The organism is Arthrobacter oryzae, assembly GCF_030812315.1.
GTDB classification, from domain to species: domain Bacteria; phylum Actinomycetota; class Actinomycetes; order Actinomycetales; family Micrococcaceae; genus Arthrobacter; species Arthrobacter oryzae_B.
Window position 1 is genome coordinate 1 of sequence record NZ_JAUSSM010000020.1, and the last position, 52,028, is coordinate 52,028.

Consider the following 52,028-nt stretch of genomic DNA (forward strand, 5'->3'; position numbering starts at 1 on the left):
GCGGGCGGCGGCGAGTTTCACCGCGGCCAGTCCCCGGACCAGGTACATGTTCGAGGACAGCGGCTGGCCGGTGATGGGGAAGTTCTCCACGGCCCTCAGGGTGTGCACGCCCCAGTACGCGGCGGCGGGCACGTCCCGGTCGCCCAGGAGGTCGTGTTCGGAACGGGTGTCCGGGGCGGTATCGGCAATGGTGGTCATGGGGTCCTCACAGGGCTTCGTTGACGGGCGTGGACAGGAAATCGGCGGCCTGCAACAGACCCACGGACCGTCCGCCGCCGAGGACAGCGCCGGTGGCGATGCCGGCGAGCGGTGCGGTGTCGACGTCGAGCGCTTCCAGCGCGCGGACGGTGACCGGCATGCGGGCGCGGTCCCCGCCGTCGGATATCTTCACTGCCACAGCGCGTCCGTCCGGCAGTCCCACGAGCTGCACGCCCTCGAAGCCGTCCTTGGCCAGGAGCCCCGGGGCGAGGCGCATCAGTTCGGTGACATCGCGGCCAGCGCCCGCCACCATTTCGGGGTGCTGCATCATCGCGCGGCCGACGGCGGCGTCCGGGCTTTCGGGGTCGGTCACCACTGCGGAGGTGATCCGGCCGAACGCGCGGGCCATTCCGCGGAGGGTGAGGGCGAACAGGGGAGTGCCGCAGCCGTCGGTGCTGGTGCGCTCGGGTTCTTCCCCCGTGAGTTCCCGGACCGTGTTTGCTACGAGCCGCTGCAGGGGGTGTCCGGGATCAAGGTAGCCGCGGACCGGCCAGCCGTTGATGACGCAGGTTGCGGCCATGGCGGCGTGCTTGCCCGAGCAGTTCTGGGTCAGCTGGGTGGCGGTTCCGCCGTTGCGAAGCCATTCCTCCCGTTCATCGGAACCGTACGGGAGGTCAGTGCTGTTTTCCAGGGCGTCCGTCGTGAGGCCGTGCATTTCGAGGATGCGGAGGGCGCCGTCGCGGTGCACCGCGGCTCCGGAGTGGCTGGCCGCCGTGAGGGCGAGGAGATCGGCGGGAAGGTCGAGGCCGGCGCCGACCATGGCCACGGCCTGCAGTGGTTTGAGGGACGACCGCGGGTAGAAAGGGGTCAGCGGGTCCCCCGCGGAGAACAGTGTGCGGAGCCCGCCGTCAGCCGATTCGTCCGGGGCGGTGGCGATCACTGAGCCGTAGTGGACGCTTTCCACAAGCCCGTCTCGGGTCTGCACCGCCAAAGCGGTGTGCAGCGGCAGTGCCGGGAGGTCCGGGGTCTGAACCGGAGTCTGGGCAGGAACGGGCAGGGCAGGGGAGAGCATGGGGTCCTTGGGTTTCGGTGCTGTGTGTCGGGTGTGCGTCGGTGGCTGGGACTACTGGTTGAGGATGGAGTCGAGGGCCGCGCCCACGGCCTGCAGGTGTTCCCGCATGGCGGAGCTGGCCTCGGCGGCGTTGCCGGTTTCGATGGCTGCCAGGATCCGCTGGTGTTCCTGGTCGGAGGCGTGCTGGCGGTCCGCCACCATGTTGAGCGTTTCGGACTGGTGCGCCAGGGCGTCGCGGATGTCGGAGACCACGTTTTCGAACACCTTGTTGTGGCTGGCTCGGGCGATGGCTGCGTGGAAGCTGGAGTCGAGGGCCACCCAGGATTCGGGGTCGTCCTCGGCGGCCATTGCGGCGACGATCTCCCGCAGCCCTTCAAGTTCCTCTGGCGTGCGCCGTTCGGCGGCCAGGCCGGCGGCCGGGACTTCGATGTGCGGCCGGGCCTCAGTGAGGTCCAGGGCGGAATACTGGCCGAGCACCAGGTCCTTGGCCACGCGGTTGGCCACCACGAATGTGCCGCGGCCGGTCTTGGTCATGGTCAGGCCGAGGGCGTTGCAGGAGCGCAACGCTTCCCGGACCACAGAACGGCTCACCCCGTACTGCTGGGAAAGGGTGGCCTCGGAGCTCAGTTTGGCGCCGATCTCCAGCTTGCCGGATTCGATGTCCGCGCGGAGGACGTTGAAGACGGCCTCTGCCGCGCTAAGGCGGGTTAGAGGCTGTCCTGCTGTCCGGCTGTCTGACAGGTTCACGTTTCAAATATGGCACGGGTCACACAGGCTGTCAATTGCGCGTCGGTCGCGATGAGCAGGGTCGGTACGTTCGTTCCGAAACTCCCTGTTCAACCAGGCGTATCCTCCCTAGAATGGAAAGCGGCAAAGGAAACGGTACGTTCGTGCCTATCGGGAGGTCCAGCATGGCGGATGCGTTTACTGACGGGCTTGCGGCCGCGGTCCGCGCCCGCCGGGCTGCCCTGCGGCTCACCCAGCATGACCTGGCGCAGCTCGCCGGAGTCTCCGAACGCTTCGTCCGGTTTGTTGAGCAGGGGAAGCGCAGCGTGCAGCTCGACTCGCTCCTGCCGCTGCTGGAGACGCTCGGGCTTGAGCTTCAGCTGACCACGCGGACACGTGCCGCGGCCTGGGCCATCGACGGACACCGGGCCACCAACCAGTCCCTGCCGGGGAACAGGCCATGAGACACCGCGTCGCCGACGTCTATAAGGCCGGCGTACTGGCCGCGCGGCTCGATCGGCATGAGGGCGGCACGAAGTTCAGCTACCTCCCGGCCTACCTGGCGGCGGGAGGTCCCGCCGTCGCCAGTTCCTTGCCCCTCACCGCCAAGCCGGTGCTGTCAGCGGCGGGTGCCGCACCGCCGTATTTCACCGGGCTCCTGCCGGAGGGCAGGCGGCTGAATGCGCTGCGGCGCTCGGTGAAAACCAGCGTGGATGACGAACTCTCGCTCCTGATCGTTGCCGGCGCCAACCCGGTGGGCGATGTGCAGATCGTGGGCCACGGCGAACCCCTGGACCCGGACGAGCACGCGGTGGAACTGAACCCGAAGGCGCCGGTCGATTTCGACGCGCTCCTGGGCGATTCCGGGCTGATCGACCCCGTTGCCCTGGCCGGCGTGCAGGACAAGCTGTCTGCCGGGATGATCTCCATGCCCGTGGCCAGTGCCGGCCGGCGCTACATCCTCAAGCTCAATGCGCCCGAATTCCCGCACGTGGTGGAAAACGAGCTGGTGATGTTCCGCTATGCGGCAAGGCTGAGGATTCCGCTCAGCCGTGTGCGGTTGATCCGGGACGTCGGTGGCCGGCCGGGGCTGCTGGTGGAGCGGTTTGACCGGATTCCGCTGCCGGGCGGCGCGCACGGCGCGGTGCAGCGGCTAGCTGTGGAGGATGGTGCGCAGGTGCTGGGGCTCTACCCGGCGGACAAATACAACGTGGGCTATGGGCAGGTGTGCCGCGCCCTGGCCGAGTACTGCGCGGCGCCGCTGCCGGCCCTGCGGAACCTGGCCATCCAGGCTGCCTTCGCATGGCTGAGCGGGAACGGCGACCTTCATGCCAAGAACGTGTCCATGGTTCAGCAGCCGTCGGGTGAGTGGTCCATCGCGCCGGTGTACGACATCCCCTCCACGGTGGTTTACGGCGACAAAACGCTGGCCCTGACGCTGGACGGCAAGCGGACGGGGATCTCGCGGAAGCATTTCCTCGGCTGGGCCACGGGCCTGGGGCTGACGGAACGCGCTGCGGTGCAGGTGCTGGAGCTGGGACTGAAGGCGTCCGGTCCGCTGGTGGCAGACCTGGAAACGGGCACGGCCTTCGCAGGAGCGGACGACGACGGCGCCTCACCGTTTTCGGCGATCGTCACCAGGTCGTGGCTCAAGGAACTCAAGCACCGCCGCCGGCTGCTGGAGGCGTAGGGCAGTCCGTGCCGCAAAGGTGAGTCCCGGCGTCGGGCGCTTGCCAAAGAAGCAAAGCAGCAATTAGAGGTGCTGGATCCCGGCCCGCTGCATCGCGTCCTTGTAGATCTCGACGCTCTTGCTGAGCAGCTCTTCCTGTTTGTTCGCGGAAACCGCAAAGGCCCGGCCGCCGAGGGCGCTGGCCTTATAGACCTTGATCCCGGAGTTCTTCAGGGACTGGTGGTACGTCTTTTCGAAGAGCGTCAGGAAGGTCTGGGCATCCGTGCCGTGGGCGATGATGGCGGAAACGCGCTTGTTGATCTTCAGGAACTGGCGGAAGGGCCTGAGGCCGTCCGTCTTTTCCTGCACGTTGAGGGCGGACGGCAGATCGGGATCGCGCACCCAGGGGTAGGCGTTCCACGGCATCACGTAGCGGGGGTCGAGTTCCACGATTTCGTAGATTGAGGTGGCCCGCCGGGCTGCTTCGTCGTCGTTGAAGTGCGAAACGAAGCCCGATTCGGTGCCCTTTCCGGGGCTGACATGGAGACTGACGATCCTGCACTCGTCCTCATCATGGACGGGGTCGATGTACGGGACTACTGAGCCCGGCTTCTTTTCCATGAGTTCGTCGCAAAGCTGGGTTACAGCAGCGATGTTCGGTTCCTGCAGCAGGGCCTTTTTTTCGTCCCAGTCAATCGTCACGATTTCTCCCTCAGCACACGGCGTCCAGAATCAGGCGTCTGGTTCCACTCTACGCTTTTGGCCGGGGTTGATGTTCGGCGGGTTTCAACTCTTGCGCTGAGCCCTAAGTGGTAGCTACATGAGTAATGAACCAGTACACCAAGCCCGGCTCCGGGTCGCAGGGAGGGAGGATCGGCAGTGCTTGACGATTCTCGTCCGATTTTCATCCAGATTGCCGAGCTCATCGAGGGTGACATCGTGGCCGGAACGCTTTTGGAGGAGGCGCAGGCGCCGTCCACCAACGAGCTCGCCGCCTTCTACCGGATCAACCCGGCGACGGCCGCCAAGGGGATCAACAAGCTTGTAGATGAGGGGATCCTCTACAAGAAAAGGGGGATTGGCATGTTTGTTGCCACCGGAGCACGGACCCGGTTGCTGGAGCGCCGGAGGGAAGAGTTTTACCAGGACTACATCCAGCCGCTGACCCGTGAGGCGGCCAAACTCGGCATCAGCGCCGAAGTCCTGACAGAAATGATTAGCCGCAGCAGCGCGGAGCCCGTACTAACTGAAAGGAGCGCGGGACGGTGAACGGAGAACAGCCGCCAGTCATTGACCTGACCGGTGTCACCAAGAGATACAAAGACATCAATGCGGTGGACGGGGTTACCCTTCGCATCGACGGCGGGAAGATCTACGGCCTGCTGGGAAGGAACGACGCCGGCAAGACAACACTGATGTCCGTTCTTACGGCCCAGGATCCCGAAACTTCCGGTGACGTTAAGGTCTTTGGGAAACACCCCTATGAGAACGACCGCATCCTGTCCCGGATCTGTTTCATCAGGGAATCGCAGAAATACCCGGAGGACTTCACCCCCGCGCAGGCCTTCAATCAGCCGCGCTGTTCTTTGACAACTGGGACCAGCACTTCGCCGACCGGCTGGCGGAAGAGTTCACCCTCCCGCTCAAGCGCCGGATCAAGAAGCTTTCACGCGGCCAACTGTCCGCAGTCGGCGTCATTATCGGCTCGCTTCGCGCTCCGAACTGACGTTCTTCGACGAACCCTACCTGGGGCTCGACGCCGAGGCGCGGCAGATCTTCTATGACCGCCTGGTGGAGGACTACTCCCGGCATCCGCGCACCATCATTCTCTCGTCGCACCTGATCGATGAAGTGGCCAACCTGCTTGAACACGTCATCCTGATCGACAAGGGACGCATCGTTCTCGACGACGACGCCGAGAGCATCCGGGGCTCGGCCGTCACCGTCACGGGCGAGACGACAAAGGTCACCGCTTCACAGCGGGCCGGAGGGTCCTGCACCGGGAAGGGCTTGGGTCACTCGCCTCGGTCACCATTGAGGCCCGGCTCGGCAGTGAAGACCGCGACTTGGCCGCGGATCTGGGGCTCGAGCTATCCGCGGTGATCCTGGCGGGGTCCTTCGCACTCACCTATGCGATCTGGCTCATCGTCCCGAACCACGACGGCGAACCGCTCTACTCGGGTGCCTCCCAGGCTGTCGTCTGGTACTTCCTGGCGCTGGGCATCCAGTCCCTCACCATGACCTTCCCCTTCTCACAAGCCATGAGCGTCAGCCGCCGTACGTTCTTTATCGGAACCACCGGCCTCTTCGCCGTCGTGGCCCTGGTTGTCAGCGTGTTGTATTACTTGCTGGGGCTGGTGGAGGTAGCGACCGGCGGCTAGGGCCTGAAGGGGCGGCTGTACGCGCTTGGCTGGGTGGCGGGAAGCCCGGCGATAGTCCAGATCCTCTTCTACTTCCTCGTCATGGTGGGCCTGTTCATGATCGGCTTCTGGTTTGCCACTGTCTACAAGCGGTGGCGGACCACAGGAATGCTGGTCGCCTGGGCCGCCATTGCGCTCCTGCTTATCGGCCTGTTGGCACTGACTACGTGGCAGGGATGGTGGCCGCAAGTGGGAGCCTGGTTCGCGGTCCAGACGCCCTTCAGCGTTAGCGGCTGGACGGCCGTGTTCTGCGCTGTCCTCGCCGTGGGCTCGTACCTGACCCTGCGCCGGGCAACGCCGTAAGCAGGCCGTGCCGTTCGTAGGCCGTGCCGTAAGTGGCCGCGGCTCACGCCGCGGCCACAGCCCTGAGCCTGCCGCGTTTGAGCGCCTTGGCCAGGTGCCGGAGTTCGCGCCGATGGCGGGAGGCCGCTGCATCGGGAGGCAGATGCCCCGGCAACGGCGGGGCCGTGGACTGGTAGCTGTGCCCGGTGGGCGTTGTCAGTTGGATAGTCTGCCGGGGTCCGGGCCGGGGGTGGGCGCTCCACCCGGGCGATTCCTTGGTGTGGTTGCAGGCTTCACAGAGTCCTGCGCCGTTGCTCTGCGTCGTCGTTCCGCCGCTGTGCCAGGGGAGGACATGGTCCAGGTGCCTGATCGGGGCGTCGCAATACGGCGTACGGCACGTGTGGTCCCGGATTTGGACAAAGCGGCGCAATCCGGGCGGGAAGAGCCTTCTCTTCGATTCCATTGCGACCAGATCTCCGGTGCCCGGAGCGGTGTAGAGCCGCCGGAGCCAAACGTTCATGGGCCGGTCCTGATTTTGGACAGTAATCCCCCGGGCCCATCCGGCAGGGACGATGCCGTAACCGGGCAGCCGCGCAGGTTCGCTGTCTGCCTGGAACAGCGTGCGGTCGGTCATGACGAGCTGGATCTCGATGCCGCTGATTCCACCCGCAGTCCCCGTGGTGCGTTCAACGAGCGCGTCGGCCATGAGCTGGCCGCGGGAGCGCGGGTCTCCGTCGGAGCGGAAGGCGTCGGCATGCTTTGTGAGGGCCGCATGGACCGCCACGCCCTCGGCTACTGGGAGCAACGCCGTCAGGTAGCACATGGTGTCGGGCGCGGGCCGAAGACTCACGTGGCGTTCGGCGGCGGCGTGGCTGGCGCGGTCCGCAACAGACCGAGGATCGCGCCGGTAGGCGGCGGTCCGTGCCGCGGAGATAACGGCACGATCGCCCGCTCCGCTGAACCTCCCGCCGTCGGACATCAATTCCTCGTCGACGGCGCTGCGGTCCGTTCCGGACAGGCAAGCGGTCTCACGTACTAAAAGCGTGGCGCGCCACTCATTGAGCTGACCCGTTTCCAGCCCGGCGAGGGTGTGCGGCATCTCGGTGACGAGCGCCTTCGCGAGACCAAGGAGCCGGCTGCCCCTGGCCGGTGATTCCCGCCGGGCGAGGGCGATCTGTGCCGCGACGCCAGTGCCCAGTTCGTCGGCTGGCACACCGGCGCGTGCCTGATCGCTGCGCTGTTTCAGGTCAAAGGAAACGGTGATCCGGGCCTGCAGCGCGGCCGCGGCGGACTTACACGCCTCGAGGTCGCGCAGCTGATCAATCATCCCTGCGCTGTCCACGGCCGGCAGTGTGTCAGCGAGGGCGCGGATCATTTCCTTGACCGTCGCACCCGCTGCTGCTCTCGAACCCACTTCAGGCCTCTGTCCGCCGTCCATGCCATAAGTCTCCCCGCGACCACTGACAATAAGGCGGCTACTCAACCCGAGGATCCGGCGGATCCGCCGGTTCAGGGGAACGGCCCGCATACGACTACTGCGCGGGCGGGCCGTTCCGGGAAGGGTGTAGCTGTCCCTAGTGCTGGCCGAGGCTTCCTGCCGCAGGCGGGAGGCCGCCGTCGCGCTTTTCTTCGTCGCGTCGCTCAGCCTCGCTTCTTGTGTCGCTTGCCGCGGTCTCGTCGGAATCGCCTTCGAAATCGACCAGTCCGTTCGTCTGGTCGAAGGGCTTGGCAATCCGCTCGTCGCTCAAGGCGGAGCCGGTGTCTGTTGTTGTGCCGGGCCCTTCCGCGGCCCCGATGAAGCCGGACGCGTTGGTGGCCGGAACGGCTGGAACCGGCGACTTGGAGACGGGCACATTGGTGGTGGGGGTGGGGTTGTTGTCCTTGTCCCGCATGCTCGCGGCTGCTCCCACTACCGCGGCCGCCGCGACTCCAACTCCCGCCGCGACCTTTCCCGAGACACCGGCCTTGCCGGAATCGCCGCGGGAAGCCGCCGCAGCGTCGACGCCAGGAGTCCCTGGTGAGGCGCCTTCGTTGACCGTCCCCCGCCAGGCGCCGCTCGCGTAGCCTTCGTCCTCGATGAATTCCTTGAACTTCTTCAGGTCCGCTTCCACCTGACGGTCGACGACGTTCAGCTTGTCGCCCAGGGTCTCCACGATGCCTTCAGGTTCGTATTCGAGCGAAAGCTGCACAGAAGTCTGGCCCCCTCCGACGTCTTCGAAGGTGACGGTTCCTGCATTCGTCGCGCCTTCGGTCGCTGCCCAGGCGACCTTACGGTCCGGGACCTGCTCCAGGATTTTCGCCTCCCACTTCCGGCGGACGCCTGCGATCTCAGCGACCCATTCAAGCCGGTCGTCGCTAAGTTGCGTCACGCTCTTCACGCCACCCATGAAGTGCGGAAATTCCTCGAACTGGGTCCACTGGTTGTATGCCGTGCTTGCCGGGACGTTGACCAGAATCCGTTTGTCGACCTTCGTGCTCATGGTGTCTCCTTTGACTGGAACGAATGGTGCGGGCCTGATAACGACGAAGTCTTCGCCAAGTAATCAGTATGCTTACTATAACTTTGACGACGCGGTCCGGCTAGAGTTTCAGTGGCGGCCGCCGCCGTTTACGTGTTCACGAGCCAAGGACCCAACCATGCAGGTCAACCGACAGGCGTTTCGTGAGGACGGTTTCGCCGGCTTCAGGGCCTTCGAGGAACTGGAAATCAACCGGATTCCGCAGGCGCCGGGGATCTTCGCCGTCCTCACACCCGAAAATTTCCAGGTGCAGTTCCTGGCCAAGAGCACGGCCGGCGTGTTCAAGAAGAAGGATCCATCCCTCACTCAAGCGGCGCTCGCAGCTGAATGGGTTGACGGCGCCGACGTCCTCTACGTCGGGAAGGCCGGGCCCGGCAGCAAGGGCAACCGCGGTCTGCGCAGGCAGGTCCAGGAATTCATCGATTTCGGCAAGGGAAAGCCGCCCGGCCACTGGGACGGGCGGCTCATCTGGCAGCTCGCGAACGCCAAATCCCTGCTCATCGCCTGGAAGGAGCTTCCCGCCGGTGGGCTGAACCAGGAAGAGGCCAAGTATCACGCAGGCTTCCGTGAGGAATTCGGCCGCTTGCCGTTCGCCAATTTGGTTCAGGCCCGGGTTAAGGGGTAGCGCAGGGCGGCGTGGGGGCCTCAAGTGTCCGTTCGCGCTGGTCAGCCGCCCTGCTTAGGCAACGCGCCGCCGTCGTACGTGAACCGGCCCGCAACGAGCGTCGCCGCCACCGGCATCGACGCGAACGTCCTGTCGGGAACGCCGAGCGGATCGGCATCCAGCACCGCGATGTCCGCCGGGTCCCCCACGCGGATCCGGACCTGTCCCCGGGACGACGCAAACAAGGCTTCCGCCCGGGTGATCGCCTGTTCCGGGTGCCATGGTCCGCGGCCGTCCTGGGCAGACCTGGTGGTTGCGGCCGACATCGCGGTCCACGGATCCAGGGGAGCCACCGGCGCGTCAGAGCCGAGTGCCAGCGTGGCCCCTGCAGCCAGCAGCGACCGCAATGGAAACGCCCGGTCGGTGCGCTCACCCCAGTTGGCGTCGGCAGCGTCCCTGTCATCAAGGGCATGTGCCGGCTGGACGCTCGCAGTTATGCCCAGCCGGCCGAAACGGGGGAAGTCCTCCTGCCGGACAAACTGGGCGTGTTCGATCCGTCCCCGGATGCCGGCAGCCTCGAACGCGTTCAGCGCCACTTGGTTCGCGGCGTCGCCGATGGCATGGACCGCCGGAAGGAAACCAGACTCGCGGGCCCGGACCAGCAACGCCAGCAGTTCCGTTTCGCTGACTGTCAGCAGCCCGCGTCCACCATGCGGATACGGGTCCACGCAATAGGCGGTCCGGGTGTTGAGGGAGCCGTCAATCAGCACCTTGAGCGGTCCCACCCGGAGCAGGCCCTTCCCGCCCGGAATGTCCAGACCTGTCCGCATACCCTCAAGCCGCGCCCGGTCCAGGTGCTGCGGGTAGACGCCGGCGTCCACCCGCAGCGAACCGAAGCCGCCGGTGACTCGCCTGAGCCACACATCGCGGTTCCAGGTCATCTCGAAGTCCACTATGCCCACCACGCCCCGAGCGGCGGCTTTCTGCGCGGCTTCCCGGACCCAGGCGTCCACAACGGAGTCCGGCAAGCGGCCGAGCTCGCGGGTCAGGGCAAACGCCGGGTCCTCGCGCAGCAGGCCGCTGGCGTCCACGTCCACTCCGTAGCGTCTTGCGGCGGCACTGTTCACCCAGACACAGTGGAGGTCGTGGCTGATAAGCGCCGCGGGCAGGTCCTGCGTCACGGCGTCGAGCATCGCCAGGCTGGGATCGTCCGCCCAGACGGCGTCGCGGAAACCCACGCCCACCAGCGTCGGAACGCCGCCGCCCTCGCCGCGACTGCCGCCGTCGAAGGTGCCGTCCTCACGGCCGGCAACCCGGGACCGGATGATGCCGACGGCCTCCCTCGCCGAGGTAGCGTTCGACAGGTCGATCCGGTTGGCTGCCATGGCCCACTGGGTCACGTGCACATGCTCATCCCACAAACCCGGAATCACGTACCGGCCGTCGAGGTCAACGATGCGGGCGCGGGCCGGGCGGTCTTCGGCCGCCGTTATCCGGGTGACAAGCCCGTTGGAAATGTGGATGTCCTGGGATTTCGCTTCTCCGGGCTGCCGGACGGAGGCAAGGACGAGTTCGGGGGCGGCGTTTGGCATACGTACAGGCTACTAAGCCGTCCCGACGGCGTTGCCGCATACGGGACTTTCGTCCCTTACCCGTTCAACCGGGGCCGGTCATTCTTGATTTGGGGCATTTCACGTATGCGTTACACACGCACGCACCTTGGGGGTGGGAGATGCTTCGCCGCAAAGCAACAGGTCTCGCTAAATCATTGGGGAAGGGCTGGCGCTGTGCGCCTCCCGGACATAGCAGGAGACCACGGCCTCATGAATCATCAGACCCGTACCGTCTTGGGTACCCGTTCCTCCGCCGTCTCCCGTCATGGAGCCGCATCCACCACGCATTATGAGCATTCTGAGCATCGGTTGAAGATCGTGGTCCGCATTGAAGCGGACCTGGAGGCTGCCAGCATCGAAGTCCGTGGCGTTGTGACCGGGGCCAGCCTCCGCGCGTTGTACGTGGTGGCGCGCCGGACCACATCGCTGCTGCACGGCAAGGAACTCACCATTGACCTGTCCCGGGCAAGGGTCACCGAACCGGTCCTCGAGCAACTCCACGAGTGCGCCCGCCTGTCCCGGCTGTCGTCAGGGGTGGACAGTTCGGAAGTGCCATGCCGCGTCAGAATCGTGGATCCGGCCTTCATCCACCGGGTCAAAGAGCACGTATGAAAGCCCTGGTGGTCTACGACTCCGCGTACGGCAACACGAAGCAGGTAGATGAGGCCGTGTCCGGCTCTTCATCCACGGTGACGCGGCGAAGAAGATGACCGAGACGCTGAAGGCCGGCGGCGCGGAGATCGTCTCCAAGCCCATGGCCTTCTCCGTGAAAGGCAGCGAGGGCCCGCTCCGTAGCGGCGAACTCGAAAAAGCGGCCGCATCGGCCGGGGACCTGCTCAAGAGAGCAGGTCGGTAGCCGCCGGGGGGAAGGCCAGAGGCAAGAAAGGACTGCGGCCATGAAACCAGGTCGGATAGTCATGCTGGTGCTCGGCACCCTCGCTGCCCTGCTGGGGTTGGGACTGCTGACGGCCGCCGCCGGAGTCGGATGGGTCAACTTCCAGCAGCGCGACAATGGATTCTTCACGACCCCCACCGAGCGCTACGACGTGGGCACAAGGGCCATCACCTCGCCCGGCCTGAACGTCCTGGTGGACGAGGAACTGCCGGACGTCCTTCCGGTGGACAGCGCGGGCCGGGTGCTCCTCCGCGGAACGGCGGCGTCCGGACAGCAGATCTTCATCGGCATCGGACCGCAGGAGGACGTGGCCCGCTATCTTGCCAACGTCCGGCATTCCGAGCTCACCGAAGTGGATTTCTCCCCGTTCCGGGCCCAGTACCGTGAAGTTCCCGGTGACGCCGTACCTGCCGCTCCGGGAACTCAGCCGTTCTGGTCCACCTCCGCACAGGGAACGGGAACCCAGCAGATTGAGTGGGACCTGCGCACCGGCCGCTGGGCCGTGGTGGTTATGAACGCCGACGGCGGGACTCCGGTTTCCGTGGATCTGCAGGCAGGCGTCCGGTCCGATCTGCTGTTGCCGGTGTTCATCGGGCTCCTGATCAGCGGCATCGCGCTGCTGGCTGTGGGCGTTCCGCTGATTGTGGCCGGCGCCGCCGGTCTCGGCAAGCACGGCCCGCCCCCGCATCGACCGGCAGCCGGACCGTCGGCTGGCGTAGCCGCACCTGCCGGCCCGGTAGCGGGACCGGCTGGCGTGCCATACGCGGCCACGCCGCCCGGGGGCGTTCCGCCGGGCGGGGCCAGCGCTCCCCTGGCCACAGAGCCCGTGCCCTGGGACTCCGCACTCTATCCGGTGCGGCTGAACGGATACCTCGATCCGGGCCTGTCCCGCGGCATGTGGCTGATCAAGTGGTTCCTGGCCATCCCGCACCTGATCGTCCTGTTTTTCCTCTGGTTCGCGCTTATCGTCACCACGATCGTGGCGTGGTTCGCCATCCTGTTCACGGCCAGCTACCCGCGCTCGCTGTTCAATTTCAACGTGGGTGTGCTGCGCTGGAGCTGGCGGGTCTCGTTCTACGCCTTCACAGCTATCGGAACAGACCGATATCCGCCGTTCACGCTGGCCCGGACGGACTATCCCGCCGACTTCGACGTCGCCTACCCGGAACACCTCTCGCGCGGCCTGGTCCTGGTCAAGTCGTGGCTGCTGGCCATCCCGCACCTGCTGATCGTGGGGGTGCTTGCCGGTACGACGCGCACCTGGGTGGCGTCCGACGACGACTGGTCCGGCTCCGGGGCCCGTTACGCCTCGGGCGGGACGTTTTCGCTGATCGGGCTCCTGACTTTGATCGCCGGGGTTACCCTGCTCTTCACCGGCAGGTACCTCCGAAGCCTGTTCGACCTGTTGCTGGGCCTCAACCGCTGGGTATACCGCGTCACCGCCTATGTGGCCCTGATGCGGGACGAATACCCGCCGTTCCGCCTGGACATGGGTCCGACGGACCCCGCCGACGTTCCGCCGGGAGGCTACCCGCCGCCGGTCCCCGCCCGCCCTGAAACGCCAGCCCCGAAAGGTGAGCCATGAAACTCACGGTCCACACGTTCCTGACCCTCGACGGCGTCATGCAGGGCCCGGGCGGCAGGGACGAAGACACCAGCGGCGGATTCGAATTTGGCGGCTGGCTGGTTCCGCACGTTGACGACGACTTTGGCCGGATCGTTGACCGCTGGTTCTCCGAAGCCGACGCCATCCTCCTCGGCCGGACCACGTACCAGTTGTTCCACCCCTACTGGGAAAAGGTCACCGACCCGGAGAACGGCGTGGCAGCCGCGCTGAACAGCTTGCCCAAGTACGTAGTCTCCAACACCCTCAGCGAAGCCACGTGGAACAACACCACCATCCTGTCCGGCAACTTCCTGGAAGCCGTCGACGACCTCAAGTCCGGCCCGGGCCGCGAACTGCAGGTGCACGGCAGCCACCACCTTGCCAGTGCCCTGCACGATGCAGGCTTGGTGGACGAATACAGGCTCATCGTCTTCCCTGTAGTGCTCGGCAAGGGCAAGCGGCTCTTTGAAACAGGCGCCGCGCCGTCCGCCTTCACCCTGGCCCGGAGCAAGGCCACTGCGTCCGGCGCCGTCTCCCTGGTCCTGGAGCCCGCGGCGTTTGGTGCCGGCGACCTGGCCGTGGGGGATTTTGAGGTACAGGACGGGCGGGACCAGATTAGGGAGTGACCCGCCGCGGCGCGATGCCGATTGAGCCTTCAGCCGAAGCGGAACCCTTGCCACCTGACGCCCGCGAGAACATAGTGGAGGGATTCACCACTCCGGGGCAGGAGGCCCGCAATGCTGCTGGAAAAGGGTACGGGGCCAAATGGAACAGGGCCTCATGGCCTGCTGAGGGGCCGCACAGCCCTGGTCTACGGTGCCGGGGGACCGATCGGCGGTGCAGTGGCCCGGGCTTTTGCAGAGGAAGGCGCCGATGTTTTCCTCGCTGGCCGCACGGAATCACGGCTGCTGAAAGTAGCCCGGGACATCCGTGCGGCGGGCGGCAGCGCGGAAACCGCCGTCGTCGACGCCCTGGACGAAACCCAGGTGAACGGCTTTGTGGACCAGGCCGCCAAAAAGACCAAACGCATCGACATCTCCTTCAACCTGATCTCCTACGGGGATGTCCAGCAGCCCCTGATGGAAATCTCCGCCGAGGACTTCAGCCAGCCCGTCAGCGCCGCAACCCGGACCCACTTCCTCACCACCCGCGCCGCGGCGCGGCACATGATCAGGCAGCGTTCCGGCGTCGTCCTGATGTTCGGCGGTTCCGGCCCCCAGACCCTGGCCGGGCTTGGCGGGTTCAAGATCGCCCTGGATGCCATGGAAGGGCAGCGCCGGCAGTGGGCGCTGGAACTCGGCAAGAACGGCATCCGGGTGGTCACCCTCGTGACGGGAGGGATCGTGGAAACCATTCCCTGGCAGGCCGATGGGCGTGAGGAGATCGTGGACGAAATCACCCGGACGGCGCACCTGAACCGGACTGCCACACTCGCCGACGTTGGCAACGTGGCCGTGTTCGTCGCGTCGGACCGGGCCGGCGCGATCACCGACGCCACCGTGAACATTTCCTGCGGCGCCATCGTGGACTACTGAGGCAGGATCCCCGGCAGCAGGCTAGGCCACCAGGTTGTCCGCTGCGGTGTCCATGTGTTCGCGGATGGTCTTGCGGGCCAGGGCAGCGTCCCCGGTTTCAATGGCCGCCACGATGTCGTGGTGCCGGTCCACACTCATGTTCGAAACGCCCTTTTCCAGCCCGGCGAACATGATGGACATCCGGATGGAGCCCTCCAGCGACTCCCACGAGTGGAGCAGGGTCTCGTTCCCGGTGAGCCGGCACATGGTGCGGTGGAACTCGAGGTCGGATTCGATCCGCTCCTCAAGGCTGCCCTTGGCGGCGGCATGCATGGCGTCGATGGCCGCGCGCAGCGAGCCGATGACCTGCTGGCGTTCCGGAAGTTCGCACAGGGTCCGGGCGGCCAAGGATTCCAACGCCGCACGCACCGAGTAGATGTCGCGGATTTCCTTGGCGTCCAGGTGCCGTACAGAAAGGCGGCCCCGTGGCCCCGCTGACAGCAGGCCTTCCTGCTCAAGCTGCCGCAGCGCTTCGCGGAGCGTCCCCCGGCTGATCTGGAGCATGTCCGACAGTTCAGTCTCCACCAGGTGCCGGCCGGGTTCCAGTTCGCCGCTGGTGATGGCCGTGCGCAGTGCGGAAAGGGCCTGCTCGCGAAGGCTCTTCTTTTGCAGTCCGAGGAGGTGTGCTGTTGCTCCGGCCATCGTGGTACTTCCTCACTGTCAGTGGTCGACTGTTTACAGTCAGCGTGTTAACTGTCGATGTTACGCCAGAAGCGCGGAACCGGCGTGTGCCCGCTCCGCGCTCCGGCCGTGCGGCCCGGCTTAGCCGAGTTCCGCGAGTACTTTCGCCACGATCTTCTGGACGGAGAGGCCGTAGCGTTCATGCAGTGTGGGCAGTGCGCCGGCGTCGAGGAACTGATCCGGCAGTGCCACGGGAACCACCCTCTTGCCGAGGCCTGCAGCGACCACTGCGGAGGCTACGGTTTCGAACAGGCCGCCGATCACGCTGTGGTTTTCCAGCGTCACCGCCAGGCGGTCGGTGTTGATCTCAGCCAGGACGGTAGCCGCGTCGAAGGGCTTGATGGTGGGCGTGTGGACGACGGCGACATCCACGTTGTGCTCCGCCAAGGCCTTGGCGGCCTGCAGCGCCCGCATGGTCATCAGCCCGCTGGAGATGAAGACGACGTCGTTCCCGCCGCGCAAGACCTTCGCCTTGCCAAGTTCGAAGGTGTAGCCGTATTCGTCCAGGACGGTAGGGACGTTGCCGCGCAGCAGCCGCAGGTAGGTGGGGCCTTCACTGGCCGCGAGCTGGGGGACTGCCTGTTCGATGTCGATCGAGTCGCAGGGATCCACGATGGTCAGGTTGGGCATGCCGCGGAAGATCGCCATGTCCTCGGTGGCCTGGTGGCTCGGACCGTACCCCGTGGTCAGGCCGGGCAGTCCGCCCACGATGTTCACGTTGAGGTTCGGCTCCGCGCTGTCCAGGCAGAGGAAGTCGTAGGCCCGCCGCGCAGCGAACACCGAGTAGGTGGATGCGAAGGGCACCAGGCCGGTCTCGGCGAATCCGGCGGCGGCACCGAAGAGCAGCTGTTCGGCCATGCCCATCTGGAAGAACCGTTCCGGGAACGCCTGGGCGAAGATGTGCATGTCGGTGTATTTGCCGAGGTCCGCGGTGAGGCCGACGATATTGTCGTTTTCCTGCGCTGCCTTCACCAGGGCGTGTCCGAAGGGTGCGGAAGCGGTTTTTTGGCCCGGATCAGCGAAGGACGCGATCATGGCCGAGGTCTTCAGCTTGGGGGCGGTGCTTTTCAAGGCGGTGGCGGCGCTCATCGCTTGGCCTTCCCTTCGTATCCTGCGGTCAGTTGTTCGCGGCAGAGCTGCCATTCGTGTTCTTCGATGCGCATGAAATGTGCCTTCTCGCGTTCTTCCAGCAGCGGTACTCCGCGGCCTACTTTCGTGTCGCACAGGATCACGGAAGGACGTCCGACGGTGGCGGCCTGGGCGGCGGCGTTGTCGAAGGCGAGCAGGAGGTCGGCCATGTTGTTGCCGTCCACCCGCTGGGTGTACCAGCCGAAGGACTCCCATTTTTCCGTCACGGGCTCGGTGCGGAGCACGGTGTCCGTCTTGCCGTCCGCCTGCAGCGCGTTGATGTCCACCATGGCGGTCAGGTTGCCCAGCTGGTGGTGGTGTGCGCCCATGGCGGCCTCCCAGGTTGAGCCCTCGTCCAGTTCGCCGTCAGAGAGGAAGTTGTAGACCCTCGCCTCGGAACCCTGGTAGCGGAGGCCCAGCGCCATTCCGACGGCGATAGTGAGGCCGTGGCCCAGGGAGCCGCCGGAGATTTCCATGCCGGGGGTGTAGGTGGACATCCCGGACATAGGCAGCCGGGAATCGTCCGAACCATAGGTCTCGAGCTCCTCCACGGGGACGATCCCGGCCTCGGCCAATGCCGCGTAGTGTCCGATCGCGTAGTGCCCGGTGGAGAGCAGGAACCTGTCCCGCCCTTCCCATTCGGGGTCGGCGGCCTGGAACCGGAGCTGGTCCGCATAGACGGCAGCCAGCATATCCGCCGCGCCGAGCGCCTGGCCGACGTAGCCCTGGCCCTGGACCTCGCCCATATTCAGGGCATGGTGCCGGATCCGGTACGCCGCGGCTGAAACGTCGTCGACGCGGCCTGTTGTGGTGATAGCCATGGTTTCCTGTGTGACGGTCATTTGGGCTTCTTTCGTGGAGGTCATCAGACGGTCACTGACTGGGGCGTGCTTTTGGTGGCCTCGTCTGCCAGCTGCCGTTCGCGCTTGCCCCAGGTTTCCCGGGTGGCGATGGCGGCCCAGAGGCCGATGGCTGCGTAGAAGCTGAAGAGGAGCGCGGGGCCCATCCAGCCGAGGGCCACGAAGAGGAGCGTGGTGATGAAGGGGGTGAATCCGGAGACCATGGCGGAGATCTGGTAGGCCAGTGAGGCGCCGGAGGAGCGGGTCTTGGCCTGGAAGAGTTCCGGGAACCAGGCGCCCTGGGCGCCGGCCAGGGAGTTCTGGCAGACGGCGTAGGAGATGGCGACGGTTGCAATGATGGCGATGAACATGCCGGTGTTCACCAGCAGGAACATGGGGATGCCGAAGAGCAGGGCGAAGGCGCAGGACCAGACGTACAGGGGCCGGCGGCCGATCCTGTCGGTGAGCCGGGCCCAGGCCTGGGTGGCGAAGATGCCGATGGCCGAGGCGATGCAAAGGGCCACGAGGGTCTGGGTCTTGTCAGCGAGCTGCTCGGTGTGGAGGTAGGAAATCATGTAGGTGATGGATACGGCGTAGCCGGCGGTCTCGGCGATGCGCAGGCCGATGCCCTTGACGATGTTGCGCCAGTCGGTCTTGATGACCTCGACGATGGGCGACTTGACGATGGCGCCGCTTTCCTTGACCTCGTCGAAGACCGGGGACTCGGGGACTTTGGCGCGGATGATCAGGCCGACGGCGACCAGCACGATGCTGGCCAGGAACGGCACGCGCCAGGCAAGTTCGCCGCCGAGGTTCACGCTGACGAGGAAGACGAGGTTCGCCAGGAGCAGGCCAACAGGGAAGCCGGCCTGCACGATGCCGGTGTACTTGCCCTTGGACTTCCAGGGCGCGTGCTCGTAGCTCATCAGGATGGCGCCGCCCCACTCAGCGCCGAAGGCCAGGCCCTGGACGACCCGGACGAACACCAAGAGGGCAGGGGCCAGCAGGCCAACCTGCTCGTAGGTGGGCAGCAGGCCGATGAGGAACGTGGCCACGCCCATGAGGATCAGCGAGGCCACCAGGACGGGCTTGCGGCCCACCTTGTCGCCGAGGTGCCCGCCAATGATGCCGCCGATCGGGCGGGCGGCGAAGCCCACACCGAGAGTGGCGAAGGCTGCCAGCGTTCCCGTGACCGGGTCGCCGGTCGGGAAGAACGCCGTACCGAAGTACAGGGCCGCGGCGGTGCCGAACCCGATGAAGTCATACGTCTCAATGACGGCGCCAACACCGGAACCGATGGCGACGCGCTTTGCGTCCTTGGTGCCGTGGACGTGGCCCCGCATTTTCAGAGCTTCGTTGCTCATTGGTGGATCCCTTTCGATTAGCGACCGAAGCATTGGCGCTCCAGCACTGTCGACTGTTAACACATGATACGACAAGTGTGACCTGCGTCATTTCACTCTGTCAACAGTCAATGTTGGAGGTTGACTGTTGACAGTGAAACACACTACAGTGATTCACATCACCCCGCCCGTTCAGAGGATCAACGACGATGTTCAACTCCCGCCTCGGCTGCTCGTCCATCAGCTTCCGCCACCAGGACCTGAGCACTGCCCTGCGGACCATCAGCGGCCTTGGCTTCGAAGAAATCGACCTGGGCGCCCTCCCGGGCGTCTGCGACCACGTCCCCTACGACCTGGATGCGGAGGCAGTCACGGCCGTCACGGCGGAGGTTGCCGCCTCCGGGCTGCGGGTCCGCTCGGTCAACGGTGACATCGGGGACCTCAACGCAGTGCTTGACGCCGGCCGGCAGGTCGCCCGCGAACGGCACCTGGAGGCGCTGCTCACCCTCACGGCTAACACCGGTGCCAAGGCGCTGGTCCTTCCGTGCGGCGCGCTGGGCCACGACCCGGTCCGGAGCCTTGACGAGGATCTGGACACCATCGCAGCCCAGCTCATCCACGCGGGGCAGCGGGCCGCGGAATTCGGCGTCGAACTCTGGACCGAGTCCCTGCATTTCCTGCGGTTCTGCTGGAACCTGGAACGCGCGGAACTGCTGGCACAGCGGCTGGCGGGAACCGGCGTCGGAATTGTCATGGACTTCAGCCACATCGTCGCCGCCGGCGAGGATCCGTTGGAATACGTAAAACGCCACGAGGGACGCATCGCCCATGTCCACCTCCGCGACGCCATGCCCGGCAACATCAACCTCAGCATCGGAAACGGCCACGCGGACTTCGCCGCCGGGCTGCGCTCGCTCGCAGCCCATGGCTACTCCGGCCACTTCTCACTGGAACTGGAAACCCGGGACGTCACCCACGACGAACGTCCGGCAGCCGCCGCCAAGGCGGCCAGCTTCGTCACCGACCTTCTCTGACCATCGATTGCTCCGTAACGGCCGTTTTGGACCCTCAAAACGGCGCTTGTGGAGCACTCGATTCCATCCATGGACACAACCAAGCACAACCAAGGAGCATCATGACCACCATCCAGCGCACCGCCGTCCTCACCGGGGCCACCTCGGACCGCGGCATCGGCATCACCACCGCACGCCGCTACGCCAGCCAGGGCTGGGGAGTGGTGATCCTGGACCTCGACGGCGAGAAGTCCGCGAAGGTCGCCGCCGAAATCGGCAACGAATTCAACGTCCCGGCCTTCGGCTCCGATATCGACGTCGCCAACGAGGATTCCGTGAACGCGGCATACCGCGCAGTGAAGGCCGAAATCACCGCGGGCACGCTCCCGGCCGTGGGTGCCCTGGCCAACATCGCCGGCATCACCTCGCCTGTGCCGTTCCTCGAGACCACCCTGGATCTCTGGAACAAGGTCATGGCCGTGAACTCCACCGGCACCTACCTGGTCACCAAGGCCTTCCTGCCGGACATGATCGCCAACGGCTGGGGCCGGATCGTCAACATGTCCTCCGTGTCCGCGCAGCGCGGCGGCGGCGTGTTCGGCAAGGTCCCCTACTCCGCCGCGAAGGCCGCCATCCTCGGTTTCACCAAGGCGCTGGCCCGCGAAATCGGCGCCACGGGAGTGACCGTCAACGCCATCACCCCGGGTGCCGTGGACACCAACATCCGCGTGGGCAGCACCGAGGAGCAGGAAGCAGCCATCAACGCCGGCATCCCCCTGGGCCGCAACGCCACCACCGAGGAAATCGCCGCCGTCATCACGTTCCTGTCCTCCGAGGAATCGGCCTACCTCACCGGAACCACCATCGACATCAACGGCGGAAGCCACATCCACTAGCGAAACGCCGCTGTACCGGAGGGGCAACGCCGCCCTCCAATCCGGTGACCAGATGGGGAAGCAAGCGTCCGAAGGCCTTGAAACGGACGCGCACCAGCACGCCGTCCTGACCATGGAAGGCCGGGCGCGGCCATCCGGGGACGCCGCAGCTATTCGACGTTGACCTTCACGCGTTGCACCGCGTTGTTGCCCATGCCCTGATAGTTCCAGACCTGCTCCAGCGGCTGCATTGATCCTGTGGAGTCGGTGGCCCGGCAGGCAAGCTCATGCTCGCCCCGGTCCGCCACCCAGGGGAAAGTCCATTCGCACCACGCAAACGGACCAGCCGGATGCCCAAGATGCGCCGGCATCCACTTCCCGTCGATCCCCACCTCGACGCGGGCCACGGAACCTTCGCCGGACCAGGCCCTGCCCTTGAGCATCACCGGGCCGGCGGAAAGGACCCTGTTGCGGGTGAAGAAGTCCGGGATTCCGGGCGGAACCATCAGCGAACGGACCTTGATGCGCGTGACCGGTGCACCGGCGTCGTCCGCGTCCTTCTGGTAGCGGTAAGCCACCGACTGCTGGAAGCCGTCAAACGGGTGGGTCACCACCTGGATGGATTCCAGCCATTTCACGCTGGCCATGCCGTACCAGCCGGGGACCACCAGCCGCAGCGGGAAGCCATGCTGCGGCGGCAGGTCGCGGCCGTTCATCTCGTACGCGAGCACGACGTCGGGGCGCATCGCCTCCTTGATCGGCAGGCTGCGTCCGTACTTTTGCCGGACGCCGCCCTGGATGCCGGCGTCGGCGCCCGTGAAGACCACTTCGATGGCGTCTTCATCAACACCGGCCTGGGCCAGGAGGTATGCCAGCGGGACACCCGTCCACACCGCAGTGCCCACGCCTTCAAGCCGCCACGGCTGGCTCAGCGGACGGGGCCGGAGGAGCGACCGGCCGTTGCCGGCACATTCAAGGGTGATGGGAATGCTGATGGCGGGGTCCCGGCGGAGCGCCCGGAGGTTGATTTCGACGGCGCGTTGGACGGCACCGCCGATCCGCAAGTGCCAGGCGTCGGCGTCAATAAACGGGATGTCGAAATGCGTCAGGACGTAGTGCAGACCCGGCGGGGTAACGTCCTCCCGCAAGGCCTCCAGCGGCATCGAATGGTTCCTGACCGCAAGCTGCAGTTCCTCTGCGGTGAGCGGGCCGTTCGTGGGTTCTCCGGTATGCGCCGTGGGTTTTGCGGTTTGGCGGCGCCGGGAAATCTGGTTCGTCATGGCACTGCGATTCTGGGTAGGGCCGGATTCTGGTGTGGAACGATGCTGGGCTGCTTACGGATGCTGCGACGGGGGTTGCCCTTGTTCACAGGTCTACGCCCGCCTCCGCAGGTGCGTCAAGGCCAGTCCCGGGCGCTTCGAGGCTAGGGGTGGTGCGCCTCCTTGAGGAAGTCATCCAGCCCTTGAGGTTCCCTGCCCGTGAGGCCGTGAACGTCCGACGTCGGGCCCGCCAGTTCACCGTTGGCAATGGCGGTGTAGGTGCTGACCCAGGCGTCCACTTGCCAGGCGGGCGCGCCGTACGAGGCCCGGGACGCGTACGCTTCCTTCACGGTTTCATTGTGGTAGCTGATGTTCCGGCCGGTACCTTCCGTGAGCAGCTGCGCGGCCCGCTCCAGGGAAATGTCCTCGGGGCCGGTCAGGTGGTAGGTCCGGCCCGTGTGCACCGCCGGATCACGCAGCACGGCGGCGGCGCACCGGGCAATATCCCCGCGGGACACAGCCGCCATCACACCATCGCCTGCCGGACCGCGGATGACGCCGTCATCTCCGGCGAGCAGCGGCAGGAAGTCAAGGTAGAAGTTGTCCCGCAGGAACGTGTAGTCCAGCCCGGAGGCCCTGATCCGTTCTTCGGTGGCGTAGTGATCCCTGCCCAGCGTGAACGTGCAGTCAGCGGACGCTCCGAAAAAGGACGTATAGACGAGGTGCCGCACCCCGGCGGCCGCTGCGGCGTCCACGAACGCGAAATGCGTCTGCAGCCGGTCTTCGGCTTCCGAGGCTGACACCATGAACAGGGTTCTTACGCCCTCGAGCGAGGACTTCGCCAGCACCGGGTCCGCGTACGCCGAGACCACCGGAACGGCGCCCTGAAGGTCAGGTGCCCGTGCGGCGTCCCGCACCAGCAGCCGCTGCGGGTGCCCGGCGTCGGCGAGGATGCTGGCGACGAGTCCGCCGAGCTGCCCGGTGGAGCCGGTGACGGCCAGATCGGGCAGGGACCCGTCGGAGCCTTTCCCTGTGTCCGTCCCTGTGACCGCGGGGGTTCCCGTGTCCGCCATGGCTAGGCCTCGCGGGACGCGGGCGACTTGGTCTGCGCCGGGTCGCGTTCAGCCAGGGATCCGATGACGTCGTCGATCCTGTCCATGATGGCCTCGTCAAGCTTCACGCCGGCCGCCGCCACGTTGCCGGCAATCTGCTCGGGCCGGGACGCACCCATGATGGCCGAGGCGACGTTCTTGTTCTGCAGCACCCAGGCGATGCTCAGTTGGGCCATGGTGAGCCCGGCTTCCGCAGCGATCGGTTTGAGCTTCTGGACGCCGCTGAGCACTTCATCGGACATCCAGCGTTCGATCATCCTGGCGCCGCCCTTGGAGTCCGTGGCCCGGCTTCCCTCCGGCGCCGGCTTTCCCGGCCGGTACTTGCCGCTCAGCACGCCCTGGGCGATGGGGGACCACACGATCTGGGACAGGCCCAGTTCTTCGGACGTGGGGATCACTTCGGCTTCAATGACGCGCCAGAGCATGGAGTACTGCGGCTGGTTGGAGATCAGTTGGAATCCCAGGTCCCTGGCCAGGGCGTGGCCGTCCCGGATCTGGTCGGCTGTCCATTCGCTGACACCGATGTACAGCGCTTTGCCTTGCCGGACGATGTCCGCGAAGGCCTGCATGGTTTCTTCCAACGGCGTCTCATAGTCATAGCGGTGCGCCTGGTACAGGTCCACGTAGTCGGTCTGGAGACGCGTCAGGGAACCGTCGATGGACTCCATGATGTGCTTGCGGGACAGCCCCACATCGTTGTGGCCTTTGGGCCCGGTGGGGCCGAACACCTTGGTGAAGATCTCCAGGGACTGGCGGCGCTCGTCCTTCAGCGCTTCGCCCAGCACCGTCTCGGCCGCCGTGTTGGCGTAGACGTCGGCGGTGTCGAACGTGCTGATTCCTGCGTCCAGCGCCGCCCGCACGCACTGGGTTGCTACATCGTTCTCCACTTGGGATCCGTGCGTGAGCCAGTTGCCGAAGGTGATTTCGGAGATCTTGAAGCCGCTGTTGCCGAGGTATCTGAATTCCATGGTTTTCACCGTAGTCCACTTGGTTGCTCAGGGTAAGGGCTTTCCGGCGGCTGCCTTGGGCTGCCTTCTCGGTTACCGCCGACGCAGTTCGGCGTATTCGAGGGAGGGGACCACGGCGCCGGCGTCCCGCTCCACAAAGTTGGTGCCGGGCGGCACTAGGTCGTCGATGGCGTCCAGCACGGTTTCGTCCAGCACCGTGTCCGCGGCCCTCAGGTAGGCCTGCAGGTGTTCCTCGCTCCGGGGGCCAACAATCACACTGCTGACGGCGGGGTGGTTCAGCGCGAAACCGACCGACAGGTCCACGAGGGGCAGTTCCAGCTTGTCAGCCAGCCGGGCCAGGGAATCCGCGGCGAGCAGCTTGCGTTCGCTCGCCGGGCCGGAGATGTCGTACCGCCCAGGCAGGGAGTGCACCCGCGTGGGAGGTTTCCCGGCGTCCAGGACAAAGCTTCCGGACAACCAGCCGCCGGCCAGCGGACCGTAGGCCAGCACGCCCAGGCCGTACTGCTGGGTGATCGGCAGGACGTCGCGTTCAGTGCCGCGGACCAGCATCGAATAGGGAACCTGGTTCGCCACGGGCGGGATGAGGTGGTTCGTGGTGGCTAGCCACTGGGCCTCCACCAGCTGCGCCGGGGTGAACACGGACGTTCCGTAGTAGAGGATCTTGCCCTGGCGGATGAGGTCGTTCAGGGCGGTGATGGTCTCGAGGACGTCGGTGTTGTAGTCCGGACGGTGTGCCTGATAGAGGTCGATCCGGTCCGTCTGCAGCCGGCGGAGGCTGCCCTCCACTGCCTGCATGATCCACCGCCTCGAGTTGCCCGAGTGCGCGGGGTTGGCGCTCATCTGGCCGTGGAATTTGGTGGCGATGAACACGTCGTCGCGGCGGCCCTTCAGGGCGCGGCCCACCACCTGTTCGCTCTGTCCCTGCGAGTAGACGTCCGCCGTATCCACTGCGGTGATGCCGGCGTCCAATGCCGCGTGGATGATGCGGATGCTTTCGTCCGCGCCGGTGGGCGCGCCTTCGCCGAAATTCATGGTGCCCAAGGTGAGTGGGCTGATCAGCGTCCCGCTGCGCCCGAACACTCGTAGCTGGTTGAGGCTCATCCCGGTTTTCCTCACGTTTGACTCCCACGCTGATTGCTGTGGATCGTCATGAGGCTACACAAAATCAGCCGTGCGCAGGCCGTTGGCGAAGCACTTCTTAGCTTTCCGTAGTCCGGGGTAACGCAGGAGTCCCAATGACGATTTGTGAACCGTGTTATGGCGGCCAATCAGCCGGCGCGGCGCTGCTCCGTCGGCAGGGTGCCCCGCAGGGCGGCAGGGTGGCCGGCCAACGAGACCAGGGACCCGGTGTCCAGCATCGCCATCCGTCCCGGTGCGGGCGGCTTCTCGAAGGAACGCGGTATTGCCCGGACGGCGGCGTGCTGGTCCGTGGCCGACTCCACCAGTGGAGCCACCGCGCTGACGTCCTCCACCGGGGCGTCCGGACTGGGGAGATCGCGAACGGTGACTTTCACCTCGGGCGCCGCTGCGGCCCTGGCCCTGGCTGCGGCCCGCGCATCGGCCCGGGCCACGGCTGCCGCCCAGTCCTGGGCAAGGGCCGGAGCTTCCCTGCGCGCGGCGCGTTTCCGTGCCGCCTCTTCCAGCTTGGTTTTGAGGGAAGGGGCTGTCCAGGCGGTCTTCAGGTTGAACGTTCGGCGCGGCGCGCGTGGCGCCCGGGCCGGTGCTTCGGATGGCTTGCCGGGACGGCGGCGGAACGGGGCCATGACCGCGACACCGACCAGCCGGCCCAGGCCGGCGATGATCAGGGTGGCCACGAAACACAGGAACAGCCCGACGAACATGACGAACGCCACACCGAGTGTGCCAAAAAAGGTCAGGTTCAGGGCAATGGTGGTGGGATCTTCCATTTACCTCTCCTAACGGCCTGCAGCACCTGCGCGCCGGCGGCGATCACCTGGCGATAGGCACCCCTTAACAATACGGACTTTTTCGGGCAACATGCCCGCATTACAGGTCCGCCGCACGGTTGTGTCGAAGCTGTTATCCGATATGACACAGCCGTTTCAGGCCGACCTGCGCTTATAGTCGAAAGCAGCCAAGTTGACGCCCTCCAACAGCCCCGAAAGGACGCTCCGTGCCGCAGCAGACCGAGCCTGAAGAACCACAACAGGAAGGCATCGGAGGCGTCCAGGACAGCAGTCCGCCGGCGTTCAGCGGGAACTGTCCGTGCCTGTCCGGTGAGCAGTATGCGGACTGCTGCGGCAGGTTCCACCGCGGCGGCTCCGCTGCTCCGACAGCGGAACAGCTGATGCGTTCCCGGTACAGCGCCTTTGTGCTGCGGGATGCCGCCTATCTGCTCCGCACCTGGCACCCGGACACCCGGCCCGGGGAGCTCGAGCTGGACCCGGCCACGGAGTGGCGCCGCCTGGACATTGTCTCCACGAGCCGCGGCGGTCCGTTGGACTCGGAAGGGACCGTGGAGTTCAAAGCCCATTTCCGGCACGACGGCGAGCGGGGAGTCCACCACGAAACCAGCCGGTTCCTGCGCGTGGACCGGCGCTGGTACTACTTCGACGAGGCTGTCTCTTAATGTCTCCGCGCTGGCCCTCCGGCTTTAGCGTTCCGCGTCAGCTTCCACCGGGGTGAATCCGGCACGGTCCACCTTGCGGTGGAAGCGCATGCCGGCCATGCCGCCCACCACTGCACCGATCAGGGCAACCACGGCCACCACGACAGCGGCGATGATTCCTGTGGTGGTCAGCTGTCCTTCGTTGACGGGAATGCGCGGGAAGCTGTTCAGGCTGGCCAGGATGTTGAAGCGTTCTCCGGCGATCATGGCCAGCAGAGCAATAAGGACAGCGAAGATCACGGCCCAGACCCACACCATGAATCCCTGCTTGGCGCCGCTGAAGCGGGCCATTCGGCCGGCCACGTAACCGCCGCAGTAGTACGCGACGAAGAGGATGACCAGCAGCACGATGACGCCGGTGAGGCCCACCGCCTGGTCGGAGGAGGCCTGGTTGACGGCCTCATTGACGTCAGTGCTGGTGGCAAGCCCAACGGCTGTTCCCGCCGCTGCGACAAGCGCGGTCAGCAACACGGCTGTTCCCGTCGCCGCAAGCCAGCCAAAGAAGGCGGAGCCGATCTTGATCCCGCCGAACTGTTCCTTCTCGCGGGCCACTACTGTCTCGCGGGTCGCGGCATTCGGGTCCGCAAGCGTAGCGGGCTCGGCCGTGGGCGTCACCGCATATGCGCGGGTGTCGTCGTCGTGGTCCGTTCCGGCGTCGTAATTCCGGCTGGCCCGCGGGGCGTCGGTGTGGCTGCGCCTGCCCTCCAGCCTGTCCTCGACGTTCCTGCTTTCAACGTTGCCGGTGACGTTTCCGGGGCTGGCGCCGTCCACGCGGTTGGCGTCCCCGCCACGGGCGGCGCGGCGCGACTGTCTGTCTTCGGGCCCTACTGTGCTGCTCATCAGGCGTTCTCGCTTTCATCGATTGAACCGGACCCATCGGTTGGGCCGGCCACCGCTATGCGGAGACCTGCATGATGGTCTCTTCTCCACCTAACCACGGCGCAACGGCGGTAGCAAGGATGCTTAGCATCGGCGAAGGGGCGAAAATCCCCGAAAATCAGCGGTATTTACGGTGCAGGTTCTCCTTGACGGTGGCCCGGGGAGCCGCATCGGCGATCCATGGTCCGGTGCCTTCGGACTGGTCCAGCACTCCTGCCTCCAGCCACATGTAGTCCCCGGCGAGGACCTTTTCCGTGAGCCCGCGATCGGCGTCGTCCGTGTTCCGCCACAGCTGGTCGAAGTACTCGTCAACGCGGACCCGCGCGTGTTCGCAGTATGCCTCGGCCAGTTCGTAGGCGGTGGCGGCCCGCTCGGGGTTCGTGTGGAGCATCCCTTCGGCGCGTGAGCAGCAAGCCGCCATGGCGAACAGCTCGGCGCCGATGTCCACGATCCGCCCCAGGAATGCCTGCTTGTGCTCGAGTTTGGCCTGCCAGCGGCCCATCCCGTAGAACGTCTGCCGGGCCAGCCGCCGCGAGGACCGTTCCACGAACCGCAGCTGCTTGGCGAGCCTGCCGAACTCCGAGTAGGACCGCGGGTCCATCCCGGCGCCCGCCACAAGCTTGGGCAGCCACCTGGCGTAGAAACCTGAAGCCCCGACGGCGGCCCTCGCCTTGTCCGACAGGCTGGCATCCGCGGACGCAAGGTCCCCGGCGGCGGCCAGGTGGGCATCCACGGCCTCGCGGGCAATCAGGAGCTTCATGATTTCCGAGGAGCCCTCGAAGATCCGGTTGATCCGGAGGTCCCGGAGCTGCTGCTCGGCCGGCACGGCCCGCTCTCCGCGTGCTTCCAGCGAATCTGCCGTCTCGAAACCGCGCCCGCCCCGGATCTGCACGAGTTCGTCCGCGATCCGGCAGCTGATCTCCGTGGACCAGAGTTTGGCCAGGGCGGCTTCGATCCGGACGTCCTTTTGGCCCGCGTCGGCCAGTTCGGCGGACAGCTCGAACACGGCGTCCAGGGCGAAGGCGCTTGCAGCGATGAAAGCGATTTTCTTGCCCACGGCCTCGTGCTTGCCCACGGGCCGGCCCCACTGAGTGCGTGCGTTGGACCATTCGCGGGCGATCTTCAGGCTCCACCGGCCGGATGCCACGCAGATGGCCGGGATGGAGAGCCGTCCCGTGTTGAGGGTGGTGAGGGCGATCTTCAGGCCCTGGCCTTCGCGGCCGAGCCGGTTGGCGGCGGGAACCCGCACCTGGTGGAAGCGGGTCACGCCGTTCTCAATGCCGCGCAGCCCCATAAAGGCGTTGCGGTTTTCCACCGTGATGCCAAGGGAGTCCATTTCCACTACGAACGCGCTGATGCCGCCCTTGTGGACAGTTCCGTCGGAATCGGTGTGCTCCGGAACCAGCGCCATCACCACTACAAGCTCGGCGATCACGCCGTTGGTGGTCCACAGTTTCACGCCGTCCAGAATGTAGGCGTCGCCGTCGTGCGTGGGAACCGCGGTGCTGCCCATCCGGGCGGGGTCACTGCCGACGTCGGGCTCCGTCAGCAGGAACGCCGTGATGGCGCCGGCGGCGCACCGGGGGAGGTACTCCTGCTTCTGTTCCGGCGTGCCGAAGACCTTTACGGGCTCGGGGACGCCGATGGACTGGTGCGCGGACAGCAGCGCCCCGAGGCTGGGATGCACTGAACCCAGCATGGCCAGTGCGCGGCCGTAGTAGACGAGGGAAAGGCCAAGGCCGCCGTACTCCCTGGGGATCTTCATGCCGAAGACGCCCAGGTCCGCCAGGCCGGCGAGATACTCGTCCGGGATTTTCGCGTCCCGCTCGATCAGGCGGCCGGACATGGTCCGGCAGTAGGCGGTGAGCCGGGCCATGAACTCGTCGCCGCGTTCCACATCCTCGGTTTTGGCTTCGGGCCAGGGGTGGATCAGTGAGAGGTCGAAATTGCCCAGGTACAAACCCTTGGCGAAGCTGGGCCTCTCCCAGGCGGTCTCCCGCGCGGCCTCCGTGATGGCCCGGGCATCGGCCTCGGTGGCGCCTGGCCCGATTTTTTCGGGGGCGACAGGAACGTCAGCGGCTGGACTGTCGGTGGCAGAGCTCACGGGGCATCTCCTCTAACCGGGGTGGCCGGCTTGAGCCCTGGGTCCGCCTCGGGTGGGGACCCTTCAGCTGTCCCTCAATGCTACCCGCGGGTAAGTTCCCGTGCTAGGGGCAGGCTGCCCCTGAAAGTCGCCGGGGAGTTCCACGGCGGAGGCGTGGTGCACCAGGCGGTCCCATAGATGGTTGATGCCGTGGACCAGCCACAGCAGTGTGCCGGCGGCGACAAACCAGGCGAACCGGCCCACCCCCACCATCACCATGGCCACGAAAGCGGCCGACATCATGAAACCCACGATCAGCAGGCCAAACACGAGCGTTCCGATGAACACGAAAGTGCCTGTCTCTACTGCGCTGAGATCGAACTGCATGGTTCCCCCTTGCGTCATTGCCTGGTTGGATCAAGTAGCACGAGCGTAGGGTGCCTGCGGTGCCGTCAGCCAGACGCGACAGGCCGTGGCGCGGGTGTTGATACGGGATCGAAATGCTACCGGTCCGTAGGTCACGGCGGGGTCACTGAAACCACATCAGTAACACGCGTAACAGCAATTCGGCCGGCGGATGCCGTCATGATGACGGCAGGGTGCCCCCCGACGGGTGCGGGGGCGGACGGGGCGTGCATCCGGACCGGCGGCGCGGGCCACTGCGTTAACCTTGTAGTTGGCAGTTTTCGGGTTTTCCGCTGCCCGACGAGTTCTGAGGCAGCTGAAGGAGAGTGTGTGTCCCGATCCGCCCCGTCCTCCGCGGACGCAATCAGTGCCCGGCTCCGGGACCTCGAACTCCTTACCAAGGGACCGGCCTGGGCGCTCACCCGGTCCGCACCTTGGGTTATCGCCGTCCTGCAGGCATCGTTCACCCGCACCCGTCCGCAGCTTCCGCTGGAAGAATTCCATGCCGACGTCGACGCTTTCCTGGAGCAGCTCCGCCGGCAGGAGCCGGGGCTGGGTGGTGCGGCCAATGGAAAGTCCTTCGGCGACGAATGGACCCGCAAGAACTTCCTGACCCGCCGCAACCAGTCAGGCCAGATCGTCTACGAAGTCACCGAGCCGGCGGCCCGCGTCCTCGCCTTCCTGGACAGCCTCTCCAGCGAACGTTCCACCCTGAACGGATCCCGGCTTGGAACGCTGCTGGGCGACGTCGAAAAGCTCGCCAATGAGACCAATCCGGACCAGACCGCCCGGCTGGAATCGCTCGAGGACGAGATCGAGGAACGGCAACAGCTCATCGAGGACATCAGTTCCGGCGACTTCGACGGGCTCCTGGACGACGACGAGGCCGTGGAGGCCGCCGGAAACATCCTGGACCTGGCGGCCAGCCTGCCGGCGGACTACAAGAAGATGCGCGACCGGATCGAAGAACTGGTGGGCGGGCTGCGCAACCAGATCATCGAGGAATCCCTCAGCAAGGGCGCCACCATGGCCCAGGTGCTGGAGGCGGACAAACGGCTCCGGCAGAGCCCCGAGGGCAGGACATTCCGCTCGTTCACGGCGTTCCTGGAAGACCCGCAGCAGCAGCTGCGGTTCCGTTCCGCGATCGGCGAGGTGCTCAGCCGGCAGTTCGCCGACGACCTCAGCCACGAGGACCGCGAAACGCTGAAGAACCTGGTGGCCGAACTCCGCACCCAGCACAGCCAGATCCAGCGGATCTACGGCAAGCTCAGCGAAAGCCTCAACACCTACGTCCAGAGTGACGATTTCCGCCAGTCCGTGCGGCTCCGCAAGGTGCTCCGCGAGGCTGAACAGGCCATCCGCTCCCTGCCCTACGAGCGGGAACGCCCGGGTCTGGTGCCGGGTCCGGTGCTGTTCAACGCCGGCTTCGAGTCCTTGTCCATGGTCAAGCTCTTCGACCCCGACGAGTTCGCGGCGCCGCCAAAACTCGCCGATCCCATCGCCTTCAGCGATTCCGACCGCGTGCGATCGCCGCGCACGGGGAAGGCCAAGCCGGCGGCCATCCGCGCCGCGCTCGCCGGAGCCGCCACCCTGCCGGAGGCATGGGAGCAGCTTCCGCCGGAGGAACGCCACATCAACTCCATCCGCGCGCTGCTGTCCCACGCACTGCACGGCGGCGCCGGCTTCGACCGCGCCGGTTGGGACCACATCGACTTCGAACAGATAGACGGAACCACCCGCAAGGCATTCCTGCCGGTGGTCACCCTCATGAAGGACTGACGATGACTGAAGAGATGACGACGACGGTGACCCAGGCGGTCGAGCCCGTCGAGACCCCGGAAGCCCCCGCAGCGCCCGAACACATGCACGCCGACCCGTTCGTTGTCACGCCGCGTGACACCTTCGTGGACGGCGCCGCACTGTTCCCGGGGGACACGGGCGTGCTGCCGATGAAGGTCCGCCAGGCATTGGTGAAGCTGCTCAAGGGGCCGTACATCGATGGCGGCCGGGACGAGAAACTGTGGACAACGCTGCTGGACAACCAGCTCATCCTCCGCAGCCGCCTATCCGAGCTTTTCCTGACGCTACAGCTCGACCATGAACGGAAGGTGGCCGTGCTTCGCCCGGTGGATCCGGACGCCATCGGCGGCAGCACCCGCTCCAGCATCCTGCGCCAGCAGCGTGCGCTTAGCCGGGTGGAGACCATCGTGCTGCTGCGCCTGCGGCTGCTGCTGGACCGCCACGTCACGGCCCAGACGGATCCGACGATCACGAAAGAGGAAATCGCCGAGCTGGTGGCCCACTACCAGCCGTCCGGCCAGCAGGACGCGCTGCGGGACTCCGACGTCGTTAACCGCGCCATCACCAAGCTCCTGGCCCGCCAGCTCCTCATCACCACCGGCCTCGACGACGTCTACACCATCTCCAACGCCCTCCCGCTTGCCCTCCCCTTCGAAAACATCGGCGACATCCCGGCCCAGATCGAGGCGCTGGTAGCAGCCACCGCAGACCCGACAGGTACGGAAGCACTGATAGAGCTCGACGGCGAACCCGTGGCTGAGGACGACGACGCCGATGCCGCCCCCGCCCCTCCGCCGGGCAGCAATCGTCCTGCGGACGATGCTGCCGGCTCCGACAGGCCCGATGCCACTCCCTGGGCGGCATCGGCGTCGTCGCTCCTGAGCGCTGAAGGGAACACCAGATGAGCATCGCAACCATGCTGCCGATGGGCGAGCTCACCAACCCGGGCCAGATGAGGCTTGCGTTGGTCCAGGTGGTCAACTGGGGCACGTTCCATGGGGCGCACACGATGCACGTGGACCGGAATGGCACGCTCCTGACGGGCAACTCGGGCGTCGGCAAGTCCACGCTGTTCGATGCCATGCTGCGCGTGTTCGATGCGCGGCCCCGTTCCAACGAGGCCGCAGCGCAGCGCTCCGGTGCTGTGGAGGACAAGAGGACCACGTTCACGTACATGCGGGGCAAGGTGGGCGATAAGGCTGTGGGCGAGGGCTCGGCCAGTGCTTTCCAGCGCCCCGGCGCCACGTGGTCCGCCGTCGCCCTGACGTTCGACAACGCAGCGGGCACGAAGGTGACGGTGTCGGCGCTGTTTGACCTGCCGAAGAACGGCACGGAGTCGAGCGTCGGACGGTACTACGTGATCGACAACAAGCCGCTGGACCTTGCCGCGATCGAGGGCATTGCCGAGAAGCGCTTCACCAAGGCCGCGCTGGATACGATCTTCCCGGACGCGCAGGTCTTCGATGTGCACAAGGCGTTCGCCGAGCGCTTCCGCCGCCTGCTGGGCATCAACTCGGACCAGGCATTGCCGCTGCTCCGCGTGATCCAGGCCGGCAAGGGGCTGGGCGGCAGCGTCAACACGTTCTTCCGGGACCAGGTCCTCGATGCGCCCGCCACACTGGCTGCGGCGGACGACGTCGTGGAGGAATTCAGCAACCTGATGTCCATCCGGCAGCGGCTGGAGGATGTCCGGCAGCAGCGCGACCAGCTGGCACCGGTTCCCGGCCTGAACAAGGAATATGCGCAGTCCCTGCTGGATGCGAACCGACTGCGGGAGCTGGCCGGCGAGGAGTTTGATGCCTATAAGCAGCAGCTCGCGGTCACAGTCCATGAGAAGACGCTGGTCCGCTACAAGGAACTGGCCCAGGCAAAGGCCAAGGAGCTGGCAGCGGAGCGTGCAGTCCGTGACGACCGGGCCAAGGACCTGCGGCAGCTTGAAGCGGACTACAACAACCAGGGCGGCAACGCGATCTCGGCAATCGAGCAGTCGCTGGAAAACGCCCGGGTGGGGCTCAAGCTGCGCCAGCAAGTCGAGGAAGCCGCGCGCCAGGCCTTGGCCGACGCAGGGCTGGAGCTCGAGTGGACGTCCGAGGGGTGGGAGCAGGCCCACACGCACGCGGCTGACCGCTCGGCCGAGCTGCAGGACGATTCGGAGACCCTCAAGGAGCTGCGCTTCGAGGCGTTCGACGGTCATGCCACCAAGAAACGGGAACTTGCGGCGGCCCAGCAGGAACTCGTCTCGCTGAAGACGCGCAAGTCCCTGCTGCCGCCGTCGAGCATTGAAAACCGGACCGCGATCGCCGCCGCCACCGGCGTGCCCGAAGAGCAGATGCCGTTCGGCGGTGAGCTCATCGACCTCACCGAAGGGGAAGAACAGTGGCGGCCGGCCGCCGAGCGCGCGTTGCGGAACCTCGCCACCACCCTGCTGGTTCCCGGCGAACACTTCGCCGCCGTGACCCGCTACCTCAACAACAACTCCGTTCGCGGTGCACTCCGCGCCGTTGACGTGTCCAAGCCCCTGGCGGGCGGTGCGCTGGCCGTGGAGGACGTGGCCGACGGCGAGCTGCTGACCAAGCTGGACATCCTCACCACGGGGCCGGCGGCCGACGCCGGGCAGTGGATGCGTGAACGGATCGCCGTCGACTTCGCCTACCCCTGCGTCGAGGACCCGGACGAACTTGCCAGGCTGGACAAGGGCCTGAGCTTGGGCGGCGTGGTCAAGCGGAACCGCCACACTGTGGAGAAGGACGACCGCTTCACCAGCAGGCAGGACTACGTCCTCGGCTTCGACAACGCCTCGAAACTGGAACTCGTGGCCACGCAGGTGGCGGATCTGCAGCAGGAACTCGCGAAGGCGGCGGAGCTCGCGCGAAGCCGCGAAGAGTCGCACCAGGGAATGACCCGGCAGCTGGAGGCGCTGCGCCGGATCGCTGAGGACCACCGGCCCTGGGAGCAGGTTTCCGCGGCGGTGGCGGAGGACGAACTCGAAAAGATCGAGAAACGCCTCAAGGATGCCCTCGCCGCCCAGGCTGACTTGGAGCCGCTGCGGGCCAACATCGAAGTGGCCCGGCAGAAGCACCAAGCCAGCACGGAAGCCGCGGCTGTTCTCCAGAGCGAATACAAGGCGCTGGACAGGCAGCTCACCGCCGGGGACTCGCTGCTGGAAGCCGCGCGCACGCGCCTGGGCCAGGCGCCGCCGTCGGACTCCACCGTCACCGAACTGGAACCGTATTTCGCCGGCGTTGGCGACGTCAGTGAAATGCATGAGCTGGACAACCTGGCCAACCAGGTGCGGACCAGGATCCTTGCAGAGCTGCACACCGCCGAGTCCCGCGGCCAGGCCACTTCGGAGCGTCTCACCCGCATTTTCGAGGGCTTCGTGCGTGAATGGGGCACGGCGATTTCCGCGGACCACGGCACGTCCATCGGCGCCGCGGGGGAGTTCGAGGCCCGCTACCACGCCATTGTCAGTGACGGCCTGCCCGCGCAGGAGGCCGAATTCCGGCAGTTCTTCAACCAGCGCACGCACGAATCCTTCAGCACGCTGCTGCACCTGCTGGACGAGGAACGCCGGTCCATCACCAGCCGCATCCTGCCGCTGAACGGCATCCTGTCCGAGGTCAATTTCCATGAGGGTAGCTTCCTGGAGCTCGACATCAAGCAGACCCTGCCGCCTACAGCGAAGCAGTTCAAGGACGCGATCCAGAACGCGCTGAGGACACGGCACACTCGGCCCTCGCGCGCTGCGGGTGCGGCTGCATCGGAAACCGACGACGACGCCGAGCTCACCAACCGCTACAAGTCGCTGGAAACGCTCGTGAAGCGTTTGGGTTCGCAGACACCGGAGGACCGGCGCTGGCGTGCAGAGGTCCTGGACGTTCGCGGACACCTGTTCATCCAGTGCAAGGAGCACCGCGAAGTGGTGGACCCGGCGTCAGCCGGAAAGGGCGCAGGCAAGAAGAGAGGCAAGCGGACCGAGGTGTTCATGCACGCGGACACGGGCTCCATGTCCGGCGGCGAGCGTCAGCGTTTCACAGCGTTCATCATGGCCGCGGCCCTCAGCTACCAACTGGGCATCGCCGAGCAGGGCTTCACCACGTACGGCACCGTGATGATGGACGAGGCGTTCGTCCTTGCGTCGGAGGAATTTGCCGGCGCAGGTATCAAGGCGCTGCACGAATTCGGCTTCCAGCTGCTTCTGGCCGCCCCGGAGAACGTGATTGACCTGTCCCGGCACCTCGGCTCCGTCACGGAGATCCTTCGGGACAAGCGCACCAACCGCTCCGGCGTGCTCACGGCTCCTGTGATCGGGCCGCGGGCCGGTGCCGAGGGGCAGTGGAGGTCCGAGGCAAACCCCGTCGACATCGTCCTGCGCTAGCGTCCACGCGCATCACCGGCACATAAACCCGGCCCCCTCATCAGGACGCTCTCTCACTTCCTGCAGCGAAACGGCCGACCCTCTCTCACTTTTCGCAGGGTTTCCGCCGATGCTCTCTCACTTGAGGTGAGAGAGCATCGGCGGGTGAGGCGGAGGTAGCTGAGACGCTAGCGTCCCTGCACCCGGTCCAGGAACAGGCGGGTCCGGGCTGTCAGTCCGTCGATCTGGCGAAGTACGACGGCGGCGGGGTCCGGGTTGATCTCGTTGGCCGGTGGCTCCACGCGGACGTTGCAGCAACAGAGGAAATCGGCGCAGATGAGCGTCCCTACGGTGTTGCCGTCCCGGCCGGACTGTCCGGCGCGCTTGGCAACCCACATCAGTACGTCGGCTTTAGAAAATACGTCTCGGCAGAGCTCGCAGAGCACGGAACGGCTCTTCTTTGCTCCGCCTTCCGGCGCACGAAGCATGATCCCTGTGAGGCCGCCTGGCCGAGGCAGAACGAGATACCCGCGTAGCGGCATCTTGTGGTCCCGCCACCCGAGGAAGTCCAGGCTGTCCCAGTTCAGCGTGTCAAAGTCCCGGGGCAAAGTCAGCTTGGCAGCCTCGGAACGGCTGGCATTTACGAAGGATGAACGGATCTGCTGGGCAGTGATTTTTTGCATGGTGGTGAGCTTTCGAAGTCGTGTGGTCCCCACGGGGGAAATGACGGTCCCTGTCAGCAGATTCCGCGCACACCAAAGAAATCCCATCCGTGGGCGTTGCTTTCCGGGTCGGCTAGAGGCAGATCCGGGGCGGGAAGGCTGACGTCGCTGCGGACGCAAAGCAGGCCACTGCGGCCGCCCCGCTTCCCGCGGCTGCGATGACCTCAACGGTCTTCAGCATGCTCATCCCCTCGTTCCCGGCCGATCCGATCCGAACCGCCTGTTGGGCGGGCGCCAGTGGCCCGCCTCGCCATCCTCCCAAACCCGAGACATCTCGGCAAAGCGGCCGCATGCAGGATGTGAGAGACCGTTGGGGAAATGGGCGCAGGATGTGAGAGAGCGTTGGGGAAATGGGCGCAGGATGTGAGAGACCGTTGGGGAAATGGGCGCAGGATGTGAGAGAGCGTTCGGGATGTCAGCGGCAATTGGCCTGGCAGGCGTCGATCTGCGACTGGACGATCGCGCCGTAGTGGGCCACCAGTTCGTCGAAATTCCAGCCTTCGAACATGCCAAGCGTCCGCACGGCTTCGCCAAACCCGGTCATCAGAGCCACCACGGTGGAAGCGTAAAGCCGCTCGGGCGTCGTGTCTTTCAGGAGGCCGGCAATGCCGGAAAGGTACCGTTCGCGTGTTTCCGAGCGGGCGTCGTCGGGCGTGGGTGAGTCCTGGATGATGAAGGGGAGCATGGCCCACGGTTCCTTCAGTCCGCGTTCCCGGCGCATCAGCACGCGGAAGACGAGGGCGCTGCCCAGTTCTGCGACTGGTACGTCGAGGTCGGACAGAAGTGATTCGTCCGGTTTAGCCTGGGCGAACAGCTTCTCCTTGGAGCTGTACAACTTCATCACCAGGGCCGCGGAAACGCCGGCGTCGGAGGCGATGTCGCGGACCGTCACGCCGCGGTAGCCGCGCTCCCCGAACAGCCTCCCGGCAGAATCCAGGATCGCTTCGCGGCTGGATACGCCGTCCCGGCCGCCGCCTCCGGCACCTGCCGCATGGCCCGGAGAGCCCGGGGGACAGCCCGCGCTCATGCGTCCACCAGCTGTCCGGCCGGAGCTTGCATCGCCAGGTCTGCCGTCACCGAGCGGTTGTCCACTGCGAGTTTCCGAGCCATGGCCTGGTGGGTCGCCGGATGCAGCAAGGTCACGATGTAACGGCCTGCCAGGGGCAGCGGCAGCGAATACCGGCCCCGTGAGTCTGTAGTTATGGTGCCCACATGTTCGCCGGAGGCCTGCAACAGGGTGACCACGGCGTCCGGAAGGACTGCGCCTCCCACGGTGGCAGTTCCGGCCAATTCCAATCGGTGGTCCAGGTGGAAATTCTGCTGAAGCGTGCGTCCGTCGAAATCGAAGACCTCCGCCATCGGCGCCCAACCGGCGGCGTTGGCCACCATCAGGTATTTCCCCGCTCCGGGCAGCGCCACCGAATAGTTGCCGTCGCTGTCCACCCGGCTCCAGTCCACCGGATTGCCGCTGGTATGCAGGACGGTGACGACGGCGGGAGTGACGGGGCGGCGGTCGGATGTCAGGACGCGGCCCTGAACCACCAGTTCGGTGGCGGCCGGCGCCGGAACCACGGCCTTCGCGGCGGCCGCGGCCCGCGGGATGAACACCGCGGCCACCATGGACGCTGCGGACGCCAGGGCGGCCATCCAGAAGACGTCCTTGAACGCCTCGAAGGACGGCAGCCGGGCGGATCCCACGGTGATGGTCACGGACGTGAGGACCGCGGCGACGGCAGCACTCGACGTCGAGGTTCCGATGGACCGCACCAGGCTGTTGAGGCCGTTGGCCGAGGCTGTTTCGGTGATGGGCACGGCGCCCATGATCAGCGTGGGCATTGCCGCGTAAGCGATTGCCGTGCCGATGCTGACCACTGTGGAGCCGACAATCACCGAGGCAATGGAATCCCAGAAGAAGACGCGGCCCACGTAGCCCACCACCATGACTGCCGCACCTGCGATCAGCGCCGGCTTGCCGCCGAACCGCCGGATGATGCCGCCGGAAACGGGAGCGAAAACCACCATGGCGAGGCCGGATGGGACCATGCAGAGGCCCGCAGTGATGACGCTCAACTGGAATCCGTAGCCGGTGGAGGCGGGCAGCTGAAGCTGCTGGGTGGTAAGGAGCATGTTGGCGAACATGGCAAAGCCGACCAACAGGGACGCCAGGTTGGTCAGGAGGACAGGACGCCGCCCGGACGTGCGGAGGTCCACCATCGGCTGGCTGACCTTCAGCTCGTACGGCACCCAGGCGGCCAGGAGGACTGCGGCGGCGAGGAACAGCAGCAGCACCGGCTCGGAACCCCAGCCCCACGAGCCACCTTTGGAAATGGCCAGGAGTAGTGCCGCCAGTGCCGCGGAGAGCACCACAGCGCCGAGGTAGTCGAACCGGCCGGGGGTGCGCACTTTGGATTCGGGGACCACCAGGACGACGGCGGCGAGCAGCAGGGAGCCGGCGGCCGCGGAGACCCAGAAGATGGACTCCCAGCCGAGGCTTTCGTAGAGCAGCCCGGCAAGCGGGAGGCCCATGGCACTGCCGATGCCCAGTGTGGCGCTCATCAGGGCGACGGCGGAGCCCATCTTTTCCTTGGGCAGTTCGTCGCGCATGATGCTGATGCCCACGGGGATCAGGGCCGACGAGAATCCCTGCAGGGCCCGGCCGACGATGAGCCAGAGGAAGCTGCCGCCTACCGCCGCCACGACAGAGCCCGCGACCATGATCGCCAGGCAGATCACCATCATTTTCCGCTTCCCGTACATGTCGGCACTGCGGGACACGATCGGAGTGGCCACGGCGCTGGAGAGCAGGGTCGCCGTCACAAGCCAGGAGGCGTCATCGGCTGTTACGCCCAGGATCCCGGGGAAGTCCGGAAGGAGCGGCACTACAAGGGTCTGCATCAGTGCCACGACGGTTCCGCTCAGGGCGAGGACCGCCGTGATGGCGCCGGGGGACAGGGGTCTGCTGCGGGGTTGGGACATGGGGCGGGACCTTCTGGGCGTGGAGGCGGCCACAAGGGGTGAACGCGCGTTTACTCTCCTAAAAGTGAACCACCGTTCACCCTGCTGCATCAAGACAATTCACCGTGTGACGCGCCACTTTTGCCCGCTCACGCACGGCTACGCGAGGATTGAGACAATTACGTTACGCAAAGCTTGCTTAATACACAGAAGGATAGGCTAGCCTTACTCGGGTTCGCATCACTTACTTAAGGAGTCCCGTGGCTACCCTTCTCCCACGCCGCGCCCTGCTCAAGACCGCAGGCACCGCGACGGCCGCCCTGGCCGCCGTCGCCCTTTCACTGACCGGCTGCTCTACTGGCCCCGCCACCTCCGCTCCGGCTTCTTCCGCAGCCGCCTCGGCTGCTTTCCCCGTCACCATCAAGCATGTTTTTGGCGAAACCACCATCGAGTCCCAGCCCCAGCGCGTGGTCACGGTGTCCTGGGTTAACGACGATGTTGCCCTGGCCCTGGGCGTTGTTCCCGTGGGCGTCCCGAAGAACGAGTGGGGCGGCAACGACAAGGGCTCCACACCGTGGAAGGACGCCAAGCTGGAAGAGCTCGGCGCCGGCTTCGGCACCGCGAAGGCTCCCGTCCAGTTCTCCGAAGCTGACGGAATCAACTTCACCGAGATCGCCAAGCTCAACCCGGACGTCATCCTGGGCGCCTACTCCGGCCTGACCGAAGAGGACTACAAGAAGCTCAGCGAAATCGCGCCCGTGGTTGCCCACCCCGAGATCGCCTACGGCACCTCCTGGCAGGATTCCACGAACATCATCGGCAAGGCCCTGGGCAAGGAAGCGGAGGCCACCAAGCTGGTCTCCGACACCGAAGCCACCATCAAGGACAAGGTCTCCAAGTACCCGCAGCTGGCCGACAAGAGCTTCATCTACGGCAACCTGGAACCGGCCAAGAGCGACGGCGTCAACGTCTACACCGCTAATGACAACCGCCCCCGCTTCCTGAGCGAGATCGGCCTGAAGCTGGCCCCCGTCGTTGAAGACAACTCGAAGGGCTCCAAGGAGTTCTTCATCCCGTGGTCCGCCGAGAAGGCGAACGAACTCGAATCGGACATCTTTGTCACCTGGGTTCCGGATGCCGCCACGACTGATTCCATCAAGGCCGACCCGCTGCTGGGCCAGATCCCGGCCATCAAGAGCGGCGCCCTGGTTGCTGACTCGGATAACACGCTTACGCTGTCCATCTCGGCCTCTTCGCCCCTGAGCCTGCCGTGGTCGCTGGACACGTTCCTGCCGCAGCTTGCTAGCGCAGCGGACAAAGTCAACGGCGCAGTGAAGTAACAGCAGTTCCATGACGAAAAGTACGACGACGGCGCCCGCCGGCAGTGCGCTCAACGCACCTTCGGCGCCCGGCACCACGCGCGAACGGGCACTTGAGGCCCTCCAAACGCCTGAGCAAGGGCCGCAGCTGCCCGTTCGCGCTGCCTGGCTGCTGGCCGCCGTCGTCGTACTTGTTGTTGTTTCCGCAGCGTCGCTGGCTGTCGGTGCCCGCGGACTTCCCCTCGAAACCGTGTGGCAGGCGCTGGCGCAGTTTGATCCCGCCAACGGCAATCACGCCGTGGTGCATGCCCGCATCCCGCGCACCGTCCTGGGCCTGCTCGCCGGAGGCGCCCTCGGCCTGGCCGGCGCCGCCATGCAGGGCGTGGCCCGCAACCCGCTGGCCGACCCCGGCATCATGGGGGTCAATGCCGGAGCCGCGCTGGCCGTAGTCACCGGCATCTACGTTTTTGGGATCTCTTCCCTGACCGGCTACATCTGGTTCGCCTTCATCGGCGCCGCGGCCGCCGCCGTCGTCGTCTATCTGGTCGCTTCGTTGGGCCGGGAGGGCGCGACGCCGGTGAAGCTCGCCCTCGCGGGCGCTGCCCTGAGCGCGGGACTCTACTCGCTCATGAACGTCATTCTCGTCTCGAGCCAGGACACCTTGGACCGGTTCCGGTTCTGGCAGGTGGGCGGAATCGCCGGGCGCGACTGGTCAGTGGTGCTGCCCGGTGTGCCGTTCCTAATTCTTGGCGCAGGCATTGTGCTGGCCACCGGCCGGATCCTCAACAGCCTGGCCCTGGGTGACGACATCGCCCGCGGCCTGGGACAGCGCGTGGGACTGGTCCGCGGCGTCACCGCCCTGGGGATCGTCCTGCTGTGCGGAGCTGCCACTGCCCTCGCCGGACCCATCGGCTTCGTGGGTCTCGTCATTCCACACGCCGTCCGATTCCTGACCGGGCCCGACTACCGCTGGATCCTGCCTTTCTCCCTCGTCCTGGCACCGGTGCTCCTGCTGTCCGCCGACATCCTGGGCCGCGTGATCCTCCTGCCCGGCGAAGTTCCGGCGGGAATCATGACTGCCTTGGTCGGAGCACCCGTCTTCGTGTGGCTGGTCCGCCGCGGCAAGGGGGCCGGGCTGTGAGCAAGTCAGACCTCGCCTCCGTGGGGCGCGAACTGGGCGAAAACGCGCCCGGCGCGGGGCGCGAACGGGCAGATAACGCCCTCAAAACCGCGAAAACACGGCATTACCTGCCAGTTCGCGCGAGCATACTGAGCCGGACCGTCCTGACCCGGACCGCCGTCCTTGCGTTCGCCGTCGTGGTCCTCTTCGCCGTCAGCGTGCTCCTGGGCAGTTACACCGTCACGATCCCTGACTTCTTCAAGATCCTGTTCGCCCACCTCACCGGCGGCCAGAAGATCCCCGGTGCCAGCTTCATCGTGATGGAAAACAAGCTCCCCCGCGCGGTGATCGGCACCATGATCGGTGCCGCGTTCGGCCTCGCCGGCGGCCTCTTCCAAACCATGCTGCGCAACCCGCTGGCCAGCCCGGACGTCATCGGCATCAGCTACGGGGCCAGCGCCGCCGCCGTCACGGCAATCGTTGTTTTTGGCGCGTCCGGGGCCGTGGTCTCCGGTGCTGCCCTCGCCGGTGCGTTGGGTGTCGCCGCGCTCATCTACGCCATCTCGCGCGGCGGATCTTTGGGGTCGGGCGGCGGGAACAGCGGCAATGCGGCCGGCAGCCGGCTGATCCTGGCGGGTGTGGGCATCGCCGCCGCACTCCACGCCGTGGTCAGCTTCCTCATGACCCGGGCGGACATCCGCACGGCCGCCGACGCCCTGGTGTGGCTGAACGGCTCCCTTAACTCCGCCAGCTGGGACCGCGCCGGCGTCCTCAGCCTTGCCCTGCTGGTCCTGGTCCCTGCCGTGGCGGCGCTGTCCGGCCCCCTGCGCATCCTGGAGCTCGGCGATGATGCCGCTGCCGGGCTCGGCATCAGGGTCGGCTTTACCCGGCTCGCCGTGGTGATCGTCGCCGTGGCACTCGCGGCAGTGGCGACGGCGGCAGCCGGCCCGGTCGCGTTCGTCGCCTTCCTGGCCGGACCAATCGCCCGCCGCTTCACCGCAAAAGCCAGCCTCCCGGCGTCGGCCTTCGTCGGCGCGCTGATCGTGCTGGCCGCGGACTACTTCGCGGCGAACATCGCTCCCATGCTGCTGCACGGCACCGTCCTGCCGGTAGGCGTGATCACCGGCGCCCTGGGCGCCCCGTTCCTGCTGTGGCTGCTGGTCACTTCCAACCGAAAGGATGCCTGACATGGCTGTTCTGCGCGCCACGGACCTGACCCTCAAATATGCCCAGCGCACCGTGGTTGAAGGGCTGCAGGCGGAAATCCCGGAAGGCAAAGTGACCATGATCGTGGGCGCCAACGCCTGCGGCAAGTCCACCCTGCTCCGCGGGCTGTCCCGGCTGCTGAAACCGGCGGCCGGCACGGTGACACTGGACGGCAGGGACATCCACGCCCGCTCCGCCCGCGACGTTGCCCGGACCCTGGGCCTCCTGCCCCAGCATCCCACCGCCCCGGACGGCATTACGGTCCGCGACCTGGTGGGACGCGGGCGCTACCCGCACCAGGGCTTCTTCCGCAGCTGGTCAACCGACGACGACGCCGCCGTGCAGCGTGCGCTCGAGGCCACCGAAACGCTGGAGCTCGCCGGCCGCAACGTCGACGAACTGTCCGGCGGCCAGCGCCAGCGGGTCTGGATCGCGATGGCACTGGCCCAGGAGACCGAGGTGCTGCTCCTGGACGAACCCACCACCTACCTGGACCTTGCCCACCAGGTCGAAGTGCTGGACCTGATCACGGACCTCAACCGCCAGCGCGGCACCACCGTTGCCATCGTCCTCCACGACCTGAATCTCGCGGCTCGATACGCGGACCACGTGATCGCCATGAAGGGCGGCAGGATCGTGGCCGAGGGCGCCTCGACTGACGTGGTCACCGAGGACCTGGTCCGGGACGTGTTCGGCCTGGACTCGCGGGTGCTCCCCGACCCCATTTCCGGCACACCGCTGATCATTCCGCTCGGCCGGCACCACACTGATTTCCCAAAAGCCGAAACCACAACCCTGGAGTTGGTCCTATGAGGGCAGTTAACAGCAATGCAACCGACGGCAACGCAGTAGACATCAGCCAGGCACGGGCGCGGCGTGCGAATTCGGCCCGGGGGAATTCGGCGGGTGCGAATTCCGCCGTCAGGGACCAGGCGGCTACCGAACCCATGACGCTGGCCTTCGACGTGACGATCACCGCTGTGCAGGAACTCAGTCCCAACTTCCGCCGCGTCACCTTCGGCGGGTACTCCCTGCGCGACTTCGGCGTCCATGGTGGAACCCTGGACCTCCGCATCAAGCTGATGATCCCGTCCCTTGCCGGGGACGGTTCCCAGCTGCCGCTTCCGGTGTTCCAGATGGACCAGGCCGGCTGGTACCGGGAGTGGCTCGCCATGGACCCCGCGACCCGCGGTTCGATGCGCACCTACACCGTGAGGCGGGAACGGCTCGACGCCGTCTACCCCGAGATCGACGTGGACTTCGTGATGCACTTCGACTCCGAGGGCCACGGCGGTCCCGCGGCAAACTGGGCACTGAACGCCAAGCCCGGGGACACGCTCACCATCATCGGACCCAACAACCGGGCCGCGCACTGTGTCACAGCCGAGATCTACTCCGGCATCGAATGGCGGCCGGGCCTGGCCCAGCGCGTGCTGCTCGCAGGCGACGAAACCGCGGTTCCCGCCATCAGCGCGATCCTGGAAAGCCTCCCGGCGTACATGAGCGGGCACGCGTTCCTTGAGGTCCCTGAGGCCGGCGATTTTTTGGACCTGAAGTCGGACGCCGACGTCGAGATCACCTGGCTGGCGCGCGGCGCGTCTATCGGACGCTCACGCCCGCACGGCGAACTCCTGCAGGAAGCCGTCCGCGCCGCTGTTCCCGAGCCGGGCTGGGTCGGCATCAAGTCAGTCGCTGGCGGGGCCGGCCCGGAACCGGAAGATGTGGACGTGGACCAGGACATCCTCTGGGAAACGCCCGCGAGGATGGAGACCGCGGCCATCGCCGCCACGAAGAACCCCGGAATGCCCGCAGGTGCCATGCCGTTCTACGCCTGGATAGCAGGCGAAGCAGGAGTCATCAAGGACCTGCGCCGCTACCTGGTGCGCGACGTCGGCATCGACCGCAAGCAGGTCGCGTTCATGGGCTACTGGCGTCAGGGGAAAGCCGAGCTTTAGCCCTGGCGGGTTCGGTTCGCCGTCGGCGCTCCTTTGCCGTCGCTTAGACACCTCCCGCCGCTTCCCTCGGCCGCGGGCGGCCTCACTGCGCTCTGGTCGGCGATGCGCTCCTTGCAAAGCAGCGCCGCCGGCAGCGCCGTTTCTCACCTTGGGTTAACCCTCCCTTTCCCTGACGGCTTTTTGGGTTGGTTAGGGTGCCGGGGTGGGTTCATTTCCTTTGCTTCCGGACCGGGGAGGGCGGCGGGTCTTTGTTGCCTTGGGGGATTCGTTCACCGAGGGAGTGGGGGACCGCAGCAAGCGGCTGCCCAATGGCGTGCGCGGCTGGGCGGACCGGGTCGCAGAAAAGCTGGCCAAGGCCGAACCGGGGTGGGAGTACGCGAACCTTGCCATCCGCAGCAAGAGGCTTCGCCACATCATCGACGAGCAGCTGGAACCGGCGCTGGCGATGGAGCCCACGCTGGTGACCCTGTACGCCGGCGGCAACGACATCCTCGACTTCGGTACGGATGTTGATGCGCTCATGGCCGACTACGAGACCCTCGTGTCCCGGCTCGCCGCAACGGGTGCCACCGTGGTGCTTTTCACAGGCTTCGACGTCAAGGTGTCCGCTGTCCTGGAGCCCCTGAAGAAACGCAATACCGCCTACAACCGCCGGGTCCGGGAAATTGCGGCCAAGTACAACGCCGTGCTCGTGGACTACTGGTGCTTCGATGCGTTCCATGACCGGCGGATGTGGGATTCGGACCGCCTGCACATGTCCAAGGCAGGCCACAAGTACCTGGCCGCGCAGGTCCTGGACCATCTGGGCGTGCCGCACAAGATCAGTCCCCTGGAGTGGGAACCGCCGGAAAGGCTGAGCCTGCGGGAGTGGGAGCAGCGGCAACGGCGCTGGGTGCACGACTGGGTGCTGCCGCTCTTTGGCCGCAAGCTTCGCGGCGTCACCCTCGGTGACCGACTCAGCCCGCGCTGGCCGGAACCGGTGAAGGTCCCCCGGAAGGGCGGGCTGAAGAAACTGACGGCAAAGCCGCCGCGTGAGACGGCGGCACCAAAGAAGGACTAGCTGTCGAGAAGGTTCTCGAAGCCCGGCGCCACCCTGCCGGCGTGGAATTCCTCGACGTCGAACTCCGCCACCCCGTTCGTGTAGAAGGGGTCCTTCACCAGCGACGCGTCCAGGCTGGCGCGGTCCGCATTCGACAGCAGCAGCGCTCCGGTGCGGGGAATTTTCCGGCCGGCGACGATGAAGATGCCCTGGTCGAAAGCGTCCTGCAGCCACTCGACGTGCGCCTTCAGATGGAAATCGACGATCTCTTCGGGAACCTTATAGGTCAGGGAGACTACGTACATGCGGTCAGCCTACCGGTTCCGCCAATCTAGGATGTATCCATGACTGAACCGCGCTGGCTCAACGCCGACGAACGCCGTGCCTGGCTTGCCCAGCTCAGTATCAATACCTTGCTGCCGGCGGCGCTGGACACGAAGCTGCACGCGGCGGGCAAGCTTTCGCTCTTCGACTACAACGTGCTCGCCATGCTCTCCGAAGCGGAAGGCCGCTTCCTGCCGATGAGCGAGCTCGCCGCCCGTACCAGCGCCTCGCTGTCGCGGCTGTCGCACGTGGTCACCAAGCTGCAGAACCGTGGCTGGGTGGAGCGCCAGCCTCATCCGCGGGACGCTCGTGTCACCACTGCCCACCTGACCGACGACGGAATGGCCACCATCGTGGAGCTCGCGCCGGGCCATGTGGAAGCCGTCCGTTCCCTGTTCCTCGACGCTCTGTCCGAGCGCGACGTCGCTGACCTGGCCCGCATTGGCGAGAAGATCGTCGGCCGCCTGGATGCCGATCACTGGATTTTGCGCGAGTCCTGACCTGCAACGCCCGTAGTGTTGCTTCCATGGAATCGCCCATCCAGAGCTACTTGCGCCAGGTCCACGCCGAGATCGCCCAGCTTAAGGACGGCAAGCCCTACAGCACCATTCCGGCGATGGCCAACGTGGACCCGGACAACTTCGGCATTGCGCTGGCCACAGTGGACGGACAGGTTTACGAAGTCGGCGATACCCGCACGGAATTCACCATCCAGTCCATCTCGAAGCCATTCACATACGGGCTGGCCCTTGAAGACCTCGGCAGCGACGCTGTGGACGCCAAGGTGGATGTGGAACCCTCCGGTGACTCCTTCAACGAGATCTCATTGGCAGAAGGGACCGGCCGCCCCGCGAACGCTATGATCAACGCGGGAGCACTCACCGCCACGTCCCTGATCAGGGGATCCGGTGGCCAGTCGAGCTTCAAACGGATCCTCAGCACCTACTCGGCATTCGCGGGCCGGCAGCTTTCGGTCAACGAGAAGGTCTTCGAGTCCGAGCTGAAGCACGGCCACCGCAACACGGCTCTGGCCCACCTGCTGCGCTCCTTCAATATCATCGAAGACGACCCGACGCCCGTCCTGGAGGACTACTTTCGCCAGTGCTCGGTCATGGTCAACAGCTTCGACCTCGCCATCATGGCCGCCACCCTCGCGAACGGCGGAAAGAACCCGCTGACGCACCGGCAGGTGCTGGAGATCGGCCCGGTGGAGCGCGTGTTGTCGGTGATGATGACCTCCGGCATGTACGACGACGCCGGGGCCTGGATCAGCAGTGTGGGCATGGCCGGAAAGAGTGGTGTTGCCGGCGGGATCATCGCGGTCCTTCCGGGTCAGGTGGGGCTGGCAGTCTACTCGCCGCCGCTCGATGAACACGGCGGCAGCGTCAGGGGCCTGGCCACTGCCCAGCGGCTTTCCCGGGACATGGAGTTGCACTTTGTGAGGGCTGCGCGCACCGGCCGTTCGGCCATACTTGCCGCCTACGACGTCACTGAAACACCGTCGGGCATCCGGCGCAATGCTGAAGCGTCCGATGTTCTCCGCGCCCACGGGAACCGGGCGCGGGTGATCGAACTCAACGGCGACCTCCTCTTTGCCGGGTCCGAATCCATGGTGCGCGAGCTCAGCGGCCTGGACGACGACGTCGAGCTCGTGGTCCTGGATTTCCGCCGGACCGATCAGGTCAGCGATGTGGCGCTGCGCCTGCTGGAAAAATCCCGGGAAGGGCTGTCCGACGCCGGCCGCGATTTGGTGCTGATCGAGGCGGACGGGGCGGTGGCGGAGTCCCTTGGCGGGGCTGTGCCCTCCTTCTCGTCCCGAAGCGCCGCCGTCGAATTCTGTGAAAACCGGCTGCTGGCGAAGTACGGTGACCGGCTGCTGCTCCGGGACCACGTGCCGGTCACGGACTCGCCGGCGCTGGCGCCGCTCGATGAGGCGGACGCGCTGGCACTGCAAAGCCTCATGACGGCGAAGAAGTACGACGACGGCGACGTCATCCGCCGCATCGGACTGCGGTTCGGCGGGGTCTACTTCATAACCTCGGGCAAGGTGAGCAGCACGTCGCCCGGACCCACGTCGGACCGGGTGAAGCTCAACACCCTCAGCGCCGGCATGACATTCGGCGAGCTGGCCCTGGGTAGCGGCAACAGGCAGGAAACCACGGTCAGGGCGGACGGCCCCGTGGAAGTGATGGTGCTCAGCGCCGAGGCAATCTCCGACCTTGAATCCACTGACCCCAGGCTGGCCATCGCCCTGTGGAAGGCCCTGACCCGTGACGCCTACACACGCGTGGAACAGTACCTGCGGGAATCGGCGGTCCGGATCCGCAGCTAGCCACCGCTTTGTTGCTCCCGGCAACAGGTGGCAGACTATCGATATGGATTTTGCCGCCCGCTATGTAGCCTTGGGAGATTCGTTCACGGAAGGCGTCGGCGACGACGATCCTGCCCGCCCGAACGGCGTTCGGGGCTGGGCAGACCGGGTAGCTGAGCAGCTCTGCGCCGCGGACCCGTCGTGTGGCTACGCCAACCTCGCCATCCGCGGCAGGAAGCTCCGGCAGATCATGGCCGAGCAGGTGGACGCCGCCGTCGAACTTAAACCCACTCTGGTGACCATTTATGCGGGGGCCAACGATATCCTCCGCCCCAAGATCGACATCGACGACCTCTTGGCGGAGTACGACGCCGGCATCCGCAAGCTGAGTGCCACCGGCGCCACTGTGGTGATGTTCACGGGCTTCGACGCCCGCGGCTCCAAGGTCTTTGGCACCATGCGCGGCCGGACCGCCATCTACAACGAACTGGTGCGCGGCATCGCGGGCGATCACGGCGCCCTGCTGGTGGACTACTGGCGCTTCAGCGAATACTACGACTGGGGAATGTGGGCCAAGGACCGGATGCACATGTCTGCTGCCGGTAACGCGAACATGGCCAAGAGGGTGCTGACGGTCTTGGAGCACGATCACTCCATCGATGTGCCGCCCATGACACCTGTTCCCGAGATGAGCCGGGCCGATGCCATCCGCGCGAACGCGCGCTGGGTGCGGGAGTTTGCGGGACCGTGGGTGGTCCGCCGGGTCACAGGCAAGTCTTCGGGCGACGGCCTGCTGCCGCGGTACCCGGCGCTCACCCGCCTCTAAGCTGGCCTGCCCGGCGTGTGAGGCCGGCGGGCTTATACACCCCCGGGCGGCATTGATGGTTACCCGATTGGCCTTTAATTAGTCAAGCTCGTAGACTTGGTAGGCGCTAGGTGGCGCGGAGCGTGTGCAATTGCTCCGGTTGGCGGGATCTGTCCTCAATGATGGCAGTCCTCAAGGCCGGTAGTTAGGGGCTCAAGTTGCGTGCACTCCTGTATTCGCCCAGCATCCCGGTACTTCGCAGTGGATTCCTCTGCCCGGTATTCGTGGCCAATCATCTTCGCCGCAGTGCGGAAAACAGCCGGCTTTTGCCGGATGTCCACCCCTGCGGAACACCGGACATGTGAACGCTGGATGCGGACGCCGCCTGTCGCACGGTACGCGGAACGCTGCGGACCGTTTCATTTATTTTCATGAGGAGAGTCGTCATGGCAGCACACTGCCAGGTGACCGGAGCCGAGCCGGGCTTTGGACACAGCATTTCGCACTCGCACCGCCGCAACAAGCGCCGGTTCGACCCGAACATCCAGAAGAAGCGCTACTGGGTTCCGTCCCTGCGCCGTAATGTCACCCTGCAGGTCTCTGCACGTGGCATCAAGACCATCGACGTGCGTGGCATCGACGTAGTCGTAGCCGCCATCCTGGCACGAGGAGTGAAGCTCTAATGGCTAAGGACAAGGACGTACGTCCGATCATCAAGCTCAAGTCGACCGCTGGCACGGGTTACACCTACGTCACGCGCAAGAACCGTCGTAACGACCCGGACCGCATGGTTCTGAAGAAGTACGACCCCCGCATCCGCAAGCACGTCGAATTCCGAGAGGAGCGCTAAGCACTATGGCTAAGAAGTCAATGATCGCTAAGAACGAACAGCGTAAAGTCATCGTCGAGCGCTATGCTGCAAAGCGCCTCGAACTGAAGAAGGCCCTGGTTGACCCCAACTCAACCGACGAAGCACGCGAAGCTGCACGCCTCGGCCTGCAGAAGCTGCCCCGCAACGCCTCCCCGGTACGTCTGCGTAACCGCGACATCATCGATGGCCGTCCCCGCGGTACCTTCCAGAAGTTCGGTATCTCCCGTGTTCGCTTCCGCGACATGGCTCACCGCGGTGAGCTCCCGGGCATCACCAAGTCTTCCTGGTAATTCAACACTGCTGCTAAGCCAGCACTGCTGATTCCAGTGGTCTAAGAAGGGCCGGCAACCTCACGGTTGCCGGCCCTTCTTGCGTTTAGGCCCGGCTGACGCTGCCGAACAGGGTGTAGTGCGACGCCGCCGTACCGGGTTGCGCCGGCGGGTCCCGTGCGGTGACGGAGCCCACAGAGACCAAGAACGACGACGGCGCCGTGGAAGTGCCTCGCATGCCCCATCTGGGCCCGGATTGGCGGGGGTTTGGCACCTATACCGGGGAGGGTTTGCGGCAGGGCCAAAGTAGGTGTATTGTTTTCTAAGTCGCCGAGAGGGGGCCGGCGAGATGCTGGTTACCGAAGGCGGCCAAACCCCTTCTAAACAGCCTGAAAAATGGTTCGCCACTTGGCGTGCTGTGCAAGGGTGGGGATGGTCTTGATGACCGGCGGATCGCGGAAACGTTGATTTGCTTTGAGTCTTGAAACCGGGTAAGTTTGGAAAGTTGCTCCGGAGCGATCCGCGACCGAGTTGTTGGTTGTGGTGGTGCCGGGTGTGTCTGTTGTTTGAGAACTCAATAGTG

52 protein-coding genes and 2 pseudogenes are annotated in these 52,028 nt (G+C 65.9%); 29 read left to right on the top strand and 25 right to left on the bottom strand.

Translation table 11 applies throughout. From position 1 onward, the window contains the following. The 3 genes and pseudogenes from aspA to J2S97_RS22620 form a co-directional block, all read right to left on the bottom strand. Positions 1-198: pseudogene (gene aspA, locus J2S97_RS22610) on the bottom strand (aspartate ammonia-lyase); the annotation flags it as partial. A gap of 7 nt (positions 199-205) precedes the next feature. Further along, the gene (locus J2S97_RS22615; RefSeq protein WP_307052177.1) at positions 206-1,270 is read right to left on the bottom strand and encodes an asparaginase; all 1,065 of its coding nucleotides are present in this window, start codon (positions 1,268-1,270) and stop codon (positions 206-208) included. Positions 1,271-1,321: 51 nt separating this feature from the next. Beyond that, complete coding sequence (locus J2S97_RS22620) at positions 1,322-2,017, bottom strand: FadR/GntR family transcriptional regulator (protein WP_307052178.1); 696 nt, start codon at positions 2,015-2,017, stop codon at positions 1,322-1,324. A 164-nt stretch (positions 2,018-2,181) separates the two neighbouring features. Between J2S97_RS22620 and J2S97_RS22625 the strand changes: the two genes are divergently transcribed. Both J2S97_RS22625 and J2S97_RS22630 read left to right on the top strand, forming a co-directional pair. Then, entirely contained in the window at positions 2,182-2,460 is a 279-nt protein-coding gene (locus J2S97_RS22625) for a type II toxin-antitoxin system Y4mF family antitoxin (RefSeq protein ID WP_307052179.1), read from the top strand. Further along, positions 2,457-3,686 carry a type II toxin-antitoxin system HipA family toxin gene (locus J2S97_RS22630; protein WP_307052180.1) on the top strand — a complete coding sequence of 410 codons (1,230 nt, stop codon included), beginning with the start codon at positions 2,457-2,459 and terminating at the stop codon, positions 3,684-3,686. Before J2S97_RS22625 ends, J2S97_RS22630 begins: the two co-directional genes overlap by 4 nt. Positions 3,687-3,749: 63 nt before the next feature. Here the strand turns inward: J2S97_RS22630 and J2S97_RS22635 are convergent, their stop codons facing one another. Further along, positions 3,750-4,367, bottom strand: coding sequence for a uracil-DNA glycosylase (locus J2S97_RS22635; protein ID WP_214955065.1), 618 nt, complete (start codon positions 4,365-4,367; stop codon positions 3,750-3,752). A gap of 177 nt (positions 4,368-4,544) precedes the next feature. On the opposite strand from J2S97_RS22635, the gene J2S97_RS22640 reads away from it, so the two are divergent. The 3 genes and pseudogenes from J2S97_RS22640 to J2S97_RS22650 all read left to right on the top strand — a co-directional run bounded on the left by J2S97_RS22640 (position 4,545) and on the right by J2S97_RS22650 (position 6,388). Further along, a complete protein-coding gene (locus J2S97_RS22640; RefSeq protein WP_307052181.1) occupies positions 4,545-4,934 on the top strand; it encodes a GntR family transcriptional regulator in 390 nt (129 codons plus the stop codon). Then, a pseudogene (locus J2S97_RS22645) lies at positions 4,931-5,773 on the top strand (ATP-binding cassette domain-containing protein); the annotation flags it as partial. The gene J2S97_RS22640 and the pseudogene J2S97_RS22645, both read left to right, overlap by 4 nt. A 306-nt stretch (positions 5,774-6,079) precedes the next feature. Then, the gene (locus tag J2S97_RS22650; protein WP_307052182.1) at positions 6,080-6,388 is read left to right on the top strand and encodes a hypothetical protein; all 309 of its coding nucleotides are present in this window, start codon (positions 6,080-6,082) and stop codon (positions 6,386-6,388) included. Positions 6,389-6,431: 43 nt separating this feature from the next. Here J2S97_RS22650 and J2S97_RS22655 read toward each other — a convergent pair whose 3' ends face one another. Together J2S97_RS22655 and J2S97_RS22660 are read right to left on the bottom strand one after the other, a co-directional pair. Then, on the bottom strand, positions 6,432-7,805 hold the full coding sequence (locus J2S97_RS22655; RefSeq protein ID WP_373460642.1) for an HNH endonuclease: 1,374 nt from the start codon (positions 7,803-7,805) through the stop codon (positions 6,432-6,434). Positions 7,806-7,941: 136 nt separating this feature from the next. Further along, positions 7,942-8,847 (bottom strand): SRPBCC family protein, encoded by a 906-nt coding sequence (locus J2S97_RS22660; protein ID WP_307052183.1) that lies wholly within the window; start codon positions 8,845-8,847, stop codon positions 7,942-7,944. A 157-nt stretch (positions 8,848-9,004) separates the two neighbouring features. On the opposite strand from J2S97_RS22660, the gene J2S97_RS22665 reads away from it, so the two are divergent. Continuing rightward, positions 9,005-9,511: a hypothetical protein gene (locus J2S97_RS22665; protein WP_307052184.1), complete on the top strand. Its 507-nt coding sequence runs from the start codon at positions 9,005-9,007 to the stop codon at positions 9,509-9,511. 41 nt (positions 9,512-9,552) lie between these two features. Here the strand turns inward: J2S97_RS22665 and J2S97_RS22670 are convergent, their stop codons facing one another. Then, on the bottom strand, positions 9,553-11,082 hold the full coding sequence (locus tag J2S97_RS22670) for an amidohydrolase (protein WP_307052185.1): 1,530 nt from the start codon (positions 11,080-11,082) through the stop codon (positions 9,553-9,555). A gap of 231 nt (positions 11,083-11,313) precedes the next feature. On the opposite strand from J2S97_RS22670, the gene J2S97_RS22675 reads away from it, so the two are divergent. The 5 genes from J2S97_RS22675 (at position 11,314) to J2S97_RS22695 (ending at position 15,139) form a co-directional block, all read left to right on the top strand. Beyond that, positions 11,314-11,715 carry a hypothetical protein gene (locus tag J2S97_RS22675; RefSeq protein WP_307052186.1) on the top strand — a complete coding sequence of 134 codons (402 nt, stop codon included), beginning with the start codon at positions 11,314-11,316 and terminating at the stop codon, positions 11,713-11,715. A gap of 94 nt (positions 11,716-11,809) precedes the next feature. Next, the gene (locus J2S97_RS22680) at positions 11,810-11,959 is read left to right on the top strand and encodes a hypothetical protein (protein WP_307052187.1); all 150 of its coding nucleotides are present in this window, start codon (positions 11,810-11,812) and stop codon (positions 11,957-11,959) included. A gap of 40 nt (positions 11,960-11,999) precedes the next feature. Further along, entirely contained in the window at positions 12,000-13,583 is a 1,584-nt protein-coding gene (locus J2S97_RS22685) for a DUF4389 domain-containing protein (protein ID WP_307052188.1), read from the top strand. After that, entirely contained in the window at positions 13,580-14,230 is a 651-nt protein-coding gene (locus J2S97_RS22690) for a dihydrofolate reductase family protein (protein WP_307052189.1), read from the top strand. Before J2S97_RS22685 ends, J2S97_RS22690 begins: the two co-directional genes overlap by 4 nt. 111 nt (positions 14,231-14,341) lie before the next feature. Further along, entirely contained in the window at positions 14,342-15,139 is a 798-nt protein-coding gene (locus J2S97_RS22695) for an SDR family NAD(P)-dependent oxidoreductase (RefSeq protein ID WP_307052190.1), read from the top strand. A 21-nt stretch (positions 15,140-15,160) separates the two neighbouring features. Here J2S97_RS22695 and J2S97_RS22700 read toward each other — a convergent pair whose 3' ends face one another. From J2S97_RS22700 to J2S97_RS22715, 4 genes are all read right to left on the bottom strand, one after another. Beyond that, positions 15,161-15,820, bottom strand: a complete 660-nt coding sequence (locus J2S97_RS22700) for a GntR family transcriptional regulator (protein WP_307052191.1) — start codon at positions 15,818-15,820, stop codon at positions 15,161-15,163. Positions 15,821-15,940: 120 nt separating this feature from the next. Beyond that, entirely contained in the window at positions 15,941-16,948 is a 1,008-nt protein-coding gene (locus tag J2S97_RS22705; RefSeq protein WP_307052192.1) for a transketolase family protein, read from the bottom strand. Then, positions 16,945-17,829, bottom strand: a complete 885-nt coding sequence (locus J2S97_RS22710; RefSeq protein ID WP_307052193.1) for a transketolase — start codon at positions 17,827-17,829, stop codon at positions 16,945-16,947. The genes J2S97_RS22705 and J2S97_RS22710 overlap by 4 nt, the downstream gene beginning before the upstream one ends. A 23-nt stretch (positions 17,830-17,852) precedes the next feature. Beyond that, positions 17,853-19,190, bottom strand: coding sequence for an MFS transporter (locus J2S97_RS22715; RefSeq protein ID WP_307052194.1), 1,338 nt, complete (start codon positions 19,188-19,190; stop codon positions 17,853-17,855). A gap of 188 nt (positions 19,191-19,378) precedes the next feature. Here J2S97_RS22715 and J2S97_RS22720 point away from each other — a divergent pair, with 188 nt between their 5' ends. Beyond that, positions 19,379-20,203 carry a sugar phosphate isomerase/epimerase family protein gene (locus J2S97_RS22720; protein ID WP_307052195.1) on the top strand — a complete coding sequence of 275 codons (825 nt, stop codon included), beginning with the start codon at positions 19,379-19,381 and terminating at the stop codon, positions 20,201-20,203. A 101-nt stretch (positions 20,204-20,304) separates the two neighbouring features. Continuing rightward, positions 20,305-21,078, top strand: a complete 774-nt coding sequence (locus J2S97_RS22725; protein WP_307052196.1) for an SDR family NAD(P)-dependent oxidoreductase — start codon at positions 20,305-20,307, stop codon at positions 21,076-21,078. Positions 21,079-21,227: 149 nt separating this feature from the next. Here the strand turns inward: J2S97_RS22725 and J2S97_RS22730 are convergent, their stop codons facing one another. The 5 genes from J2S97_RS22730 to J2S97_RS22750 all read right to left on the bottom strand — a co-directional run bounded on the left by J2S97_RS22730 (position 21,228) and on the right by J2S97_RS22750 (position 26,303). Next, positions 21,228-22,337 (bottom strand): sulfite oxidase, encoded by a 1,110-nt coding sequence (locus tag J2S97_RS22730; protein WP_307052197.1) that lies wholly within the window; start codon positions 22,335-22,337, stop codon positions 21,228-21,230. A 143-nt stretch (positions 22,338-22,480) separates the two neighbouring features. After that, on the bottom strand, positions 22,481-23,389 hold the full coding sequence (locus tag J2S97_RS22735; protein WP_307052198.1) for an SDR family oxidoreductase: 909 nt from the start codon (positions 23,387-23,389) through the stop codon (positions 22,481-22,483). A 2-nt stretch (positions 23,390-23,391) separates the two neighbouring features. Further along, positions 23,392-24,396, bottom strand: coding sequence for an aldo/keto reductase family protein (locus J2S97_RS22740; RefSeq protein ID WP_307052199.1), 1,005 nt, complete (start codon positions 24,394-24,396; stop codon positions 23,392-23,394). A 72-nt stretch (positions 24,397-24,468) separates the two neighbouring features. Continuing rightward, positions 24,469-25,497, bottom strand: coding sequence for an aldo/keto reductase (locus J2S97_RS22745; RefSeq protein ID WP_307052200.1), 1,029 nt, complete (start codon positions 25,495-25,497; stop codon positions 24,469-24,471). 167 nt (positions 25,498-25,664) lie between these two features. Further along, positions 25,665-26,303 carry a hypothetical protein gene (locus tag J2S97_RS22750; RefSeq protein ID WP_307052201.1) on the bottom strand — a complete coding sequence of 213 codons (639 nt, stop codon included), beginning with the start codon at positions 26,301-26,303 and terminating at the stop codon, positions 25,665-25,667. Positions 26,304-26,572: 269 nt separating this feature from the next. On the opposite strand from J2S97_RS22750, the gene J2S97_RS22755 reads away from it, so the two are divergent. Further along, positions 26,573-26,986 carry a YchJ family protein gene (locus tag J2S97_RS22755; protein ID WP_307052222.1) on the top strand — a complete coding sequence of 138 codons (414 nt, stop codon included), beginning with the start codon at positions 26,573-26,575 and terminating at the stop codon, positions 26,984-26,986. Positions 26,987-27,010: 24 nt separating this feature from the next. Here J2S97_RS22755 and J2S97_RS22760 read toward each other — a convergent pair whose 3' ends face one another. The 3 genes from J2S97_RS22760 to J2S97_RS22770 all read right to left on the bottom strand — a co-directional run bounded on the left by J2S97_RS22760 (position 27,011) and on the right by J2S97_RS22770 (position 30,374). Beyond that, complete coding sequence (locus J2S97_RS22760; RefSeq protein WP_307052202.1) at positions 27,011-27,865, bottom strand: TIGR04086 family membrane protein; 855 nt, start codon at positions 27,863-27,865, stop codon at positions 27,011-27,013. Between the two features lie 157 nt (positions 27,866-28,022). After that, positions 28,023-30,008 carry an acyl-CoA dehydrogenase family protein gene (locus J2S97_RS22765; RefSeq protein ID WP_307052203.1) on the bottom strand — a complete coding sequence of 662 codons (1,986 nt, stop codon included), beginning with the start codon at positions 30,006-30,008 and terminating at the stop codon, positions 28,023-28,025. Positions 30,009-30,071: 63 nt separating this feature from the next. Then, positions 30,072-30,374, bottom strand: a complete 303-nt coding sequence (locus J2S97_RS22770) for a hypothetical protein (RefSeq protein WP_307052204.1) — start codon at positions 30,372-30,374, stop codon at positions 30,072-30,074. Between the two features lie 348 nt (positions 30,375-30,722). Here J2S97_RS22770 and J2S97_RS22775 point away from each other — a divergent pair, with 348 nt between their 5' ends. The 3 genes from J2S97_RS22775 to J2S97_RS22785 are packed head-to-tail and all read left to right on the top strand — an operon-like array spanning position 30,723 to position 36,570. After that, positions 30,723-32,171, top strand: coding sequence for a DUF3375 family protein (locus J2S97_RS22775; RefSeq protein WP_307052205.1), 1,449 nt, complete (start codon positions 30,723-30,725; stop codon positions 32,169-32,171). Positions 32,172-32,173: 2 nt separating this feature from the next. Then, the gene (locus J2S97_RS22780; RefSeq protein WP_307052206.1) at positions 32,174-33,097 is read left to right on the top strand and encodes a DUF4194 domain-containing protein; all 924 of its coding nucleotides are present in this window, start codon (positions 32,174-32,176) and stop codon (positions 33,095-33,097) included. After that, positions 33,094-36,570, top strand: coding sequence for an ATP-binding protein (locus J2S97_RS22785; protein ID WP_307052207.1), 3,477 nt, complete (start codon positions 33,094-33,096; stop codon positions 36,568-36,570). Before J2S97_RS22780 ends, J2S97_RS22785 begins: the two co-directional genes overlap by 4 nt. Before the next feature lie 167 nt (positions 36,571-36,737). Here the strand turns inward: J2S97_RS22785 and J2S97_RS22790 are convergent, their stop codons facing one another. The 3 genes from J2S97_RS22790 to J2S97_RS22800 all read right to left on the bottom strand — a co-directional run bounded on the left by J2S97_RS22790 (position 36,738) and on the right by J2S97_RS22800 (position 40,247). Then, positions 36,738-37,232 (bottom strand): FBP domain-containing protein, encoded by a 495-nt coding sequence (locus J2S97_RS22790; protein WP_307052208.1) that lies wholly within the window; start codon positions 37,230-37,232, stop codon positions 36,738-36,740. Positions 37,233-37,686: 454 nt separating this feature from the next. Continuing rightward, positions 37,687-38,298, bottom strand: a complete 612-nt coding sequence (locus J2S97_RS22795; RefSeq protein ID WP_307052209.1) for a TetR/AcrR family transcriptional regulator — start codon at positions 38,296-38,298, stop codon at positions 37,687-37,689. Next, positions 38,295-40,247: an MFS transporter gene (locus J2S97_RS22800; RefSeq protein WP_307052210.1), complete on the bottom strand. Its 1,953-nt coding sequence runs from the start codon at positions 40,245-40,247 to the stop codon at positions 38,295-38,297. The genes J2S97_RS22795 and J2S97_RS22800 overlap by 4 nt, the downstream gene beginning before the upstream one ends. Positions 40,248-40,486: 239 nt before the next feature. On the opposite strand from J2S97_RS22800, the gene J2S97_RS22805 reads away from it, so the two are divergent. The 6 genes from J2S97_RS22805 (at position 40,487) to J2S97_RS22830 (ending at position 46,886) form a co-directional block, all read left to right on the top strand. Continuing rightward, on the top strand, positions 40,487-41,566 hold the full coding sequence (locus J2S97_RS22805) for an iron-siderophore ABC transporter substrate-binding protein (protein WP_307052211.1): 1,080 nt from the start codon (positions 40,487-40,489) through the stop codon (positions 41,564-41,566). Between the two features lie 10 nt (positions 41,567-41,576). Continuing rightward, on the top strand, positions 41,577-42,686 hold the full coding sequence (locus J2S97_RS22810) for a FecCD family ABC transporter permease (protein WP_307052212.1): 1,110 nt from the start codon (positions 41,577-41,579) through the stop codon (positions 42,684-42,686). A gap of 107 nt (positions 42,687-42,793) precedes the next feature. Beyond that, a complete protein-coding gene (locus J2S97_RS22815) occupies positions 42,794-43,852 on the top strand; it encodes a FecCD family ABC transporter permease (protein WP_373460643.1) in 1,059 nt (352 codons plus the stop codon). 1 nt (position 43,853) lies between these two features. Continuing rightward, positions 43,854-44,684, top strand: coding sequence for an ABC transporter ATP-binding protein (locus J2S97_RS22820; RefSeq protein ID WP_307052213.1), 831 nt, complete (start codon positions 43,854-43,856; stop codon positions 44,682-44,684). A 134-nt stretch (positions 44,685-44,818) separates the two neighbouring features. Then, positions 44,819-45,826: a siderophore-interacting protein gene (locus J2S97_RS22825; protein WP_307052224.1), complete on the top strand. Its 1,008-nt coding sequence runs from the start codon at positions 44,819-44,821 to the stop codon at positions 45,824-45,826. 202 nt (positions 45,827-46,028) lie between these two features. Beyond that, a complete protein-coding gene (locus J2S97_RS22830; RefSeq protein ID WP_307052214.1) occupies positions 46,029-46,886 on the top strand; it encodes an SGNH/GDSL hydrolase family protein in 858 nt (285 codons plus the stop codon). Here J2S97_RS22830 and J2S97_RS22835 read toward each other — a convergent pair. Beyond that, positions 46,883-47,170: a YciI family protein gene (locus tag J2S97_RS22835; protein ID WP_307052215.1), complete on the bottom strand. Its 288-nt coding sequence runs from the start codon at positions 47,168-47,170 to the stop codon at positions 46,883-46,885. The genes J2S97_RS22830 and J2S97_RS22835 overlap by 4 nt on opposite strands. A 39-nt stretch (positions 47,171-47,209) precedes the next feature. Here J2S97_RS22835 and J2S97_RS22840 point away from each other — a divergent pair, with 39 nt between their 5' ends. The 6 genes from J2S97_RS22840 (at position 47,210) to rpsN (ending at position 51,466) form a co-directional block, all read left to right on the top strand. Beyond that, positions 47,210-47,689: a MarR family winged helix-turn-helix transcriptional regulator gene (locus tag J2S97_RS22840; RefSeq protein ID WP_307052216.1), complete on the top strand. Its 480-nt coding sequence runs from the start codon at positions 47,210-47,212 to the stop codon at positions 47,687-47,689. Positions 47,690-47,715: 26 nt separating this feature from the next. Further along, entirely contained in the window at positions 47,716-49,521 is a 1,806-nt protein-coding gene (glsA, locus tag J2S97_RS22845; RefSeq protein ID WP_307052217.1) for a glutaminase A, read from the top strand. Positions 49,522-49,564: 43 nt separating this feature from the next. Continuing rightward, entirely contained in the window at positions 49,565-50,326 is a 762-nt protein-coding gene (locus J2S97_RS22850) for an SGNH/GDSL hydrolase family protein (RefSeq protein ID WP_307052218.1), read from the top strand. A gap of 425 nt (positions 50,327-50,751) precedes the next feature. Continuing rightward, the gene (rpmB, locus tag J2S97_RS22855; RefSeq protein WP_011693744.1) at positions 50,752-50,988 is read left to right on the top strand and encodes a 50S ribosomal protein L28; all 237 of its coding nucleotides are present in this window, start codon (positions 50,752-50,754) and stop codon (positions 50,986-50,988) included. After that, on the top strand, positions 50,988-51,155 hold the full coding sequence (gene rpmG, locus J2S97_RS22860; protein ID WP_011693743.1) for a 50S ribosomal protein L33: 168 nt from the start codon (positions 50,988-50,990) through the stop codon (positions 51,153-51,155). Before rpmB ends, rpmG begins: the two co-directional genes overlap by 1 nt. A gap of 5 nt (positions 51,156-51,160) precedes the next feature. Then, on the top strand, positions 51,161-51,466 hold the full coding sequence (gene rpsN, locus J2S97_RS22865; protein ID WP_043485315.1) for a 30S ribosomal protein S14: 306 nt from the start codon (positions 51,161-51,163) through the stop codon (positions 51,464-51,466). 85 nt (positions 51,467-51,551) lie between these two features. On the opposite strand, the gene J2S97_RS22870 is transcribed toward rpsN, so the two are convergent. Next, entirely contained in the window at positions 51,552-51,683 is a 132-nt protein-coding gene (locus tag J2S97_RS22870) for a hypothetical protein (RefSeq protein ID WP_307052219.1), read from the bottom strand. Between the two features lie 142 nt (positions 51,684-51,825). Continuing rightward, a partial coding sequence (locus J2S97_RS22875) for a hypothetical protein (RefSeq protein WP_307052220.1) occupies positions 51,826-52,028 on the bottom strand: 203 nt, incomplete at its 5' end.

Excerpts from the sequence above, each read along its gene's own strand:
- J2S97_RS22615 (WP_307052177.1), bottom strand. The coding sequence starts at position 1,270 with ATGCTCTCCCCTGCCCTGCCCGTTCCTGCCCAGACTCCGGTTCAGACC.
- J2S97_RS22625 (WP_307052179.1), top strand. The coding sequence starts at position 2,182 with ATGGCGGATGCGTTTACTGACGGGCTTGCGGCCGCGGTCCGCGCCCGC.
- J2S97_RS22630 (WP_307052180.1), top strand. The coding sequence starts at position 2,457 with ATGAGACACCGCGTCGCCGACGTCTATAAGGCCGGCGTACTGGCCGCG.
- J2S97_RS22655 (WP_373460642.1), bottom strand. The coding sequence starts at position 7,805 with ATGGACGGCGGACAGAGGCCTGAAGTGGGTTCGAGAGCAGCAGCGGGT.
- J2S97_RS22660 (WP_307052183.1), bottom strand. The coding sequence starts at position 8,847 with ATGAGCACGAAGGTCGACAAACGGATTCTGGTCAACGTCCCGGCAAGC.
- J2S97_RS22665 (WP_307052184.1), top strand. The coding sequence starts at position 9,005 with ATGCAGGTCAACCGACAGGCGTTTCGTGAGGACGGTTTCGCCGGCTTC.
- J2S97_RS22670 (WP_307052185.1), bottom strand. The coding sequence starts at position 11,082 with ATGCCAAACGCCGCCCCCGAACTCGTCCTTGCCTCCGTCCGGCAGCCC.
- J2S97_RS22675 (WP_307052186.1), top strand. The coding sequence starts at position 11,314 with ATGAATCATCAGACCCGTACCGTCTTGGGTACCCGTTCCTCCGCCGTC.
- J2S97_RS22680 (WP_307052187.1), top strand. The coding sequence starts at position 11,810 with ATGACCGAGACGCTGAAGGCCGGCGGCGCGGAGATCGTCTCCAAGCCC.
- J2S97_RS22685 (WP_307052188.1), top strand. The coding sequence starts at position 12,000 with ATGAAACCAGGTCGGATAGTCATGCTGGTGCTCGGCACCCTCGCTGCC.
- J2S97_RS22690 (WP_307052189.1), top strand. The coding sequence starts at position 13,580 with ATGAAACTCACGGTCCACACGTTCCTGACCCTCGACGGCGTCATGCAG.
- J2S97_RS22695 (WP_307052190.1), top strand. The coding sequence starts at position 14,342 with ATGCTGCTGGAAAAGGGTACGGGGCCAAATGGAACAGGGCCTCATGGC.
- J2S97_RS22700 (WP_307052191.1), bottom strand. The coding sequence starts at position 15,820 with ATGGCCGGAGCAACAGCACACCTCCTCGGACTGCAAAAGAAGAGCCTT.
- J2S97_RS22705 (WP_307052192.1), bottom strand. The coding sequence starts at position 16,948 with ATGAGCGCCGCCACCGCCTTGAAAAGCACCGCCCCCAAGCTGAAGACC.
- J2S97_RS22710 (WP_307052193.1), bottom strand. The coding sequence starts at position 17,829 with ATGACCGTCACACAGGAAACCATGGCTATCACCACAACAGGCCGCGTC.
- J2S97_RS22715 (WP_307052194.1), bottom strand. The coding sequence starts at position 19,190 with ATGAGCAACGAAGCTCTGAAAATGCGGGGCCACGTCCACGGCACCAAG.
- J2S97_RS22720 (WP_307052195.1), top strand. The coding sequence starts at position 19,379 with ATGTTCAACTCCCGCCTCGGCTGCTCGTCCATCAGCTTCCGCCACCAG.
- J2S97_RS22725 (WP_307052196.1), top strand. The coding sequence starts at position 20,305 with ATGACCACCATCCAGCGCACCGCCGTCCTCACCGGGGCCACCTCGGAC.
- J2S97_RS22730 (WP_307052197.1), bottom strand. The coding sequence starts at position 22,337 with ATGACGAACCAGATTTCCCGGCGCCGCCAAACCGCAAAACCCACGGCG.
- J2S97_RS22735 (WP_307052198.1), bottom strand. The coding sequence starts at position 23,389 with ATGGCGGACACGGGAACCCCCGCGGTCACAGGGACGGACACAGGGAAA.
- J2S97_RS22740 (WP_307052199.1), bottom strand. The coding sequence starts at position 24,396 with ATGGAATTCAGATACCTCGGCAACAGCGGCTTCAAGATCTCCGAAATC.
- J2S97_RS22745 (WP_307052200.1), bottom strand. The coding sequence starts at position 25,497 with ATGAGCCTCAACCAGCTACGAGTGTTCGGGCGCAGCGGGACGCTGATC.
- J2S97_RS22750 (WP_307052201.1), bottom strand. The coding sequence starts at position 26,303 with ATGGAAGATCCCACCACCATTGCCCTGAACCTGACCTTTTTTGGCACA.
- J2S97_RS22760 (WP_307052202.1), bottom strand. The coding sequence starts at position 27,865 with ATGAGCAGCACAGTAGGGCCCGAAGACAGACAGTCGCGCCGCGCCGCC.
- J2S97_RS22770 (WP_307052204.1), bottom strand. The coding sequence starts at position 30,374 with ATGCAGTTCGATCTCAGCGCAGTAGAGACAGGCACTTTCGTGTTCATC.
- J2S97_RS22780 (WP_307052206.1), top strand. The coding sequence starts at position 32,174 with ATGACTGAAGAGATGACGACGACGGTGACCCAGGCGGTCGAGCCCGTC.
- J2S97_RS22785 (WP_307052207.1), top strand. The coding sequence starts at position 33,094 with ATGAGCATCGCAACCATGCTGCCGATGGGCGAGCTCACCAACCCGGGC.
- J2S97_RS22790 (WP_307052208.1), bottom strand. The coding sequence starts at position 37,232 with ATGCAAAAAATCACTGCCCAGCAGATCCGTTCATCCTTCGTAAATGCC.
- J2S97_RS22795 (WP_307052209.1), bottom strand. The coding sequence starts at position 38,298 with ATGAGCGCGGGCTGTCCCCCGGGCTCTCCGGGCCATGCGGCAGGTGCC.
- J2S97_RS22800 (WP_307052210.1), bottom strand. The coding sequence starts at position 40,247 with ATGTCCCAACCCCGCAGCAGACCCCTGTCCCCCGGCGCCATCACGGCG.
- J2S97_RS22810 (WP_307052212.1), top strand. The coding sequence starts at position 41,577 with ATGACGAAAAGTACGACGACGGCGCCCGCCGGCAGTGCGCTCAACGCA.
- J2S97_RS22820 (WP_307052213.1), top strand. The coding sequence starts at position 43,854 with ATGGCTGTTCTGCGCGCCACGGACCTGACCCTCAAATATGCCCAGCGC.
- J2S97_RS22825 (WP_307052224.1), top strand. The coding sequence starts at position 44,819 with ATGACGCTGGCCTTCGACGTGACGATCACCGCTGTGCAGGAACTCAGT.
- J2S97_RS22835 (WP_307052215.1), bottom strand. The coding sequence starts at position 47,170 with ATGTACGTAGTCTCCCTGACCTATAAGGTTCCCGAAGAGATCGTCGAT.
- J2S97_RS22840 (WP_307052216.1), top strand. The coding sequence starts at position 47,210 with ATGACTGAACCGCGCTGGCTCAACGCCGACGAACGCCGTGCCTGGCTT.
- glsA (WP_307052217.1), top strand. The coding sequence starts at position 47,716 with ATGGAATCGCCCATCCAGAGCTACTTGCGCCAGGTCCACGCCGAGATC.
- J2S97_RS22850 (WP_307052218.1), top strand. The coding sequence starts at position 49,565 with ATGGATTTTGCCGCCCGCTATGTAGCCTTGGGAGATTCGTTCACGGAA.
- rpmB (WP_011693744.1), top strand. The coding sequence starts at position 50,752 with ATGGCAGCACACTGCCAGGTGACCGGAGCCGAGCCGGGCTTTGGACAC.
- rpmG (WP_011693743.1), top strand. The coding sequence starts at position 50,988 with ATGGCTAAGGACAAGGACGTACGTCCGATCATCAAGCTCAAGTCGACC.
- rpsN (WP_043485315.1), top strand. The coding sequence starts at position 51,161 with ATGGCTAAGAAGTCAATGATCGCTAAGAACGAACAGCGTAAAGTCATC.
- J2S97_RS22870 (WP_307052219.1), bottom strand. The coding sequence starts at position 51,683 with ATGCGAGGCACTTCCACGGCGCCGTCGTCGTTCTTGGTCTCTGTGGGC.